Source organism: Streptomyces sp. NPDC048111 (assembly GCF_043202815.1).
Taxonomy (GTDB): Bacteria; Actinomycetota; Actinomycetes; order Streptomycetales; family Streptomycetaceae; genus Streptomyces.
The window spans coordinates 1-56,774 of the sequence record NZ_JBIDBD010000005.1 but is presented as its reverse complement, the minus strand read 5'-3'; the positions used below and the strand labels follow the sequence as shown (position 1 = coordinate 56,774).

Annotated in this window: 50 protein-coding genes, 6 tRNA genes and 1 other RNA gene (1 of these 57 running past the window's edge); 27 read left to right on the top strand and 30 right to left on the bottom strand. The window is 71.6% G+C overall.

Annotated elements, in window-relative coordinates; translation table 11 throughout:
- The 4 genes from ACGF3I_RS11870 to ACGF3I_RS11855 form a co-directional block, all read right to left on the bottom strand.
- Positions 1 to 565 carry the 5' portion of an RNA polymerase sigma factor SigF gene (locus tag ACGF3I_RS11870; RefSeq protein WP_100575756.1) on the bottom strand. 287 nt of this gene lie to the left of the window's left edge, so only the first 565 of its 852 coding nucleotides appear in the window; it begins with the start codon at positions 563 to 565; its stop codon lies off the left edge, out of view.
- A 257-nt stretch (positions 566 to 822) separates the two neighbouring features.
- Positions 823 to 1,638, bottom strand: a complete 816-nt coding sequence (locus tag ACGF3I_RS11865) for an RNA polymerase sigma factor SigF (RefSeq protein ID WP_393131233.1) — start codon at positions 1,636 to 1,638, stop codon at positions 823 to 825.
- A 297-nt stretch (positions 1,639 to 1,935) separates the two neighbouring features.
- Positions 1,936 to 2,229 carry a Dabb family protein gene (locus ACGF3I_RS11860; protein WP_393130721.1) on the bottom strand — a complete coding sequence of 98 codons (294 nt, stop codon included), beginning with the start codon at positions 2,227 to 2,229 and terminating at the stop codon, positions 1,936 to 1,938.
- A 116-nt stretch (positions 2,230 to 2,345) separates the two neighbouring features.
- Positions 2,346 to 2,507 carry a hypothetical protein gene (locus ACGF3I_RS11855; protein WP_350231602.1) on the bottom strand — a complete coding sequence of 54 codons (162 nt, stop codon included), beginning with the start codon at positions 2,505 to 2,507 and terminating at the stop codon, positions 2,346 to 2,348.
- A gap of 972 nt (positions 2,508 to 3,479) precedes the next feature.
- On the opposite strand from ACGF3I_RS11855, the gene ACGF3I_RS11850 reads away from it, so the two are divergent.
- A complete protein-coding gene (locus tag ACGF3I_RS11850) occupies positions 3,480 to 3,728 on the top strand; it encodes a hypothetical protein (RefSeq protein ID WP_393130718.1) in 249 nt (82 codons plus the stop codon).
- 236 nt (positions 3,729 to 3,964) lie between these two features.
- On the opposite strand, the gene ACGF3I_RS11845 is transcribed toward ACGF3I_RS11850, so the two are convergent.
- From ACGF3I_RS11845 to ACGF3I_RS11830, 4 genes are all read right to left on the bottom strand, one after another.
- Positions 3,965 to 4,052: transfer RNA gene (locus ACGF3I_RS11845), tRNA-Ser, on the bottom strand.
- Between the two features lie 58 nt (positions 4,053 to 4,110).
- Entirely contained in the window at positions 4,111 to 4,539 is a 429-nt protein-coding gene (tadA, locus tag ACGF3I_RS11840; RefSeq protein WP_393131231.1) for a tRNA adenosine(34) deaminase TadA, read from the bottom strand.
- A gap of 44 nt (positions 4,540 to 4,583) precedes the next feature.
- Positions 4,584 to 5,132: a hypothetical protein gene (locus ACGF3I_RS11835; RefSeq protein ID WP_393131229.1), complete on the bottom strand. Its 549-nt coding sequence runs from the start codon at positions 5,130 to 5,132 to the stop codon at positions 4,584 to 4,586.
- Positions 5,133 to 5,428: 296 nt separating this feature from the next.
- Positions 5,429 to 5,608, bottom strand: coding sequence for a hypothetical protein (locus ACGF3I_RS11830; protein WP_393130716.1), 180 nt, complete (start codon positions 5,606 to 5,608; stop codon positions 5,429 to 5,431).
- Positions 5,609 to 5,756: 148 nt separating this feature from the next.
- Here ACGF3I_RS11830 and upp point away from each other — a divergent pair, with 148 nt between their 5' ends.
- On the top strand, positions 5,757 to 6,392 hold the full coding sequence (gene upp / locus ACGF3I_RS11825) for a uracil phosphoribosyltransferase (RefSeq protein ID WP_053725981.1): 636 nt from the start codon (positions 5,757 to 5,759) through the stop codon (positions 6,390 to 6,392).
- Positions 6,393 to 6,659: 267 nt separating this feature from the next.
- Here the strand turns inward: upp and ACGF3I_RS11820 are convergent, their stop codons facing one another.
- Entirely contained in the window at positions 6,660 to 7,292 is a 633-nt protein-coding gene (locus ACGF3I_RS11820) for a LytR C-terminal domain-containing protein (protein ID WP_393130713.1), read from the bottom strand.
- A gap of 113 nt (positions 7,293 to 7,405) precedes the next feature.
- Positions 7,406 to 7,702 carry a type II toxin-antitoxin system VapB family antitoxin gene (locus ACGF3I_RS11815; RefSeq protein WP_053725882.1) on the bottom strand — a complete coding sequence of 99 codons (297 nt, stop codon included), beginning with the start codon at positions 7,700 to 7,702 and terminating at the stop codon, positions 7,406 to 7,408.
- A 441-nt stretch (positions 7,703 to 8,143) separates the two neighbouring features.
- On the opposite strand from ACGF3I_RS11815, the gene ACGF3I_RS11810 reads away from it, so the two are divergent.
- Positions 8,144 to 9,631, top strand: a complete 1,488-nt coding sequence (locus tag ACGF3I_RS11810) for a helicase HerA-like domain-containing protein (RefSeq protein WP_393130710.1) — start codon at positions 8,144 to 8,146, stop codon at positions 9,629 to 9,631.
- Between the two features lie 750 nt (positions 9,632 to 10,381).
- Here ACGF3I_RS11810 and ACGF3I_RS11805 read toward each other — a convergent pair.
- Positions 10,382 to 10,963 (bottom strand): HhH-GPD-type base excision DNA repair protein, encoded by a 582-nt coding sequence (locus ACGF3I_RS11805; protein WP_393130708.1) that lies wholly within the window; start codon positions 10,961 to 10,963, stop codon positions 10,382 to 10,384.
- Positions 10,964 to 11,313: 350 nt separating this feature from the next.
- Here ACGF3I_RS11805 and ACGF3I_RS11800 point away from each other — a divergent pair, with 350 nt between their 5' ends.
- From ACGF3I_RS11800 to ACGF3I_RS11785, 4 genes are all read left to right on the top strand, one after another.
- Positions 11,314 to 13,866, top strand: coding sequence for a germacradienol/geosmin synthase (locus ACGF3I_RS11800; protein ID WP_393130706.1), 2,553 nt, complete (start codon positions 11,314 to 11,316; stop codon positions 13,864 to 13,866).
- Between the two features lie 45 nt (positions 13,867 to 13,911).
- Entirely contained in the window at positions 13,912 to 14,835 is a 924-nt protein-coding gene (locus ACGF3I_RS11795) for a cation diffusion facilitator family transporter (protein WP_393130702.1), read from the top strand.
- Between the two features lie 72 nt (positions 14,836 to 14,907).
- A complete protein-coding gene (locus tag ACGF3I_RS11790; protein WP_393130700.1) occupies positions 14,908 to 15,927 on the top strand; it encodes an SDR family oxidoreductase in 1,020 nt (339 codons plus the stop codon).
- Positions 15,928 to 16,329: 402 nt separating this feature from the next.
- Positions 16,330 to 16,932 (top strand): GNAT family N-acetyltransferase, encoded by a 603-nt coding sequence (locus tag ACGF3I_RS11785; protein WP_393130697.1) that lies wholly within the window; start codon positions 16,330 to 16,332, stop codon positions 16,930 to 16,932.
- Positions 16,933 to 17,083: 151 nt separating this feature from the next.
- Here ACGF3I_RS11785 and ACGF3I_RS11780 read toward each other — a convergent pair whose 3' ends face one another.
- Entirely contained in the window at positions 17,084 to 18,244 is a 1,161-nt protein-coding gene (locus tag ACGF3I_RS11780; RefSeq protein WP_393130695.1) for a hypothetical protein, read from the bottom strand.
- Positions 18,245 to 18,769: 525 nt separating this feature from the next.
- On the opposite strand from ACGF3I_RS11780, the gene ACGF3I_RS11775 reads away from it, so the two are divergent.
- Entirely contained in the window at positions 18,770 to 19,291 is a 522-nt protein-coding gene (locus ACGF3I_RS11775) for a two-component system response regulator (RefSeq protein WP_393130693.1), read from the top strand.
- A 40-nt stretch (positions 19,292 to 19,331) separates the two neighbouring features.
- On the opposite strand, the gene ACGF3I_RS11770 is transcribed toward ACGF3I_RS11775, so the two are convergent.
- From ACGF3I_RS11770 to ACGF3I_RS11760, 3 genes are all read right to left on the bottom strand, one after another.
- On the bottom strand, positions 19,332 to 19,478 hold the full coding sequence (locus ACGF3I_RS11770) for a hypothetical protein (RefSeq protein WP_393130690.1): 147 nt from the start codon (positions 19,476 to 19,478) through the stop codon (positions 19,332 to 19,334).
- Positions 19,479 to 19,653: 175 nt separating this feature from the next.
- Positions 19,654 to 22,374: a SpoIIE family protein phosphatase gene (locus tag ACGF3I_RS11765; protein WP_393131227.1), complete on the bottom strand. Its 2,721-nt coding sequence runs from the start codon at positions 22,372 to 22,374 to the stop codon at positions 19,654 to 19,656.
- Between the two features lie 358 nt (positions 22,375 to 22,732).
- Positions 22,733 to 22,820: transfer RNA gene (locus ACGF3I_RS11760), tRNA-Ser, on the bottom strand.
- A 71-nt stretch (positions 22,821 to 22,891) separates the two neighbouring features.
- Between ACGF3I_RS11760 and ffs the strand changes: the two genes are divergently transcribed.
- From ffs to ACGF3I_RS11730, 6 genes are all read left to right on the top strand, one after another.
- Positions 22,892 to 22,990: signal recognition particle sRNA small type (gene ffs / locus ACGF3I_RS11755), an RNA gene on the top strand.
- A gap of 99 nt (positions 22,991 to 23,089) precedes the next feature.
- Positions 23,090 to 25,402 carry a DNA polymerase III subunit gamma and tau gene (locus ACGF3I_RS11750; protein ID WP_393130688.1) on the top strand — a complete coding sequence of 771 codons (2,313 nt, stop codon included), beginning with the start codon at positions 23,090 to 23,092 and terminating at the stop codon, positions 25,400 to 25,402.
- Between the two features lie 58 nt (positions 25,403 to 25,460).
- Positions 25,461 to 26,717, top strand: a complete 1,257-nt coding sequence (purD, locus tag ACGF3I_RS11745; RefSeq protein WP_393130686.1) for a phosphoribosylamine--glycine ligase — start codon at positions 25,461 to 25,463, stop codon at positions 26,715 to 26,717.
- Between the two features lie 332 nt (positions 26,718 to 27,049).
- Positions 27,050 to 28,702 (top strand): hypothetical protein, encoded by a 1,653-nt coding sequence (locus ACGF3I_RS11740; protein ID WP_393130684.1) that lies wholly within the window; start codon positions 27,050 to 27,052, stop codon positions 28,700 to 28,702.
- Positions 28,703 to 29,043: 341 nt separating this feature from the next.
- Positions 29,044 to 30,534: a N,N-dimethylformamidase beta subunit family domain-containing protein gene (locus tag ACGF3I_RS11735; protein WP_393130682.1), complete on the top strand. Its 1,491-nt coding sequence runs from the start codon at positions 29,044 to 29,046 to the stop codon at positions 30,532 to 30,534.
- A 105-nt stretch (positions 30,535 to 30,639) separates the two neighbouring features.
- Positions 30,640 to 31,539, top strand: a complete 900-nt coding sequence (locus ACGF3I_RS11730) for a phosphoribosylaminoimidazolesuccinocarboxamide synthase (RefSeq protein WP_393130680.1) — start codon at positions 30,640 to 30,642, stop codon at positions 31,537 to 31,539.
- Positions 31,540 to 31,590: 51 nt separating this feature from the next.
- Here the strand turns inward: ACGF3I_RS11730 and ACGF3I_RS11725 are convergent.
- From ACGF3I_RS11725 to ACGF3I_RS11690, 8 genes are all read right to left on the bottom strand, one after another.
- Positions 31,591 to 31,666: transfer RNA gene (locus ACGF3I_RS11725), tRNA-Gly, on the bottom strand.
- 22 nt (positions 31,667 to 31,688) lie between these two features.
- Positions 31,689 to 32,330 (bottom strand): response regulator transcription factor, encoded by a 642-nt coding sequence (locus ACGF3I_RS11720; protein WP_393130678.1) that lies wholly within the window; start codon positions 32,328 to 32,330, stop codon positions 31,689 to 31,691.
- Complete coding sequence (locus ACGF3I_RS11715; RefSeq protein ID WP_393130676.1) at positions 32,327 to 33,544, bottom strand: sensor histidine kinase; 1,218 nt, start codon at positions 33,542 to 33,544, stop codon at positions 32,327 to 32,329. The genes ACGF3I_RS11720 and ACGF3I_RS11715 overlap by 4 nt, the downstream gene beginning before the upstream one ends.
- A 16-nt stretch (positions 33,545 to 33,560) precedes the next feature.
- A complete protein-coding gene (locus tag ACGF3I_RS11710) occupies positions 33,561 to 34,379 on the bottom strand; it encodes an ABC transporter permease (protein ID WP_393130674.1) in 819 nt (272 codons plus the stop codon).
- Positions 34,376 to 35,335 carry an ABC transporter ATP-binding protein gene (locus tag ACGF3I_RS11705; protein ID WP_393130672.1) on the bottom strand — a complete coding sequence of 320 codons (960 nt, stop codon included), beginning with the start codon at positions 35,333 to 35,335 and terminating at the stop codon, positions 34,376 to 34,378. The genes ACGF3I_RS11710 and ACGF3I_RS11705 overlap by 4 nt, the downstream gene beginning before the upstream one ends.
- A gap of 155 nt (positions 35,336 to 35,490) precedes the next feature.
- Positions 35,491 to 35,563: transfer RNA gene (locus tag ACGF3I_RS11700), tRNA-Gly, on the bottom strand.
- A gap of 78 nt (positions 35,564 to 35,641) precedes the next feature.
- Positions 35,642 to 35,713: transfer RNA gene (locus ACGF3I_RS11695), tRNA-Gly, on the bottom strand.
- Between the two features lie 122 nt (positions 35,714 to 35,835).
- On the bottom strand, positions 35,836 to 36,153 hold the full coding sequence (locus tag ACGF3I_RS11690; RefSeq protein ID WP_393130670.1) for an Lsr2 family protein: 318 nt from the start codon (positions 36,151 to 36,153) through the stop codon (positions 35,836 to 35,838).
- 321 nt (positions 36,154 to 36,474) lie between these two features.
- Here ACGF3I_RS11690 and purS point away from each other — a divergent pair, with 321 nt between their 5' ends.
- The 3 genes from purS to purL are packed head-to-tail and all read left to right on the top strand — an operon-like array spanning position 36,475 to position 39,655.
- Positions 36,475 to 36,729: a phosphoribosylformylglycinamidine synthase subunit PurS gene (purS, locus tag ACGF3I_RS11685; protein WP_120722307.1), complete on the top strand. Its 255-nt coding sequence runs from the start codon at positions 36,475 to 36,477 to the stop codon at positions 36,727 to 36,729.
- The gene (gene purQ / locus ACGF3I_RS11680) at positions 36,726 to 37,406 is read left to right on the top strand and encodes a phosphoribosylformylglycinamidine synthase subunit PurQ (RefSeq protein ID WP_393130668.1); all 681 of its coding nucleotides are present in this window, start codon (positions 36,726 to 36,728) and stop codon (positions 37,404 to 37,406) included. The genes purS and purQ overlap by 4 nt, the downstream gene beginning before the upstream one ends.
- On the top strand, positions 37,406 to 39,655 hold the full coding sequence (gene purL / locus ACGF3I_RS11675) for a phosphoribosylformylglycinamidine synthase subunit PurL (RefSeq protein ID WP_393130666.1): 2,250 nt from the start codon (positions 37,406 to 37,408) through the stop codon (positions 39,653 to 39,655). Before purQ ends, purL begins: the two co-directional genes overlap by 1 nt.
- Before the next feature lie 106 nt (positions 39,656 to 39,761).
- On the opposite strand, the gene ACGF3I_RS11670 is transcribed toward purL, so the two are convergent.
- Positions 39,762 to 39,977 carry a hypothetical protein gene (locus tag ACGF3I_RS11670; RefSeq protein ID WP_393130664.1) on the bottom strand — a complete coding sequence of 72 codons (216 nt, stop codon included), beginning with the start codon at positions 39,975 to 39,977 and terminating at the stop codon, positions 39,762 to 39,764.
- On the opposite strand from ACGF3I_RS11670, the gene ACGF3I_RS11665 reads away from it, so the two are divergent.
- From ACGF3I_RS11665 to purM, 5 genes are all read left to right on the top strand, one after another.
- A complete protein-coding gene (locus tag ACGF3I_RS11665; protein ID WP_393130662.1) occupies positions 39,946 to 40,125 on the top strand; it encodes a hypothetical protein in 180 nt (59 codons plus the stop codon). The two genes, ACGF3I_RS11670 and ACGF3I_RS11665, sit on opposite strands and share 32 nt — an antisense overlap.
- Before the next feature lie 10 nt (positions 40,126 to 40,135).
- Positions 40,136 to 40,933 carry a sterol carrier family protein gene (locus ACGF3I_RS11660; protein WP_393130660.1) on the top strand — a complete coding sequence of 266 codons (798 nt, stop codon included), beginning with the start codon at positions 40,136 to 40,138 and terminating at the stop codon, positions 40,931 to 40,933.
- A gap of 91 nt (positions 40,934 to 41,024) precedes the next feature.
- Positions 41,025 to 41,486 carry an META domain-containing protein gene (locus ACGF3I_RS11655; RefSeq protein ID WP_393130658.1) on the top strand — a complete coding sequence of 154 codons (462 nt, stop codon included), beginning with the start codon at positions 41,025 to 41,027 and terminating at the stop codon, positions 41,484 to 41,486.
- A 272-nt stretch (positions 41,487 to 41,758) separates the two neighbouring features.
- Entirely contained in the window at positions 41,759 to 43,285 is a 1,527-nt protein-coding gene (gene purF, locus ACGF3I_RS11650) for an amidophosphoribosyltransferase (protein WP_393130656.1), read from the top strand.
- A gap of 33 nt (positions 43,286 to 43,318) precedes the next feature.
- Positions 43,319 to 44,413 (top strand): phosphoribosylformylglycinamidine cyclo-ligase, encoded by a 1,095-nt coding sequence (gene purM / locus ACGF3I_RS11645; RefSeq protein ID WP_393130654.1) that lies wholly within the window; start codon positions 43,319 to 43,321, stop codon positions 44,411 to 44,413.
- 104 nt (positions 44,414 to 44,517) lie between these two features.
- Here the strand turns inward: purM and ACGF3I_RS11640 are convergent, their stop codons facing one another.
- Positions 44,518 to 44,778, bottom strand: a complete 261-nt coding sequence (locus ACGF3I_RS11640) for a DUF3073 domain-containing protein (RefSeq protein ID WP_393130652.1) — start codon at positions 44,776 to 44,778, stop codon at positions 44,518 to 44,520.
- 280 nt (positions 44,779 to 45,058) lie between these two features.
- Positions 45,059 to 46,147: a Leu/Phe/Val dehydrogenase gene (locus ACGF3I_RS11635; protein ID WP_393130650.1), complete on the bottom strand. Its 1,089-nt coding sequence runs from the start codon at positions 46,145 to 46,147 to the stop codon at positions 45,059 to 45,061.
- A 165-nt stretch (positions 46,148 to 46,312) separates the two neighbouring features.
- On the opposite strand from ACGF3I_RS11635, the gene ACGF3I_RS11630 reads away from it, so the two are divergent.
- Positions 46,313 to 47,155, top strand: coding sequence for a hypothetical protein (locus ACGF3I_RS11630; RefSeq protein ID WP_393130648.1), 843 nt, complete (start codon positions 46,313 to 46,315; stop codon positions 47,153 to 47,155).
- A gap of 496 nt (positions 47,156 to 47,651) precedes the next feature.
- Entirely contained in the window at positions 47,652 to 47,858 is a 207-nt protein-coding gene (gene bldC, locus ACGF3I_RS11625) for a developmental transcriptional regulator BldC (RefSeq protein ID WP_003949541.1), read from the top strand.
- A gap of 388 nt (positions 47,859 to 48,246) precedes the next feature.
- Here bldC and ACGF3I_RS11620 read toward each other — a convergent pair whose 3' ends face one another.
- From ACGF3I_RS11620 to hrpA, 3 genes are all read right to left on the bottom strand, one after another.
- Positions 48,247 to 48,420 (bottom strand): DUF6274 family protein, encoded by a 174-nt coding sequence (locus ACGF3I_RS11620; protein WP_393130646.1) that lies wholly within the window; start codon positions 48,418 to 48,420, stop codon positions 48,247 to 48,249.
- A 162-nt stretch (positions 48,421 to 48,582) separates the two neighbouring features.
- Positions 48,583 to 48,657: transfer RNA gene (locus ACGF3I_RS11615), tRNA-Asp, on the bottom strand.
- Between the two features lie 90 nt (positions 48,658 to 48,747).
- Positions 48,748 to 52,668 carry an ATP-dependent RNA helicase HrpA gene (gene hrpA, locus ACGF3I_RS11610; protein WP_393130644.1) on the bottom strand — a complete coding sequence of 1,307 codons (3,921 nt, stop codon included), beginning with the start codon at positions 52,666 to 52,668 and terminating at the stop codon, positions 48,748 to 48,750.
- An 84-nt stretch (positions 52,669 to 52,752) separates the two neighbouring features.
- Between hrpA and ACGF3I_RS11605 the strand changes: the two genes are divergently transcribed.
- The 3 genes from ACGF3I_RS11605 (at position 52,753) to ACGF3I_RS11595 (ending at position 55,098) form a co-directional block, all read left to right on the top strand.
- Positions 52,753 to 53,292, top strand: coding sequence for a hypothetical protein (locus ACGF3I_RS11605; RefSeq protein WP_393130642.1), 540 nt, complete (start codon positions 52,753 to 52,755; stop codon positions 53,290 to 53,292).
- An 88-nt stretch (positions 53,293 to 53,380) separates the two neighbouring features.
- The gene (locus ACGF3I_RS11600; RefSeq protein WP_393130640.1) at positions 53,381 to 54,277 is read left to right on the top strand and encodes a DsbA family protein; all 897 of its coding nucleotides are present in this window, start codon (positions 53,381 to 53,383) and stop codon (positions 54,275 to 54,277) included.
- A complete protein-coding gene (locus tag ACGF3I_RS11595) occupies positions 54,274 to 55,098 on the top strand; it encodes a cytochrome c biogenesis CcdA family protein (protein WP_393130638.1) in 825 nt (274 codons plus the stop codon). Before ACGF3I_RS11600 ends, ACGF3I_RS11595 begins: the two co-directional genes overlap by 4 nt.
- Positions 55,099 to 55,560: 462 nt before the next feature.
- On the opposite strand, the gene ACGF3I_RS11590 is transcribed toward ACGF3I_RS11595, so the two are convergent.
- A complete protein-coding gene (locus tag ACGF3I_RS11590; RefSeq protein ID WP_393130636.1) occupies positions 55,561 to 56,292 on the bottom strand; it encodes a hypothetical protein in 732 nt (243 codons plus the stop codon).
- Positions 56,293 to 56,774 lie beyond the last annotated feature (482 nt).

Here is a 56,774-nt window from a genome sequence, read left to right as displayed (position 1 = left end):
CGGTGTAGGCGTTGCCGACCGCGAGGCCGTCGACCACGTCCTCCTCGGACACCCCGAGAACGGCCGCGAGTTCGGGGACCGTGGGCGAGCGGTCGAGCTTCTGCGCGAGCTCGTCGCTGGCCTTGGTGAGCGCGAGCCGCAGCTCCTGGAGGCGGCGCGGAACCCGCACCGACCACGAGGTGTCGCGGAAGAAGCGCTTGATCTCGCCGACGACCGTGGGCATCGCGAACGTGGGGAATTCCACGCCCCGTTCGCAGTCGAAACGGTCGATCGCCTTGATCAGACCGATCGTTCCGACCTGGACGATGTCCTCCATCGGCTCGTTGCGGCTGCGGAACCGGGCGGCGGCGTACCGCACCAGGGGCAGGTTGAGCTCGATGAGGGTGTCGCGTACGTACGTACGCTCCGGGCTGTCGGTGTCCAGCGTGGCGAGGCGCAGGAACAGGGAGCGGGACAGCGTGCGGGTGTCGATGGCTGCGGTGTTTGCGGCGTGTCGGTGCACGGTCGGTGCGGGTGCGCTCTTGGTGAGCGTGAGCACCTTCGAGCTGCCCTGTTCTGCGGACATGCCAACCCCCTTGAAGTAGCGGCGGTCGCGGACGGTCGCGTCGGGCCACGACCATTCGGAGGAAGCAGCCTCCACCTGAATACCGGAGGCGGGGCTGCGGCAAACGCGGTTTCAGCAGAATGTCACATGTCGGCAACACGCTGTAGTGACATGTCGACAAGGGGAACCCGAGTACCCGCAGGAAGCGGGGGGTGTGGGGTTTTTCGCCCGGAAATTTTTTACCCGGCAAAGAAACGGGCTCGGCTCACTCGAACCGGTTATGCCTCGATTCGATTTGCGGACCGCAGCCGCGCGAAGCTCCTGGCCAGGAGCCTTGACACGTGCATCTGCGACACTCCCAATTCCTGGCTGATCTGGGACTGCGTCAGATTGCTGTAATAGCGGAGCATCAAGATCCGCTGCTCGCGTTCGGGCAGTTGTACGAGCAGGTGCCGGACCAGGTCGCGGTGTTCCACGCCGGCGAGGGCCGGGTCCTCGTAACCGAGCCGGTCGAGCAGGCCGGGCAGTCCGTCGCCCTCCTGGGCGGCCTCCAGGGACGTCGCGTGGTACGAGCGCCCCGCCTCGATGCAGGCGAGCACCTCGTCCTCGCCGATCCGCAGCCGCTCGGCGATCTCGCCGGTGGTGGGGGAGCGCCCGTGCAGCGTCGTCAGGTCCTCGGTGGCGCCGTTCACCTGCACCCAGAGCTCGTGGAGCCGGCGCGGGACGTGCACGGTGCGGACGTTGTCCCGGAAGTAGCGCTTGATCTCGCCGACGACGGTGGGCATCGCGAAGGTGGGGAACTGGACGCCGCGGTCCGGGTCGAAGCGGTCGATCGCGTTGATCAGTCCGATGGTGCCGACCTGGACGACGTCCTCCATCGGCTCGTTGCGGCTGCGGAACCGGGCGGCCGCGTACCGCACGAGCGGCAGGTTCGCCTCGATCAGGGCGGCGCGCACCCGGCCGTGCTCGGGGGTCCCGGGTTCGAGCCCTTTCAACCGGCCGAACAGGACCTGGGTCAGGGCGCGGGTGTCGGCGCCCCTGGTGGAGGTTCTGACGGGGCCCCTGGGGCCCTCCGGGGAGTCCTGGGCGGGCACGTCCGGGGTGTCCTGGGAGGGGGGTTCGTTCTGGGGCGGCACTTGAGGCGTAGTACTGGCCGGCACGGTCACGCCACCCCTTAGTCCTCGGTCGTGGTCCTCGGTCAACTCATCCGTCAAAAGCGGTCATAGCATCACAAGACAGGCCCACTGTGTGCAAGCACCGTATAACCACGTGTTGAGGGCAAGTTGGGGCATATGGCCCCGGTCGGAGGGCTGTTGGCGCACCAAAAAGCCCCGCACCTCTCGGGCGCGGGGCGGGGGCCGGACGTGTGCCGGACGTGTGCCGGCCGGGGCTCAGAACGGATAGTCGGCGATCACCCAGGTGGCGAACTCGCGCCACTGCCCGGCGGCGGCCTGGTGGGCGGGGTGCTCGACGTACCGCTTGAGGGCGTCCTCGTCGGCGACGGCGGAGTTGATGGCGAAGTCGTACGCGATCGGCCGGTCGGTGATGTTCCAGGCGCACTCCCAGAACTCGATCTCGGGAACGATCCCGTCGAGCTCCTGGAAGGCCTTCACTCCGGCGACCACGCGCTCGTCGTCGCGCTGCACGCCCTCGTTCAGCTTGAACAGGACCAGGTGGCGGATCATGGACTCTCTCCTACGGGTACGACCCTGCGGTGCGGTTCGGCGGTTCTGCGGTCGCGGTGGAGGTCACGGAGGGACGGCGGCCGGCCGGCCGCGACCGCGCGACCCCGGCACGGGACTCAGCGGACCAGGTTGGTCATGAACGCGCCGACGCCCTTGGCCGCACTCGATATGCCCTCGAACCCGGTCTGGACCATCCCGGCGGCCTGCACCGGCGACGTGATGATCGTGTACAGCACGAACACCACGGCGATGTAGAGCAGGACCTTCTTGATGTCCACTGTGCCAGCCCTCCCCGGCGCCACCCCTGTGCGGTCGGGTGAGTCTAACCGCCACCCGTCCCGTACTCACCAGGCCTTTAAGGACCAAGGACCCGGTGAACGGGGCCCTTTGCCCGACGGTACGGACGTGGCGGGAGAGCAGGATGGTTCCTGAGCCCACCGCATCTGGCAGGAATGCGGCGGGCCAGGAACAGGACCTCACTGCGGGGTCCGCGCCGCGAGCTTCCCCCTGACTGCGGCGCGGACTTGCAGGTTCTGTTCTCATCGGGGGGAGCGGCTTGTCCCCCCGATGCCGCTCCCCCCGCCCCAACGCCCAAGCCCCGGTCGCCCTGCGGCCGGGGCTTTTCCGTCCCGGCGGATCAGCCGAGCTGTTGGAATCCCGACCAGCCGGTTCTCGTCGAGGTACGGGCTGTCGGACCCGAAGCACCACCAGAGCTGGTCACCCTCCTTGACCAGCAGGTCGGCATGGCCGGGTACGTCGATCGTTCCGTCGGCGTCGCCGACGGCGAGGATCTGCGAGGCATCCGACCAGTGATTCGCCCAGCCGACTCCGTTGCTTCGGGTAGACGGCGGGGGTCTTGCGGCCGTCGGCCGGCCCCAGTCCTACGAGGTCCTCGAAGCCATCGTTCGTCCAGTCGCCGCGATGGGTGACGGAGCCTCCGTTGAAATTGGTGTTGCCGCCGCGGACTCCGGGTCCCATGTACCCGTTGCCCTTGCCCGTGTCGCTTGGCGTAGAAGCGACAGGTGGTTCCGCCGGACCTGTTGCCCGCCTTGTCGACGCTGCGCACCCCGAGCGCGTGAGCTCCGTCCCGGCCAGGCGCACCTCTACCAGCAGGCCTCTGCGCTGGTGTGGGGCACGCTGGGATGATGATCTGCTGAACCGTGTGCTGCTGCTCGAAAACCGCGCAGCAGCACACGGAAGGCACGAAACCCTGGAGTAGTTCAATGCCCGGATGTCCTCTAGCAGCCGAGGTGCAGATCCTTCACATCCCTCTGGTTGCCATGTGTGGAATCGTCGGGTTGATGGGGTTTTTGGTGTGGGACGCATTGAGGCTTCCCGCAGGACTCTGGTTCCGCTGGTTGATGCCGTTCGGCTTCATACCCCTGCTGGCAGGGATCGAGCTGAACTGGATCTGGTTGATCCTGGTCGGTGCCGCGATCATGGCAGCGGGGCTCGGCCTGGGGAAGAACTGGCGTCAGAAGGACCGGCGTGACGCGTGATATCGGCTGAACGTCGGCTCTGACAACCGAAGTTCATGTCGGCCGGCCCTCGTTCGCCCGCGCCCCCGGGAGGACGAGGGCCGGCTTCCGTGTCGTGTGACGGTCCGCTCAGGCGCGTCTGTGGGCCGACGGGGAGCAGATTGCCCGCCAGACCGGAGCGGTCCTCATGAGGCGGCACGCACGGGTCCAGGCAACACGAAGGGCCCGGTTCACATGAACCGGGCCCTTCGTCCTGCTGGCGGTAGCGGAGGGATTTGAACCCTCGGTGAGTTTCCCCACACTCGCTTTCGAGGCGAGCTCCTTCGGCCGCTCGGACACGCTACCGAGAGAGAGCTTAGCCCAAGGTGGGCCGTGGTTTGAAATCGGTTCGGCGAGAGGTGGGTCACCGCTGCCGGAAGAAGGCCGTGAGCTGCGCCGAGCACTCCTCGTCGAGGACGCCGGCGATCACTTCGGGGCGGTGGTTGAGCCGCTGATCGCGCACCAGGTCCCACAGCGATCCGGCGGCTCCCGCCTTCTCGTCGCGGGCGCCGTAGACGACCCGGTCGATCCGGGACTGGACGATCGCGCCCGCGCACATCACGCAGGGCTCAAGGGTGACGACGAGCGTGCAGCCCACCAGGCGCCACTCGCCCGTGCGGGCGGCCGCGCGGCGGATGGCGAGGATCTCGGCGTGCGCGGTCGGATCGCCGGTCGCCTCGCGTTCGTTGTGCCCGGACGCGAGGAGCGAGCCGTCCGGGCCGAGCACGACCGCGCCGACCGGCACATCGCCGGCCGACTCGGCCTGTGCTGCCCCGGCCAGGGCGGAGCGCATCGGCTCCGCCCACCGGTCGCGTACGGGGTCGTGCGGGTGGAGCACTAGCGGACGGCCTCCAGGACCTCGGCCGCGCCCAGCGCGTCCGCGATCGTCACCAGGGCGTCCGAGTCCAGGGCCAGCAGCCGGCCCTCGCTCACCCCGAGGTCGGCGAGGATCGCGCTCTCGCCGAGCGGGCCGGCGGGAGTGGCGCCGTCGGAGGGGTCGCCTCCGTCGGGCTCGTCCACGGAGGCGGTGCCCTCGTCGTCGTAGCCGTCCTCCGTGCCGTCGAGGTCAAGGGTGTCCAGCTCGTCCTCCTCGTCGTCCTTGTCGTGGCCGAGCAGTTCGTCGGTGAGCATGGCCCCGTACGAGGAGCGGGCGGCGACGGCGGCGTTGGAGACGAAGACGCGGGGGTCCTCCTCGCCGTCGACGCGGACGACGCCGAACCAGGCGTCCTCCTGCTCGATGAAGACGAGCACCGTGTCGTCGGCCCCGTCGGCTGCTGCTTCCCGGGCCAGGTCGGCCAGATCCGACAGCGTCTCCACATCGTCGAGCTCTGTGTCGCTCGCTTCCCACCCGTCTTCGGTGCGCGCGAGCAGTGCGGCGAAGTACACCGTGACTCTCCCACTGGTCATAGGCGTGCCGGTTGGGGGTCCCCCCGGCTGTGGCTTCCTTCGGAATCGTGGCAGAAAACACCGCGGTTGCGAGAGTTCTTCCACGGTTGCGTTTTTCCGGTCGCCACGATCCCGCGCTCCGACGCCTCGTGACCAAGGGTTCCGCGACCCCGTCGGCGCGCGCCGCGACGCGCCGCGAACGGCGGTCCGTACCGCCGTGGTCGCGGGTGCGCGCTCAGCCTGAACACGCGCTCCAGGGCGCGGGGTTCACCGGTCGGCGGGGGCCGGGGCACACCTCACCAGCGGAACGTCCGCATGCGCATGGCCTGGCGCATCCGGGCCGCGCGGGCGCGCCGCGGCTGGACCCGGTCGCGCAGGGCCTTGGCCTCGTGCAGTTCGCGCAGGAACTGGGCGCGCCGCCTGCGGCGCTCCGTGTCGCTCTCCGGTTGTCGCGCTCGGTCGTGCTCGTCCGGCATTGGCTCACACCGCCCCGGGTCGGTTCGTGTTACCCACCTTCCCCCCGTTCGGGTGCTTGACGCCAACACGACCCGGCGGCGTACGGCAGGTCACGGAGCACGGGCAGGTGGGACGCGGGGCCGCTACTCCCCGGTTACTGTGGACGTCATGCGGATCCATGTCGTCGACCACCCTCTCGTGGCGCACAAGCTCACCACGCTGCGCGACAAGCGCACCGACTCCCCGACCTTCCGGCGGCTCGCCGACGAGCTGGTCACCCTGCTCGCCTACGAGGCCACCCGGGACGTGCGCACCGAGCAGGTGGACATCGAGACCCCGGTGACGCCGACGACGGGCGTGAAGCTCTCGTACCCGCGTCCCCTGGTCGTCCCGATCCTGCGCGCAGGTCTCGGCATGCTCGACGGCATGGTGCGCCTGCTGCCGACCGCCGAGGTGGGCTTCCTGGGCATGATCCGCAACGAGGAGACCCTGGAGGCCTCCACGTACGCGACGCGCATGCCCGAGGACCTCTCCGGCCGTCAGGTGTACGTCCTCGACCCGATGCTGGCGACCGGTGGCACGCTCGTCGCCGCGATCCGCGAGCTGATCAAGCGCGGCGCGGACGACGTCACGGCCGTGGTGCTGCTTGCCGCCCCCGAGGGCGTCGAGATCATGGAGCGCGAGCTGGCGGGCACGCCGGTGACCGTGGTGACCGCCTCGGTCGACGAGCGCCTGAACGAGCACGGCTACATCGTGCCGGGCCTGGGCGACGCGGGCGACCGGATGTACGGCACGGCGGACTAGCGGACCGGACGACGGCGGACTGGACGACGGCGGACTGGACGACGGCGGACCGGGCACGGCGGACCGGGCACGGTGGCGTGGCCCAGCCGCCCTGCGGCCTGCGGGTCTGCGGTCCGGCGGGTGTGCGATCCGGCGGGTGTGCGATCCGGCGGGTCTGCGGTCCCGCGGGGCCGCCGCTGCGCTGCGCTGCATGGTTTCGAGGGCGTCCTCACGCGGGGACGCCCTCGGCGTTTCAGCGTTTCAGCACGTCAACAGCATGTCAGCGCTTCAGCACTTCCCGGAGGGCGCGGGTGCGGGCCTGGCCAGGGCGGCCAGGGCCGTGTCGGCGTCCTTCGGCGCGTTCAGGTTCGCGAACGTCGTGCCGATGATCAGGTCGACGTCGGGCGACTCGCGCTTGTCGACCTTCTGCGTCGCGCCCTTGATCTGGGTGCCGAGTACGGAGAAGGGCCCGCGGGTCGCCGAGGCGGCGCCGAGCAGCACTCCGTTGCCGGGCACCTTCTTGTCGTACTCGGCGGGGGCGTTGCCCACCTTGCCGATCGCGAAGCCGCGCTTCTTGAGCTCGTCGGCGACCGATTTGGCCAGACCGCCGCGCGGGGTCGCGTTGTAGACGTTCACGGTGATCTGCGCCGGCTTGGGCAGCGCGGCGGCCACCACGGGCGCGCCGGAGGCCGCGGGGGCGGGGCAGTCCTTCTTGTGCGCGGCTGCCTTGGCCCTGTCGCCGCCGCCCCCGAACACGTCGATGAGCTGGACGGTCCCCCAGCCGATCAGACCGAGGGCCACCACCGCGCCGACCAGCGCGATGACCAGCCGGCCGCGCTTGCGGGGACGACGCATCCGTGGGTAGGCGTCACCCTTGATGCGGTACTTTCCGCCCATGCCGGGGGGAGTGAGCATGCTCATAGGCGCAGGGTAGTGCCGACCCGGAGCGATGCCTACTAAATGATCAACGGTTGGCGCGCGTGTGCGTCCGTATGCGCGGCAAAGGGTCCGAAAGGCCCACCCGGCTGTCGGACTCAGTCCATTTCGAGTACGCGGGCGTGCAGGACCTGGCGCTGCTGGAGCGCCGCCCGTACCGCCCGGTGCAGCCCGTCCTCCAGGTAGAGGTCGCCCTGCCACTTCACGACGTGCGCGAAGAGGTCGCCGTAGAACGTGGAGTCCTCGGCGAGGAGGGTCTCCAGGTCCAGCTGTCCCTTGGTGGTCACGAGCTGATCGAGCCGGACCGGGCGCGGCGCGACATCCGCCCACTGCCGGGTGCTTTCCCGGCCGTGGTCGGGGTAGGGCCGCCCGCTTCCGATGCGCTTGAAGATCACACGGAAAGCCTACCGGGCGAGCGGCTCCGGGCGCAGCCATGGAGGCCGAGTGCAATCCTGGGCAAAATGCCTCGAACCCGACGCAGGGGGCTCGTCATGACCGATAGCGACCGGACGACGCCCGCGCCCGGGCCCGTAGGTGCGGCGGACCCGAACGACCCCGGAGCGCGGAATCCCGCCCCGGCGCCCGACCCCGATTCCGCGCCCCCCGCTGATCCTTCCGCGCCGGGTGGCGGGCCCTCCGCGTCGGGCGCCGGTCCTTCCGTGTCGGACGGCAGGCCATCCGCGCCGGGCGGCGATTCGGCGGTGACGGGGGGCGGCCCGGGCGGCGACCTGGGGGGCGGGCAGCCGAGCGGGCACCCGTCCCCTTCCCCGTCACCGTCGGCGCTCGGGCCCGAGGCTGCGGCGATCGCGGCGGGATACGGCTTCACGGGTCCGGCGATGGAACTGGGCGCGCTGCTGTGGGACGGCCAGTGCCTGCCGGACGCGCCGGTCCGGATCCCCCTGTCGATGCTCAACCGGCACGGCCTGGTGGCCGGCGCGACCGGCACCGGCAAGACCAAGACGCTCCAGCTCATCGCCGAACAGCTCTCAGCCAATGGTGTCCCGGTCTTCCTCGCCGACGTGAAGGGCGACGTGTCCGGCATCTCCGCCCCCGGCACCCCGAACGACAAGGTGGCCGAACGCGCGGCGCAGGTCGGCCAGGACTGGGAGGCGGCCGGCTTCCCCTGCGAGTTCTACGGTCTCGGCGGCATCGGCCCCGGCATCCCCCTGCGGGCCACGGTCACGAGCTTCGGGCCCGTCCTCCTGTCGAAGGTGCTCCAGCTCAACCAGACCCAGGAGCAGTCGCTCGGCCTGATCTTCCACTACGCGGACAGCAAGGGCCTCGAACTGTACGACCTGAAGGACCTGAAGGCGGTCGTCGGCTTCCTGGTCTCCGACGTCGGCAAGGCGGAGTTGAAGGGCATCGGCGGCCTGTCGTCGGCCACCGCGGGGGTGATCCTGCGGTCGATCACGGCGTTCGAGCAGCAGGGTGCGGAACCGTTCTTCGGGGAGCCGGAGTTCGACACGAGCGAGCTGCTGCGCCTGGCGCCGGACGGCCGCGGTCTGGTGTCCGTCCTCGAACTGCCCGCGGTCCAGGACAAGCCGCAGCTCTTCTCCACCTTCCTGATGTGGCTGCTGGCCGACCTGTTCCAGAAGCTGCCCGAGGTCGGCGACGTGGACCGCCCCAAGCTCGTCTTCTTCTTCGACGAGGCGCACCTGTTGTTCAGCGGCGCGTCGAAGGCGTTCCTGGAGTCGATCACGCAGACGGTGCGGCTGATCCGCTCGAAGGGCGTGGGCATCTTCTTCGTGACGCAGACCCCGAAGGACGTCCCCGGCGACGTCCTGGCCCAGCTCGGCAACCGCGTACAGCACGCGCTGCGCGCCTTCACGCCGGACGACGCGAAGGCCCTGAAGGCGACGGTGCGCACCTTCCCGCACTCCCCCTACGACCTGGAGGAACTCCTGACCGGGCTCGGCACGGGCGAGGCGGTGATCACGGTCCTGAGCGAGAAGGGCGCACCGACCCCCGTGGCGGCGACGAGGCTGCGGGCCCCCCAGTCCCTGATGGCCCCGATCGACCCGGCGGCCCTCGACCAGACGGTCAAGTCCTCGGTCCTGTACGGACGTTACGCGGAACCGGTGGACCGGGAATCGGCTTTCGAGAAGCTGACGGCGGAGGAACGGGTGAGGGAGGAGGCGGCGGTGACGACGGCCCTGGACCAGCCGTCCCCGTCCGCGAATGCCCCGTCCCGCGGGAAGAAAGAGGAGGCGTCGCTGGCGGAGCAGGTGGTGGGGAGCGGGATCTTCCGGTCGCTGGCGCGGTCGGTGGGGACGCAGTTGGGTCGGGAGATCTCGCGGTCGATCTTTGGGACTCGGCGGAGGTAGGGGTTGCTGGGGACCTTTCTTTCCCCACCCCGCCCCTTCCCGAGACCCTCCGGGGGTGTGGGGGAGGGGTGGGGGGAGTGGTGTGGGGTGGGTGCTCGGGCAGGTTTGTGCGTCGGGGGCGGCGGGGGTGGCGGGGGCGTTGGTGGTGTGCGGACCGTGCTCGCTTTTCAGGCAGCGCCTCGCCTGCTCCCTCAACAGGCTTGGGCCGCCTGGGAATTGAGCAGTCCGACGCGCCCCTCGGCCCCCGGTCATCTGCGGGCCGTGCTGGCTTGCTCGCGCAGTTCCCCGCGCCCCCAACCCCTCGGTCGTCTGCGGACCGTGCCCGCGTCTCGCGCAGTTCCCCGCGCCCCCGACAGGACCGGCGCCGACCCGCACGTGTGCCCCAGCCTGCCTCGCGCAGTTCCCGCGCCCCTAACTGCACCGGTGCTGGCCAGCATGCGCATCCTCAGCCCGTCCGGCGATTGAGGACGAGCGCCCTTCAGGCGCGATAGGGGTGCAGGGGGCGGAGCCCCCGCGGGGTTCGAGGGGCGGAGCCCCTCTGGGGGTCTGGGGCGCAGCCCAGGGGCCGGGCCTATCCAACCCGTCACGGGCGGGCGGGTGGGCAAACCCCTCGGGGGGTCTGGGGCGGAGCCCCAGGGGCCGGCACCATCCAGCCCGCCGCACGGGCGGGCGGGTGGGCAACCCCCGGGGCTCAGCCCGCACCCAACCCGAGCAGCCAACAGGCCAGAACCCCGAGGCAACCCAGAACAACTACTCGGCGGAACGCGCCGCCGCCTTGGCCGCCTGCTTGTAAGCCCGCACCTTCCCCAACGACTCCACCCCCGTAATGTCCGCGACCGACCGATAACACCCCGCCTCCCCATACGCCCCCGCCGCCTCCCTCCACCCAGAGGGCCGCACCCCGAGCTGCTTGCCCAGGAGCGCGAGGAAGATCTTCGCCTTCTGCTCCCCGAAGCCGGGCAGCGCCTTGAGCCGGCCGAGCAGTTCCGCCCCGGACGAGGCGTCCCGCCAGACCCCGGCCGCGTCCCCCTCGTACTCCTCGACGAGGAACCCGCACAGCTGCTGGATCCGCTTCGCCATGGACCCGGGGTAGCGGTGCACGGCCGGCTTCTCCTTGAGGAGCTCAGCGAAGGCCTCGGGGTCGTACGCCGCGATGGCCCCGGCGTCGAGATCGTCCACGTGCATGCGCTGGGCGATGGTGTACGGGCCGGAGAACGCCCACTCCATGGGCACCTGCTGGTCGAGCAGCATGCCGACGAGCGCGGCCAGCGGGCTGCGGCCGAGCAGCTCATCGGCCTCGGGCTGCTGGGCGAGCCGAAGGGTTGTGTTCATGTCTCGATGATCGGCGCCCACGACGCGTCCCGCACACGCGGACACGACCGGCATCCCCACCCCACCAAACCCCCCACCCCCAGCCCACCCCACCCCAGCCCCCCGAAGCGAAGCAGACCCACACCCCCACTACCCCCACACCCCGTTTCCCCCCACCTCACACTTTCGTATGACAGACGTACGCCCCTCGAATGGCGCAGCTCCCCAGGGGTAGTTCGGCTCGGACCACCACCACACCCCCGCGCCTCCGCCCCCCAGGCACAACCCACACCAACGAACCCAAACCCAGCCGCACCCAAGCCAGACAGCCACACCAAAGCCATACGCACCAAAAGACAGAAGGGCCCCCAGTGACCCAGCCGTTCGTTCTGCCGGATTTCTATCTGCCGTATCCGGCCCGGCTCAACCCGCACCTGGAATCCGCCCGGGAGCACTCCCGCGCCTGGGCCCGGGACATGGGCATGCTGGAGGGCTCCGGGATCTGGGAGCTGAAGGACCTCGACGCGCACGACTACGCCCTGCTCTGCTCCTACACCCACCCCGACTGCGACGCGGAGCAGCTCGCCCTGGTGACCGACTGGTACGTCTGGGTCTTCTTCTTCGACGACCACTTCCTCGAAATGTTCAAGCGCACCCTGGACCGCAAGGGCGGCAAGGAGTACCTGGACCGGCTCCCCGCCTTCATGCCGATGGACCTCGCCGACGGCTTCCCCGAGCCGACCAACCCGGTCGAGGCCGGCCTCGCCGACCTGTGGGCCCGCACCGTCCCGTCCATGACCCACAACTGGCGCGAGCGCTTCGCGATCAGCACGCGCAACCTGCTCAACGAGTCGCTGTGGGAGCTCGCCAACATCAACGCGGGCCGGATCGCCAACCCCGTCGAGTACATCGAGATGCGCCGGAAAGTGGGCGGCGCGCCCTGGTCGGCCGGTCTCATCGAGTACGCCGCGAACGCCGAGGTCCCCGCGCCCGTGGCCGGTTCGAGGCCGCTGCGCGTCCTCACCGACGCCTTCGCCGACGCCGTCCACCTGCGCAACGACCTGTTCTCCTACCAGCGCGAAGTGGAGGACGAAGGCGAACTCAGCAATGGCGTACTGGTACTTGAGACCTTCCTCGGCTGTACGACGCAGGAGGCGGCCGACGCCGTCAACGATCTGCTGACCTCGCGGGTCCAGCAGTTCGAGAACACCGCTCTCGCCGAAGTCCCCGCGCTGTGCCTGGAGAAGGGCCTCACGCCGGACCAGTGCGCGGCCGTCGGCGCGTACGTCAAGGGCCTCCAGGACTGGCAGTCCGGCGGGCACGAGTGGCACATGCGCTCCAGCCGCTACATGAACGAGGAGGCCACCCTCGGCCCCACGCTCCTGGACGGTGTGCCCGGCACCTCGGCGCTCGACGTCACCACACTGTTCGGCCGCCCGGCCGGCGCCAGGCACCGCAGCTTCACCCATGTACCGATGCAGAAGGTGGGGCCCTCGCAGCTGCCCGACTTCGACGTGCCGTATCCGCTGGCGGTCAGCCCACATGTGGATCACGCACGTGTGGCGTCGATCGCCTGGGCCGACCGGATGGGCCTGCTCGACGACATCTGGGACGCGGAGAAGCTCGCCGGCTACGACTTCGCGCTCTGCTCGGCCGGACTCGACCCCGACGCGACACCCGACGAGCTCGAACTCAGCGCCGAGTGGCTGACCTGGGGCACGTACGGCGACGACTACTACCCCCTGGTGTTCGGCCACTCCCGCGACCTGGCCGCGGCCCGCGCGGCCAACGTGCGCCTTGAGGCATGCATGCCGGTCGACGAGCCGGCCGCGGGCCTCCTCCTCGCGCACTCCCCCCTGGAACGCGGCCTCGCCGACCTGTGGGCGCGCACCGCGGGGCCGATGTCCCCCGAGGCCCGCGCCGCTTTCCGCGGGGCGGTCGACAGCATGCTGGAGAGCTGGCTCAGGGAACTCTTCAACCAGACCCAGCACCGCATCCCCGACCCCGTCGACTACATCGAGATGCGCCGCCACACCTTCGGCTCCGACCTCACGATGAGCCTCGCGCGGCTGCGCCACGCGGACCAACTCCCGCCGGGGATCCACGAAAGCGGACCTATCCGCAACCTGGAGAACGCGGCGGCCGACTACTGCTGCCTGCTCAACGACGTCTTCTCGTACCAGAAGGAGATCGAGTACGAGGGCGAGCTGCACAACGGCGTCCTGGTCGTGCAGAACTTCTTCAACTGCGACTACCCGACGGCGCTGCGCATCGTCGACGACCTGATGCGCTCCCGGATGAGCCAGTTCCAGCACGTCATCGCCAACGAACTCCCGGTCCTCTGCGCGGACTTCGAGCTGGACGCGGCCGGTCGTCGGGCGCTCGACGCCTATGTGGCCGAACTCAAGGACTGGATCGCCGGCATCCTCAACTGGCATGCCTCGGCCCGCCGTTACGGTGCGGACGATCTGCCGGACAGTCTGCCGCACGGCCGGTTCCCCCACACTGCGGCCCGGGGCGGTGTTGCCCCCAGCTGGATGCGGCCCACTGGAAGCGGGACGTCCGCTGACCGGGTACGGCTCACGGAGGTACCGACCACTGCCCGCCCCAGCACCGGGCCTGCGCCCGTGCCCGTGCCGTCGCTCTCCGATGGGGTGTCCGCACCCACAAGCGGCCCCGTCCAGCACGGCCCCGTCCAGCATGGCCCCGTCCAGCACGGCTCCGTGCCCATGGCGCCAGCACCTATGGCGTGGGCACCCATGGCGCCAGCACCCAAGGGGCCAGCACCCATGGCTCCGGAACCCACGCCCCCGACCCCCACGTCCCCGACCCCCATGGGCCCCGCCGTACCGTCGCTGCCCCTGTCCGCCGAGTGGTGCCCCACCCTGCCCCTCCCCACAGTGGCGGGAGACCACGCCTCGTGATCCTCTGATGTGCGGGGGCCACACCCCGGGCATGAGGAGGCGCGCATGGGACACGACCACGGCGCGCCCTCGGCCGTGTCGGGCACGCTCAGCGGCACCTACCGCAAGCGGCTCCTGTGGACCATCGGCATCAGCGCGTCGATCACCCTCATCCAGGTGGTCGGCGCGCTGCTCTCCGGAAGCCTCGCGCTGCTCGCCGACGCCGCGCACAGCCTCACCGACGCGGTAGGCGTCTCGCTCGCGCTCGGCGCGATCACGCTCGCCCAGCGCGCCCCGACCCCGCGCCGCACCTTCGGGTTCTACCGCGTGGAAATCTTCTCGGCCGTCCTGAACGCCCTGCTGCTCGCCGCCATCTTCGTATGGGTCCTGTGGTCGGCGATCGGCCGCTTCAGCGAGCCCGTCGAGGTCAAGGGCGGCCTGATGTTCGCGGTCGCGGTGGGCGGTCTCGCCGCGAACCTGGTCGGCCTGTGGCTGCTCAAGGACGCCAAGGACAAGAGCCTCAACCTGCGCGGCGCCTATCTGGAGGTGCTCGGCGACGCCCTCGGTTCGGTCGCCGTGATCGTGGGCGGCCTGATCATCCTGTTCACCGGCTGGCAGGCGGCGGACCCGATCGCCTCCATCGTCATCGGCCTGCTGATCGTGCCGCGCACGTACGGGCTGCTGCGTGACGCCCTGCACGTCCTGATGGAGGCGGCCCCCGACGATGTGGACCTCGCCGAGGTCCGACGCCACCTCCTCGATGAGCCAGGTGTGGTCGCCGTACATGACCTCCACGGTTGGACGGTGACCTCGGGGATGCCCGTGCTCACCGCACATGTGGTGGTGAAGGAGGCCGCACTGCACAACGGGTACGGGGCTCTGCTGACCCGGTTGCAGAACTGTGTGGGGGAGCACTTCGACGTGGCCCACTCCACGATCCAACTGGAACCCGAAGGCCACACCGAGGCGGCGGACTCCCTCCACCACTGAACCCGCGACCCCCGACTACCCCGCCCCCCCCCGGGGCTGTCACAGATCGCGGGCCTGTCCCGTCCTCCGACCATGACTGACGAGAACAACCGCATCAACGAGCACGGCGACCGGCACGACGGCACACACGTCGACCAGCACGCCAGCGAGCGCACCCACGAAGGCAGGGACGAGGGCAGGCACATGGCTGAGGGCAGGGACATGGGCGACGGCAAGGACGACCGCAGGGGCATGGGCGAAGGCGGCGACTTGGGCGAGGGGCGGCAGGACGGCAAGGCCGGTCGCGGCCGGGACGACGGGGCCGGCGCGGGCGATGCGCGCGGCTCCGGCACCCTGGTCATCGCGGTCGTCGGCGGCACCGGGACGGTCGGCCGTCCCGTCGTCGAGGAACTGGCCGGCCGCGGACACACCGTTCGGGTCCTGAGCCGCCGCTCGGCCACCCACCCGGTCGACCTCTCCACCGGCGAGGGCCTGGAGGCCGCGCTCGCGGGCTGTGACGTGGTGGTCGACGCGGCCAACTCCGTCTCCCCGCGCACCATGCGCGCCACCCTCGTGGACGGCACGACGCGTCTGATCGCGGCCGGGCGCGCGGCCGGGGTGAGCCACCACGTGTGCGTGTCGATCGTGGGCTGCGACCGGGTACCGATGCCGTACTACAAGGTCAAAACGGCTCAGGAGGACGCTGTCACGGTCGGCGGGGTGCCGTGGACGATCGTGCGGGCCACACAGTTCCACGAGCTGTTCGTGGGCATGTTCGGCGCGATGGCGCGGGCCGGTGTCGTGCTGGCCCCGAGGGACCTGACGTTCCAGCCCATCGCCGCCGCGGAGGCGGCCCGGGCGGTCGCGGACGCGGCCGAATCGGCCCCGCGCAACGGCCGGATCGAGGTGGCCGGCCCGGAGCGGGCCGACCTGCGCACGCTGGCCAGGGTGTGGCGGGACACCACATCGCGCAGGGTCCTCCTGGTGCCCGCCCCCCTCCCCGGCCCCATAGGCAGGACGATCCGCGCGGGGCACCTCACCTCCGCCCACCCCGACGCCCGGGGGACCACGACGTTCACGCAGTGGCTGACGGAGCGGGCGCGGGGCGCCTAGAGAATGATGGGGCCGACCGCGCAGGCTCGCGGGCCCGGCCCCCATGCCCCGGGGGCCGAGCCCGACTGTTCTGGGAGCCGAGCCCACATGTCCCGGGGCCTGCCTCCTTCGGGATCCCGCCGTTCCCGGGGACCCGCTCCTCCCGGGGGGCTGCTTCTCCCGGGGGCCGCCGCCCTTCCCGGCGATCCCCTCCTCCCCGGGGATCCGCTCCTCCCGGGGCCCGCCCTTCCCGGGGGCCTGCCCTTCCCGAGGCCCGCTCCTCTCGGGGGCCCGCCCTCCCCGGGGGCCCGCCCTTCCCGGGGGCCCGCTCCCCCCGAAGGCGTGCCCCCCGGGTGCCCCACCCCCCAGGACGCTCCCAATCCGGTGGCCCGACTCAGGGCCCGATGGCACGATCGGCGGCATATGGACAACGCACGCATGCCGTCGGAGGACCCACCGTCCCCGTCCCAGCACACCCAGTCCCCGCACACCCAGTCCCCGTACCCCTCCGCCCCCGCCCCGCGCTGGCGCGCCCGACCCGAGGCCCCCGGTGAGACCGAGGCCGTACGCGGGGTGAACCTCGCGGCGTTCCCGACCGCCGCCGAGGCCGACCTCGTGGACGCGCTGCGCGGGGACCCGGCGTGGGTCCCCGGCCTCTCCCTGGTGGCCGAGGCGCCGGACGGCACGGTCGTGGGCCACGCCCTGCTGACCCGGTGCCGGGTGGGCGGTGCCGAGGCGCTGGCCCTCGCCCCCGTCGCGGTGGCACCCGGACATCAGCGCGGGGGCGCCGGAACGGCCGTGGTGCGGGCCGCGCTCGACGCGGCCCGGGCCCTGGGCGAAGACCTGGTCGTGGTGCTCGGGCACCCCGGCTACTACCCCCGCTTCGGTTTCGCTCCGGCCTCCGGGTTCGGCGTGCGGGCCCCCTTCGACGTGCCGGACGGGGCCCTGATGGCGCTGCGCCTGCAACCGGACGGACCGGCGGCCCCCACGGGCGTGATCCAGTACGCCGCACCGTTCGGGGTATGAGGCGCCTGGGCTCAACGAGGCGTATGTACAAGGGAGTTGCGGTCGGGGTGCGCACCGGGATCCGGGAGCCCCGGCAGGCCCCGGCGCCCGGGCCTTGAGCGCCCCATCAGGCCTGGACGCCCGGGACCTGGCTGCCCCGGCAGGCCCGGGCTCACCCCGCGATACCGCCGTCCGACCGCATCGAACCCTCCGCAGAATGCTTGAGCGCCCCCAACACCCAGCCGCAATATCGGTGTTCGGTCACCACATACACCGGGGTCGTCCCATCGCGGCACTCCACGACCTGCCAGCCGGGAGCGGGCCGCGGGCCCGGGTCGGTCCAGTACGGCGGGCGGACCCGGACGGCCGTGAGGGTGTGCGGCACGGTGCGCCGGACGGCCCGGCCGCCCGGGTCCGGGGTGGACGCGAGCAGCCCCGGAGCGACGACCAGATGCCGGAACTCCTCATGGCTGTACGGGACTTCGCCGAGGATTATGCCGGGGAAGCACTCGCTCGCCTGCGGCACCAGCGGGGCGACCTTGACGGTGTCGGTGGTGCGGCGGTGGCGGCGGTGGGTCAGCCAGGCGGCCCCCGCGAGCACCGGCACGGCGCCGACCGCCGTGAGCAGCAGGGCGGTGGGGACGCCCCCGGTGACCCAGGGCACGGCGAACGCGCAGCAGCAGATGAGCAGGCCCGACGCGAGGGGCGGGGCGAGCCGCCACGGCCGGTGCTCGGGCGGCTCAGTGGCACGCCGTGCCGCACGGTGGGCGCCGCTCAGACAGCCACCGCCCAGGGCGAGCAGGACGAGCGCCGCGGCGAGCGGCAGCCGGTAGCCGCCCCGTGGGTCCTGCGCCGTGTACTGGCGGAGCCCCCGGAACTCCACGTACCTGATCTCCCCGCGCCAGTACGTGAGCCGGAGTTCGGCGCCCGGCGCCACCGCGGCGAACACCGGGGTGCGGCCGTCCATCTTGACGCGGCGCGGCGGCGCGGCGGCCGGGCCGCCCGGCACGCCCCTGGGCGGGCTGGCCTTCAGCCGCCCCGGCAGCGCCCCGGGCCAGTCGCGCATCCGGCCGAGCCCGAGCCAGTAGTAGGTGGACCGGTGCTGGTGGTCGGCCGCGGCGGAGGTCACGGTGGCCGAGACGGTATGTCTGCACTCCGAAGTCGCCTCGGCGACCGGGCAGTTGGGCGCCGAGGCGAACGCCCGCTCGGCGTCGAGGGATTGGGGCACGGTGGCCAGGAGCGGCCAGCCGGCAACGAGCACGAGCGCGAAGCCGATCACCGCCGGGGCGAGGGCGGCGGACCGGTCGCGGGCCGTGGCACCAAGAACGTTCACCGCGTACCGCTCAGGAGCGTCGCGAACCGCACGAACGGGGATGACTCGATCATCATCAGGTCATTCTGGCCCCTGACGACAGGCAACTTCCGGCCGAAAGACGGTGGTTCAGACCAGTGGGCAGGGGCCAACCAGGGGTGGCTGAACCGATCTTGCGGCTGTCTCCGCCCCGCCGGGCCCCGGTTCTGATCAGGGCGCCCACCTGCACGGGTTCACCCATAGGTGTGAGCGGCGTACGACATGGGCCAGTGGCACTTGCTCGAAGGCACTGCGTGCCGCATACGGGGCTCGTCGGCCGAGCCCGCAACCGGATGCGTCGGCACCCTGATGTTCCGGCGCGCGCGGTGCGACAATTCGCTCCACACAAGCCAGCCGACAACTATGTGCGGACCGATCAGCTCGGCACATGCACGCCACATGTGCATCCCCCACATGCACACCCCGTGGTGCTCCCCGACTGCGTACGAGCCGCCGCGAGCGGGCACAGGCCCAACCGGCGCTCCCCGAAGTGAAGGTGATGGGGCCATGTCCGCGGACATGAAGGTGCTACTGGTCGACGACCACGAGGACAACCTGTTCGCGATGGAGAGCATCCTCGCGCCGCTCGGCTACCCGATGGAGCTCGCGACCAGCGGCGACGCGGCTCTGAAGGCGGCGCTGCACGGAGGGATAGCGGTCGCGGTCCTCGACGTGGTGATGCCCGGCGTGAGCGGCCTGGACGTGGCCCGCTACCTGAGCCGCCTCACCCAGACCCAGCTGATCCCCGTCATCCTGGTGACCGGCATGGGCCACGACAGCGACCTGGCCGCGCAGGCCCTGCACCTCGGGGTCGCCGACTACCTGATCAAGCCCCTCGACCCCTGGGCCCTGCGCATCAAGGTCCAGTACCTGTACCGCACGAGTGCCCACCTGACCGGCGCGTCCCCCCGCCAGCGGTCCCCCCGCCCCCACCCGACCGACTCCCCCCAACTGGCCCTGCGCCGACGCCCGTTACGTCCCGCAGAGACCGTCAGAATCCCCACCCAACCGGACGACCCACCCCGCTGAGCCGACACTGAGCCGACGCTCTGCCGTGAAGCCCGGGCGGTCAGGAAAAGATCTCCAGCACGATCGCCAGGGGCCACATCAAGTACTGCTTGAGCCGGTGCCAGCCGTTGCAGTAGGCCTTCACGCGCCACCGGCCGCGCCGGGTGACCGGCTTCTGGCACCAACGACACGGTCGACTCTCGCTCATCCCCTCCATGACGCCGACTCTAGCGACCCCCCTTCACGCCGAACGCACCTGCCCCGAGCCGCCGATCCCGCGAGGACCGCCTGCCGCGAACCCTGGCTTGAGACCAGGTCGCCCTATGCGCTCCAGACATCTCACGAGCGTGCGACTGCATGGAGGCCGGCGGCGTGCGGGGACGTCAGAGGGGTTCGTCGTCGGGGAAGAGGTCGAGCAGCGCTTCGCCGTCCAGGTCCGGTGGCGTGGCCCCTTGGTCGGACAGGAGCTGCTCCGCCCAGATGATCTTTCCTTCGGCGGTGTAGCGGGTGCCCCAGCGCTCGGAGGTCCGGGCGACCAGGAACAGCCCGCGGCCTCCTTCGTCCGTCGTGGCCGCGTACCGCAGATGGGGCGATGTGCTGCTGCCGTCGGTCACTTCGCAGGTCAGGCCCTGGTCGTGCAGCAGCCGGACCCTGATCGGCGGGGAGCCGTAGCGGATCGCGTTGGTGAGCAGCTCGCTCAGGATCAGTTCCGTGCCGAACTCCAGGTCCGCGAGACCCCATTCCCGGAGCTTCGCGGCAGCCGCGGCCCGCATCCCGGCGACGGCGCTGGGGACGGGCGGCACGTCCCATTCCGCGACCCGGTCGGGTCCCAGGGTCCGGGTGCGGGCGACCAGCAGCGCCACGTCGTCCTTCGCGCGGCCGGGCAGCAGCGCGCCGAGCACGTCCTGGCAGGTCTGCTCCGGTGTGCGGTCGGTACGGGAGAGCGCCTGGCGCAGCAGTTCCATGCCGACGTCGATGTCCCGGGTGCGGTCCTCGATCAGCCCGTCGGTGTAGAAGACGAGCCGGCTGCCCTCCTCGATGTCCATTTCCATGGTCTCGAACGGCATGGTGCCGAGCCCGAGCGGCGGTCCGGCCGGGATGTCGGGGAACTCGACGCTCCCGTCGGGGCGGACCACGGCGGGCGGCGGATGCCCCGCGCGGGCGAAGCAGCAGCGGCGGGTGACCGGGTTGTAGACCGCGTACAAGCAGGTGGCCCCGGTCATGGCCGAGTCCTCCAGCCCGCCTGCGGCTCCCGCCTCGTCCTGGTCGATACGGCTCACCAGTTCGTCGAGGTGGCTGAGGAGTTCGTCGGGCGGCTGGTCCAGCGTGGAGAAGTTGTGCACCGCGGTGCGCAGGCGCCCCATCGTCGCCGCCGCGTGCAGCCCATGGCCGACGACGTCGCCGACGACCAGGGCCACGCGGCTGCCCGGCAGCGGGATCACGTCGAACCAGTCGCCGCCCACCCCGGACTGCGCGGGCAGGTAGCGGTGTGCCACCTCGACGGCGCTGTGCCGGGGCAGTGCCCGCGGCAGCAGGCTGCGCTGGAGCGTCACGGCCAGGGCGTGCTCGCGGGTGTAGCGGCGGGCGTTGTCCACGGACACCGCAGCGCGGGCGACCAGTTCCTCGGCCAGGGAGAGGTCGTCCTCGTCGAAGGGCCCGGGCTTCTCCGAGCGCCAGAAGTTGGCCACCCCCAGCACGGCTCCGCGGGCCTGGAGGGGGACGGTGATGAGCGAGTGGATGCCGTAGCCGATGATGTCCTGCGTACGCTCCGGGTCCTGCGCCTGCCAGCCCGGCGCCCGCGACAGGTCCGGCACCAGCTCGGCGTGCCCGCTGCCGTAGCCGCGGGCCTGCGGGGTCGACGGAAGGAACCCGATCAGCCGGCCGCACTCGTACAGCGGGTGGTCGTCGCGGATACCGCTGACGGCGGTCCGGCGCATTTCCGAGCTCCTGGGGTTGGGCTCCTCCCCGCCCAGCACCGGGTCGGGCAGGTCGACGGTCACGAAGTCGGCGAAGGCGGGCACCGCGATCTCGGCCAGTTCCTCGGCCGTGCGTCTGACGTCCAGCGTGGTACCGATGCCGACCCCCGCGTCGTACAGCAGCCGCAGCCGCTCGCGCGCCACCTCGGCCCGGCCCGTGAGCGCCTGCAGCTCCGTGGAGTCGCGGATGGTGGCGACAGTCCCCATCGTGCCCCCGGGGCCGTCGGTGGGCCGTTGGTTCACTACCAGCAGCCGGTCCCCGGTCGCATGGACCTCATCGGTGGCCGCCCGGCCGGACGCCAGCAGCTCGGCCGTGGCGGGATCGAGTCCTTCCAGCTCCGCGACCGGGCGGCCCTCGGAGTCGGGGGCCAGTCCCAGCAGCCGCCGGGCCTCGTCGTTGGCGAGCAGCACCGTCCCGTCGCCCGCGACGATGACGACGCCTTCCCGCACGGCGTGCAGGACCGCGTCGTGGTGCTCGTACATGCGGGTCATCTCCGCCGGGCCGAGCCCGTGGGTCTGGCGCCTGAGGCGTCTGGTGGTCAGCGCGGTGCCGCCGGTGGCCAACGCGAGGCCCGCCGCGCCCGTGCCCAGGATGACGCTCAGCTGGTGGTCGGTCTCGGCGGTCACGTTGCGGACCTTGAGACCGGCCGAGACCAGGCCCACCACCCTGCCGCCCGGTGCGGTCACCGGCACCACCGCCTGCACCTCGCGGCCCAGGGGTCCCTGCACGCTCTCGACCAGGACCTGGCCCGCAAGGGACGGTCCGATGGTGCCCACGAAACGCTTCCCGATCCGATCCGGCAGCGGATGCGTGTAGCGGATGCCGTTGGTGTCCATCACCACGATGAAGTCCACGTGCGCCGCCCTGCGGGTCTCCTCGGTGATCGGCTGGAGCACCGTGGAGGGATGGGGTGAGTTCAGGGCTGCGATGAGCCCCGGCGAGTGGGCGAACGCCTCCGCGACGGCGACCGAGCGGTTCCTGGCCTCGTTGTCGATATCGCGCCGGGTCTGCAGCACGAGCGCCAGAATCGCGCCGATGACGAGCAGGACGACGACTGCCACCTGGAGGATGAAGACCTGCCCGGCGACACTTCTGGGACGCTTGGGGAGCAGCGACCGCACCGACACGCCCCGTAGTCGGCCGAAACGCCTGATCACACAATCTTTTCTACACCCCTGCCCGCCCTGTCCGCCGGACGAGCCGTACACGCGATCCCGGCCCCGGTACTGGCAGCAGCCGGCGATCGAGTGGTCGGCGACCGCTCCCCGGAGGCACGAGGCACACCCTGGAAGAGCCCACCCGTCGATCGGCGGAAGGGCGGACAGCAGCCGTTCCAGGTCCACGTCGGCAGCCCGGCCAAGACGTCTGACGGGCGGTCACGATGCGTCGGCGGGCGGAGAACTGCAGCCCCAACCGCAGCCACGCACGTCGAAGGGCCCCGCAGCGAACTGCGGGGCCCTTCGACGTATTGCCCGGTGAGAGCAATGGCGGAGGATACGAGATTCGAACTCGTGAGGGGTTGCCCCCAACACGCTTTCCAAGCGTGCGCCCTAGGCCACTAGGCGAATCCTCCGCGGCAAACAATACAAGACGTTGAGGGGTGCTCGCGAACTCGTTCCCACGTCAGGGATCGGGTACCCTGTGCGGAGCCCCTCACGTGGCGCTATCTGACTGAACTCCCCCAGGGCCGGAAGGCAGCAAGGGTAGGTCGGCTCTGGCGGGTGCGTGAGGGGCGCTTTGTTTGGGGTGGTGGCCGGCGTCCGGCCGGCCAGGCGGGGTCGGGGGTCGTCCCGGGTTGGTGGGGGACGGCGGTTGTCAGTGGGCCCCGATAACCTCGTATGCGTGTCGTCCCTTGCGCTGTACCGCCGCTACCGCCCCGAGTCCTTCGCCGAGGTCATCGGGCAGGAGCATGTCACCGACCCGCTGCAGCAGGCGCTGCGGAACAACCGGGTCAATCACGCGTACCTGTTCAGCGGGCCGCGGGGCTGTGGCAAGACGACCAGCGCGCGGATCCTGGCCCGCTGTCTGAACTGCGAGCAGGGCCCGACGCCCACCCCGTGCGGCGAGTGCCAGTCCTGTCAGGACCTGGCGCGCAACGGCCCGGGTTCCATCGACGTGATCGAGATCGACGCGGCGTCGCACGGAGGCGTGGACGACGCCCGTGAGCTGCGCGAGAAGGCCTTCTTCGGGCCCGCCTCCAGCCGCTACAAGATCTACATCATCGACGAGGCCCACATGGTGACCTCGGCCGGCTTCAACGCCCTGCTGAAGGTCGTCGAGGAGCCGCCGGAGCACCTCAAGTTCATCTTCGCCACCACCGAGCCCGAGAAGGTCATCGGGACCATCCGGTCGCGTACGCACCACTACCCGTTCCGCCTCGTGCCCCCCGGCACCCTGCGCGAGTACCTGGGGGAGGTCTGCGGGCGCGAGGGCATCCCCATCGAGGACGGCGTGCTGCCGCTCGTGGTGCGGGCCGGCGCCGGCTCGGTGCGTGACTCCATGTCCGTCATGGACCAGCTGCTGGCCGGCGCCGCCGACGACGGTGTGACGTACGCCATGGCCACCGCCCTGCTCGGGTACACCGACGGGTCCCTGCTCGACTCCGTCGTCGACGCCTTCGCGGCGGGCGACGGGGCCGCCGCCTTCGAGGTGGTCGACCGCGTCATCGAGGGCGGCAACGATCCGCGCCGCTTCGTCGCAGACCTCCTGGAGCGGCTGCGCGACCTCGTCATCCTGGCCGCCGTTCCCGACGCCGGTGAGAAGGGGCTCATCGACGCGCCCGCCGATGTCGTCGAGCGGATGCAGGCGCAGGCCTCGGTATTCGGCGCGGCCGAGCTGAGCCGCGCCGCCGACCTCGTCAACGCCGGGCTCACCGAGATGCGCGGGGCCACCTCGCCCCGGCTCCAGCTCGAACTGATCTGTGCCCGCGTGCTGTTGCCGGCCGCCTACGACGACGAGCGCTCGCTCCAGGCCCGGCTCGACCGGCTGGAGCGGGGCGTCGGCGCGGCCTTCCAGGCGGCGCCCGCCTCGGGCCCCGCCCTGGGGTACGCCCCCGGGCCCGAGGCGCACGCGCCGATGCAGGGCGGGCCCATGCAGGGTGCGCCCATGCCGGGCGGGCCCGAGGCTGCTCGGGCCGCGGTGCGGGGTGCCGGGGCGGGGAGCACGGCGCCGGTCGCCGGGCCCGCCCAGTCCGGCCCGGCCGCACCCTCGGCCCCGCCTGCCGCCCAGGCGCCCACCCCTCAGCCCCCCGCACAGCCGGAGCCCGCCCGGCCCCAGGGCGTACAGCCCCAGCCGGCCCCACCCGCTCAGCCCCAGGCAAGGCCCCAGCCGGCTCAGCCCGAGCAGCAGCCCGCCGCCGGGGCCTGGCCCTCGGCCGCCGCGCCCGGGCAGGGCGGTGGCCAGCGTCCCGGTGCCTGGCCCGGCGCGGCCGCCCCGGCCTCCGGCTCCGGCCCCTCCGCCGGCGCCTGGCCTTCGGCGTCCCCGGCCGCCCCGGCCCCGGCCCCCACCCCCGAACCCGCCCCGGCCGCCCCGGCCCCCGCCGGCCAGGGCAACGCGCTCCAGGTGCGCACCATGTGGCCGGACATCCTGGAGGCCGTCAAGAACAAGCGGCGCTTCACCTGGATCCTGCTCAGCCAGAACGCGCAGGTGGCCGGATTCGACGGCACCACCGTGCAGCTCGGCTTCATCAACGCGGGCGCCCGGGACAACTTCGCGAGCAGCGGCAGTGAGGACGTGCTGCGCAGCGTGCTCGCCGAGCGGTTCGGTGTGCAGTGGAAGGTCGAGGCGATCATCGATCCCTCGGGCGGCGCCCAGCCGCCACCCGCCGCGGGCAACTTCGGCGGCGCCGCCCCCCGCCCCCCGGCGCCCCCTGCCCCGCAGCAGTACCAGCCCGCCCCCCAGCCTTCGCAGCCCTCGCAGGCCGCCCCCTCCTCGCGGCCCGCGACCCCGGCCGCCCCCGCCCCCGTACGGGAACAGCCGCCGCAGGACGCCGCTCCCGTACGGCACGAGGAGCCGCCTCCGCCGCCGGTCCGCCCGGAGGACGACATTCCGGAGGACGACGATCCGGACCTGGTGGACAACGCCCTGTCCGGTCACGACCTCATCGTGCGCGAGCTCGGGGCCACCGTGGTGGAGGAATATACGAACGAGGGGTGAGGGCCCGCTCGGCAGCCCGCACAAAGATCGCGCCACCGCGGCGGCTAGGCTGGCTGCCGTGAAGGTCCTTGTCATCGGCGGCGGTGCCCGTGAGCACGCCCTGTGCCGTTCCCTGTCCCTCGACCCCGACGTGACGGCGCTGCACTGCGCCCCCGGCAACGCCGGGATCGCGGAGGTCGCCGAGCTCCACCCGGTCGACCAGCTGGACGGGGAAGCGGTCGCCCGCCTCGCCGTCGAGCTGGGCAGCGAGCTGGTCGTGGTCGGGCCCGAGGCCCCGCTGGTCGCCGGCGTCGCCGACGCCGTACGGGCCGCCGGCATCCCCTGCTTCGGCCCCTCGAAGGAGGCCGCGCAGCTGGAGGGCTCCAAGGCCTTCGCCAAGGACGTGATGGCGGCGGCGAGCGTGCCGACCGCGCGCTCCTACGTCTGCACCACCCCCGAGGAGATCGACGAGGCGCTCGACGCCTTCGGCGCCCCCTACGTGGTGAAGGACGACGGCCTCGCGGCCGGCAAGGGCGTCGTCGTGACCGACGACCTCGCCGCCGCCCGCGAGCACGCGCTGGCCTGCGAGCGCGTCGTCATCGAGGAGTTCCTCGACGGGCCCGAGGTCTCGCTGTTCGCGATCACCGACGGCGTCACCGTCGTCCCGCTCCAGCCCGCGCAGGACTTCAAGCGCGCGCTCGACGGCGACGAGGGCCCCAACACCGGTGGCATGGGCGCCTATTCGCCCCTCCCGTGGGCCGACCCGAAGCTGGTCGACGAGGTGATGGAGAGCGTGCTCCAGCCGACCGTCGACGAGCTGCGCCGGCGCGGCACCCCGTTCTCCGGGCTCCTGTACGCGGGCCTCGCGATCACCTCGCGCGGAGTGCGGGTCATCGAGTTCAACGCGCGGTTCGGCGACCCCGAGACGCAGGTCGTGCTCGCCCGGCTCCGGACCCCGCTCGCCGGCGTCCTGTTCCACTCGGCCAACGGCACCCTCGACGTACAGCCGCCGCTGGCCTGGCGTGACGACGCGGCCGTCACCGTGGTCATCGCCTCGCACAACTACCCGGCCACGCCCCGCACCGGCGACCCGATCGAGGGCCTGGCCGATGTCGCGGCCCAGGATGAGCCCACCGCGTACGTCCTGCACGCCGGGACGCGGCGCGAGGGCGACGCGGTGGTCAGCGCGGGCGGCCGGGTCCTGTCGGTCACCGCGACCGGCGCCGACCTAGCCCAGGCCCGGGAGCGGGCCTACACCGCGGTCGGCCGGATCCGCCTCGACGGCTCGCAGCACCGCACCGACATCGCGCGCAAGGCGGCCGGGGCACAGGGCTGAACCTCGGCACGGCCACGCGGGGTCCCGGCACGACGGCCGGGGCCCCGCGTCGTCGTGCCGGCCCGGTGCGGCGCCCGGCGACCGCCACCCCGGGGCCGCCGGACACCGTCCGCGAACCTGCCCCCACGACCGGCCGCGACAACCGCACCTTTGCCCAGAGCCATTCCATCGAGTGACGGGTGGCCCATCCGGATGACTCCTGCCGAAGGCCCAACTAGGGTGCGGCGAAGGCGTTCCGGCACTTGGCCCACCGGCATTGCGATGTCGGTGGCGGGTGCCACAGTGGGGGAGTGAGCATCGCCGTCGCAGGGCAGAGGGGGTGACGTCCGACCGTGTCAGGTTCCGGAGTGGATGGAGAGGCGGGTGCGCGGCACGCGCGTTCGCGGGCTCTCGCCGTGCTGCGCATCCGCAGCAGGGCGCTGGCCGTGGCCCTGCTGCCCGCGGCGGTCGCCGTGGTGCTGGCCGTCGCCGCGGCCCAGGGCCGTATCGAGGGCAGCGGCTGGGACACGGCGCGCTGGGCGGTCACCGCCACCGCGCTGCTCGTGCTGCTGCTCGCGGCCGCCGTCGCGGCCGTGATCGCCCGGGCCAGACCGGCCCTGTCACCCACGGTGGACCTCGCCGAATCGGCCGCCCCCGACCTGTACCGCATGGTGCGGGACCTGGCGGAGCGGCTGGACGTCCCGCCGCCCTCCGCGATAGCCCTCACGCCGGACTGCGACAGCTGGCTGGAGGACCGCACCCACCCTTCGCACACCGACAGGGCGGCGCGGCCCGCCCGCTCCATACGCGGCGGCGCGCGGGCCCGGCAGGTGCAGGCCGCTCCGGTCCTGGTCATCGGCTCGCCCTTCCTGTGGTGGATGCGGGTGGGGGAGCTGCGCGCGATCCTCGCCCCCGTCGTCGCCGGTACGGGCCCCTCCGCGCATCCGGACATAGCCGCCGCCCGCCGCTTCGTACGGGGTCTGGACGCGGCGGTCGGCCTGGCCCAGCGGCCCGGCCCCGGCCTGGTGCGGCGCCTGCCGCTCGGCTTCGCGGGCGCGGTCGCCCGGCTGCTGCTGCGGGCCTGCCGGGTACATGCCGCCGAGATGGAGCGCGGGGTCGCGGTCGCCGCCTCCGAGCGCGCCCAGGCGGTGGACTACGGGGTCCGTATCGTCGCCCAGGAGCAGGTCGGCCTCGCCTACGCGGGGTGGGACCGGCTGCTGACCCGGGTCGCGCTGCCCGCCTGGCGGATGGGCCGCTGGCCCTCCCGGCTGGACGCGGGCGTGGTCTCCGCGCTCACCGAACTGTCCCGGCGCGACCGCCTGGCCGAGGGCTTCGCCTCCCGGCTCGGCGAGCGTCCGGCCTGTGACCTGCTGGAGGAGCCCGGCGCCGCCGACGAGGCCACCTCGCTGCTGGCCGCCCGGCTCTTCCACGGCGGTCCCGCCGAGCCCGGCCCCGACTGGGCGCCGGTGGACTGGGCGGCGTATCCCGAGGAGGTCGTCGACCGCAAGTGGCGCACCGAGGCGGCCCGGCTGCACCGGGTCCTCGACGGGCTCGACGCGCGGCGCGACGCGCAGTCCGCGGCGCCCACGCTGGCCCGCGTCATCGCCCATCTGTCCGGCACGGACGGCGAGGCCGCCGAGCGCCTCGCGGCCCGGATCGCCGCGGCGGTGGCCGGCGAGGAGGCGGCGACCGCACCGCCCGCACCGGGCCCCGAAGCCTGGGGCGCCGACGCGGTGCCGCTCTTCCCGCTCCAACCGCCGCGCACCGGGCGGGAGTTGCTGGCCGACCACGTGACGGCGATGGTGTGCTGCGCCGCGATCGACACGGCGGGCGCGCAGCCGGGCCTCGACTGGCTGGACGGCCCCTCCCTGCTGATCGACGACGTACGCCGCTCGGACCTGGCCTCCCCGGTCCTCGCCCTGGTCGAGGACGGCGACCCGGACGAGCTGCGCGACTGGCTCGCCACGATCGGCATCCGCGCGGAGAAGCCGGTACGCCTGGTCTGAGCGGCCCGGGCCGGGAGCCGCCCCCGGCGCTGCGCCCGGCACCGCACCCCGGAGCCGCTCGCGCGCCCGGAGCCGCCCGCGGTACGCGCGCCCGATACCGCGGTACGCGCGCCCGGAGCCGCCCCCGGCACCGCCCCCCGGAGCCGCCCCGCCCTCAACAGGGCCCCCAATGGCACGAGTTCGCCCGAGGTATCCGGAATGCCGTGCTCCCCTTGACGTCAATTCGCGACGAACGGTGACGGACTGCGCGCGTTATGTGATGTGCTGGGGACCGGAAGCGGACAGCGGGTGGACACGACCCGCACCAGAGGGGTTCCGGGGGGCCGAGGGAGGGGAGCGACATGGGGGCGGACCGGTCGGACCACATCCGGCGCTGGGAGTCGGGCGCCCTCGCGCACGCGGTCTCCGACCCCTTCGGGCAGGGCCCGGTGCCCTGGCTGCGCGGCAGCGAGACCTACTTCGACGACACCGGGCACGTGGTGCCCTGGTACGTCGACCACGTCCCGGGACAGCAGGGCCCGGTCCGGAGCCCCGCCCGGAACACCGGCCCGCGCACCGCCGACGACGTGCACCGGCAGATCAAGGGGTTCGCCTCCAGCGGGGCCGTCGCCCCCGGCGAGGCGATCGATTTCCACATCACCGTGGACCCCCCGCAGCAGTTCACCGTGGACGTCTACCGGATCGGCCACTACGGCGGCGACGGCGCCGCGAAGATCGCCACCAGCCCCCGGCTCTCCGGCATCGTCCAGCCGCCCCCGCTCACCGCGGACCGCACGGTCTCCTGCCACCACTGGTGGCAGTCCTGGCGCTACCAGGTCCCCTCGCACGCCGCAGTCGGTGCCCATGTCGCCGTCCTGACCACCGCCGACGGCTACCGCTCGCACATCCCCTTCACCATCCGCGACGACCACCGCGCCGATCTGCTCCTGCTGCTCCCCGACATCACCTGGCAGGCCTACAACCTCTACCCCGAGGACGGCCGCACCGGCGCGAGCCTCTACCACGCCTGGGACGAGGAGGGCCGGCTGCTCGGCGAGGAGGACGCGGCCATCACCGTCTCCTTCGACCGCCCCTACGCGGGCGCGGGCCTGCCCCTGCACGTGGGCCACGCCTACGACTTCATCCGCTGGGCCGAGCGCTACGGCTACGACCTCGCCTACGCCGACGCCCGCGACCTGCACGCGGGCCGCGTCGACCCCGGCCGCTACCGGGGCCTGGTCTTCCCCGGCCACGACGAGTACTGGTCGGCCCCCATGCGCCGCACCGTGGAGCTGGCCCGCGACGGCGGCACCTCACTGGTCTTCCTCTCCGCCAACTCCCTCTACTGGCAAGTGGAGTTGGGGCCCTCCCCGTCCGGCGTGCCCGATCGCCTGCTGACCTGCCGCAAACGGCGCGGCCCCGGCCGGCCCGCCCTGTGGCGCGAGGTCGGGCGGCCCGAGCAGCAGCTCCTCGGCATCCAGTACGCGGGCCGCGTCCCCGAGCCCGCCCCCCTGGTCGTGCGCAACGCCGACCACTGGCTGTGGGAGGCGACCGGCGCCGGGGACGGCGACGAGATCGACGGCCTGGTGGCCGGCGAGGCCGACCGCTACTACCCGCGCACCGCGCTCCCCGAGCACCAGGACCGCATCCTGCTCGCCCACTCCCCGTACCGCGACGGCGAACAGCACGTACGGCACCAGGAGACCTCGCTGTACCGGGCGCCGTCCGGCGCGCTCGTCTTCGCCTCGGGCACCTTCGCCTGGTCCCCCGCGCTCGACCGGCCCGGCCATGTCGATCCCCGCGTCCAGCGGGCCACGGCCAACCTCCTCGACCGCATCTGCAAGCGCGACTGAGCCCCCGGCCGCCCCCGGCCGCCGTCGGGCCGACCCGCGACGGCCGGACCCGGGCGCATGGGAGAGAATCGGTATCGCTCCTGGATCAACCTACGCGGAGGAACCGTGTCCGGATTCGTAGAAAAGCCCGAGCCGCAGCAGGTGCCGGGCCTGACCCACCTCCACACGGGCAAGGTGCGTGACCTCTATCGGAACGAGGCCGGCGACCTCGTCATGGTCGCCAGCGACCGCATGTCCGCGTACGACTGGGTGCTGCCCACCGAGATCCCCGACAAGGGCCGGGTGCTCACCCAGCTCTCGCTGTGGTGGTTCGAGCTGCTGGCCGACCTGGTGCCCCACCACGTCATCTCCAGCGAGGTCCCGGCCGGCGCCCCCGCCGACTGGGCGGGCCGGACGCTGGTGTGCAGGTCGCTGGAGATGGTCCCGGTGGAGTGCGTCGCACGCGGCTACCTCACGGGCTCCGGCCTCGTCGAGTACGACCACTCCCGTACGGTGTGCGGTCTCGCGCTGCCCGAGGGCCTGGTCAACGGCTCCGAGCTGCCCGCGCCGATCTTCACCCCGGCCACCAAGGCGGCCGTCGGCGACCACGACGAGAACGTGACCTACGAGGAGGTGGCCCGCCAGATCGGCGCGGAGACCGCCGCCCAGCTGCGCCAGACCACCCTCGCCGTCTACGGCCGGGCCCGCGACATCGCGCGCGAGCGGGGCATCATCCTCGCGGACACCAAGTTCGAGTTCGGCTTCGCGGGCGAGGAGCTGGTGATCGCCGACGAGGTGCTCACCCCGGACTCCTCGCGCTTCTGGCCCGCCGCCACCTGGGAGCCGGGCCGCGCCCAGCCCTCCTACGACAAGCAGTACGTCCGCGACTGGCTGACCTCGCCCGAGTCCGGCTGGGACCGCACGAGCGAGCGGCCCCCGCCCGCGCTGCCGCAGCAGGTCGTGGACGCGACGCGCGCCAAGTACATCGAGGCCTTCGAGCAGCTCACCGGCACGAGCTGGGCGTAGCGGAGGCACACGAAGAAGCCCCCCGGTCGAGGACCGGGGGGCTTCTTCGTATGGAGCGAACGACGAGGTTCGAACTCGCGACATCCACCTTGGCAAGGTGGTGCTCTACCAGCTGAGCTACGTTCGCATGCGCCGTGGCGCGGAGACCACTATACCCAACCGCGCTCGCGGGCGAGACGCACCGCCGTGTGCCGGTTCTCGGCACCCAGTTTGGCGGCGGCCGAGGAGAGGTAGTTGCGCACCGTTCCCTGGGACAGCGCGGCCCGCTCCGCGATCTCCGCGACGGGCGCGCCGTCGGCCGCGAACCCGAGCACCTCGGCCTCGCGCGCCGTCAGCGGAGAGTCCCCCGCGGAGATCGCGTCCGCCGCCAACTCCGGGTCCACATAACGGTTTCCGGCGTGCACGGACCGGATGATCTCGGCCAGCCGCCGGGCGCTGACGGTCTTCGGCACGAACCCGCGCACCCCCGCCGACAGGGCCCGCTTGAGGTGGCCCGGCCGCCCGTGACCGGTCACGATCATGGTCCGGCAGGACGGCAGTTCGGCCCGCAGCTTTGTGGCCACCGTCACACCGTCCGCCCCCGGCATCTCCAGATCGAGCACCGCCACATCGGGCCGGTGGGCGCGGGCCATCGCGAGGGCCTCGGGCCCGGACGCGGCCTCGGCGACCACCTCCAGGTCGTCCTCAAGGCCGAGCAGCGCGGCCAGCGCGCCCCGGATCAGATGCTCGTCGTCGGCGAGCAGTACCCGCACCCGGGTCGCCGAAATCCGCTCGTCACCGGCCGTGCTCATCGCGGCACCTCCGCCGTCAGACGGAAGCGGCCCCGGCCCGCCGGGCCCGCCTCCAGGGTTCCGCCGAGCGCCGAGAGCCGTTCGCGCAGGCCCGCGAGGCCCGAGCCGGGCGTGCCGGCCGGCCGCTCGGGCACGCCGTCGTTCTCGACGACCAGGGTCGCGGTGTGCTCGGCGACCGCGAGCCGTATCGCCACGCTGCGGGCGTCCCCGTGCCGCAGCACGTTGGTGGTGGCCTCGCGCACCACCCAGCCGAGCGCCGACTGCGCCTCGGCGGTCAGGCCGTCAACCGGCCCGCTGTACTCACAGCCGATCCCGGCGGCCTCAAGGACGCCGCGGGCGCCCTCGATCTCGGTCCCCAGATCCGCCTCGCGATAGCCGCGCACCACTTCCCGTACCTCTTTCTGCGATTCCTGGGCGATGCGCTGCACCTCCACCATCTGGGCCACCGCCTCGGGCCTGCCGCGCTCGGCGAGCTGCACGGCCAGCTCGGCCTTGAGCGCGATGACGGCGAGGTTGCGGCCGAGCACGTCGTGCATGTCCCGCCCGAAGCGCAGCCGCTCCTCGGCGACCGCGAGCCGGGCCTCGGTCTCGCGGGCCCGGTCCGACTCCCACATCACCGACAGCGTCCAGGCCCCGCAGCGCGCCATGAGCAGGATCCAGGTGCCGGACAGCGCGACCACGAGGGCCAGCGCCAGCAGCCGTCCGCTCCCCACCCCGGCCACCGCGAACACCGCCGCGGTCGGCAGCGCGAGCAGCGAGAACCGGCCGAGGAACCTGCGGGGCGCGGTGAGCATGCTGTACGTCATCCCGAACGGCAGCACGAGGTACAGCACGACCAGCACCAGGTCGGTCTCCCGGAGCCCGTGCGCCGCGTACAGCGCGGCGGTCAGCGTGAGGGAGGCGAGGCACAGCGCGAGGGACACCAGGAGTGGGCGGCGCGGCGCGGTGCCGCGTCCGAGGTACTGGTCGAGCGCGCCGCGGTGCGCCCGGATGCCCTGGTGGGCCTGGGCCGCGCCGGTCAGGAGCGCCGCCACGGCCAGGGCGAGCGGTAGGGGTTCGTGCCGCAGGTCCTGCAGCACGAACGGCAGCTGCCAGCTGAGGAAGAAGAACCAGGTGGTGCACCGCCAGATCAGCCGGCTCTGGAACTCGACCTTCTCGACCCTGCTGCGGTCCCGCCAGTGGCGTTGGTGCCATCCCCTGATCCGGCCGAACACCCTCGTCCCCCTCGCCTCAGCGCCGCGGTTCCCAGCGGAAGCGCTTGCGCACGACCAGTACCGCGATGAGCGTCCAGACAACCATGACGAGCAGCTCCCGCAGGACCTCACCGGCCCCGGCGCCGCCGGTCCAGGCGCCCCGGACCAGCTGGATCAGCGGAGTCAGCGGCAGTGCCTCGCACACCACCGCCAGCTTGTCGGGCAGCAGGTCGAGCGGTACGACCATGCCCGAGCCCGCGGTCGAGAGCAGCATCAGCGGCATGACCGCGATCTGGGCGCCCTCGGCGGTCCTGGTGAAGGCGGAGGTCGCCGCGGCGAGCGCGCCGATCATGCCGACGCCGAGCAGGAGCGCCGCCGCGGCGAGCCACCCCGAGCGGGGCAGCGACACGTGCAGCCACAGCGAACAGCCCACCACGAGCAGGACGGACTGGGCGAGCGCGATGAGCACCGAGGGCAGCGCCGCGCCCGCCAGGATCTCCCGGTCGCGCAGCTCACCGGTGCGCAGCCGCTTCAGTACGAGCTCCTCACGGCGTACGACGTAGACGCCGACCAGCGGCGAGTACAGGGCGAAGAGCAGGGCGAAGCCGAGCGAGCCGGGCAGCAGCACGGTCCCCGCGTCGAGGCCGCTCTGCTTCAGGTTCATGCTGCCGACCGTCCCGTACATGGAGACGGTGAGCAGTCCCGGCAGGACGAGCACGGTGAACAGGGTGGACTTGTTGCGGGCGAGCAGGGTCAGTTCGGCCCGGGCGAGCGCCCGCATGCGGTCCGCCGCGGTCCTCGGGGGCCGCGCGGGCGCCAGGACCGGGCTCTGCACGGCGTGCAGGGTGGTGCTCATCGGACGGTCTCCTTCGTGCCGGGCGCGCGCTCCTCGCGCTGCTCCTGGGCGATGTGCAAGAACGCCTCCTCGAGCGAGGCCGAGCGCACGTCGAGCCCCCGCAGCTCGACCCCGCTCTCCCTGGCCCACAACAGCAGCCCGGTGGCGGCGTGTTGGAGCCGCGTGGTCTTCAGGCGCACGGTCCGTCCGGCCGTCTCGTGGCTGTGGACACCGAGCCGGTCGAGCGGCGGCAGGTCGCCGACGTGGTAGCCGTCGGGCAGCTCGAAGGAGATGTGGGAGGGCTGGGCGGCGACGACCTCGTCGACCCGGCCGCTCGCGGCGATCCGTCCCTCGTGCAGGATCGCGAGCCGCTCGGCGAGCGCCTCGGCCTCCTCCAGGTAGTGGGTGGTCAGCAGCACGGTGGTGCCGCCGTCACGCAGCGCGCGCACCAACTCCCAGGTGTCACGCCGCCCTTCGGCGTCCAGGCCGGTGGTCGGTTCGTCGAGGAAGAGCACCTCGGGCCGGGCGAGCAGGGCGAGCGCCAGGTCGAGCCGGCGCTTCTCGCCGCCGGAGAGCTGCTTGACCCGCACCCGGGAGCGCCGGGCCAGGTCGACGAGTTCGAGCGCCTCGGCCACCGGCCGGGCCCCGCTGGTGCAGCCGGCCCACATCCGTACGGTCTCGGCGACGGTCAGCTCGGCGGGGAAGCCGCCCTCCTGGAGCATCACCCCGGTTCGGGGGCGCACGGCGGCCCGCTCGGTGTACGGGTCGTGCCCGAGCACCCGGACGCGGCCGGCGCTCGGCGGAGCGAGTCCTTCGAGCAGCTCGACGGTGGAGGTCTTGCCCGCGCCGTTGGTGCCGAGCAGCGCGAAGAGTTCGCCGCGCGCCACGGAGAAGGAGATTCCGCAAACGGCCTCGAAGCCCCCGGCGTAGGTCCGCCGCAGCTCCTCGACCTCGATCACATCTGCTGTGCCTGCCATGACTTCAGCGTTCCGCGCGGAAGGCGGCGCGGGCAGTGCGCGGTGTCATCACGGCCCATGACAAATGTCAGGAGTGGGCGGCACGCGGGACGCGGCCGGCACGGGGCATGACGAAAGGCCCCGGTTCGATGAACCGGGGCCTTTCGTACTTCCTGAGCGGACGACGAGATTCGAACTCGCGACCCTCACCTTGGCAAGGTGATGCTCTACCAACTGAGCCACGTCCGCATGCCTCCGACCAGCTCTCACTGGGCGGCGCGAGCACTACTCTACCTGATCCACAACTGTGGTCGGTGGGCAATGCAGAGCGGGTGACAGGAATTGCACACTGCGCCTCCCCCCTGGAAGGGGGGTGTTCTACTACTGAACTACACCCGCACGCTCCGGTGGACCGGGCCCTTCGGCCTTGCCCCTCGGCGTGCTCCAGACTCTAGCTGATCAGCAGGGGGGGTGTGCAACTCCGGTGTCCGGGGCGGTCGCAGGCCGCCCCGGACGGAGGGTCAGCTCGCCTCGGCGAACGCCTCGTAGACCTTCTTCGGGATCCGGCCGCGGGCGGGCACGTCCATCTTGTTGGAGCGGGCCCAGGCGCGGACGGCCGCCGGGTCGGGGGCGACGGAGGTGTGCCGGTAGGTGCGCCCGGACTTCGACTGCTTGCGGCCCGCCGTCACGTAAGGCGCGAGCGCCTTGCGCAGTTTCTTTGCATTGGCGGGATTGAGGTCGATCTCGTAGACCTTTCCGTCCAGGCCGAACGTGACCGTTTCCGCCGCTTCTCCGCCGTCGATGTCATCGGAGAGAGTGACCACTACGCGCTGAGCCACGGATATCGGTTCCTTCCTGTGGTGTCGCCACTCTCACATGTCTGACGTGCGGCGATACCGGCCTTGCGGCGGTCAAGGAGCAATGTTGTTTTCGCTGGGATTCCTTTGTACAGCGACAGGCATTGCAATGTGAAGCCCAGCCAATTGCATCAGCGTGTCTCCACGCAATGACTTCGGCGACTTTTTCTTGGGATTTTTCCCGCGTGTTGTCGCCGCCGAAACCGGAACGTGATCAGACGTTAGCGATATCTACCCGCGTAGATTTTTCGGGCGGGTACTCTGAGGGAACCGCCTTCGCACCACACCACACCGGGAGTGCCAGTGGCACGCGTCGTAGTCGACGTCATGCTCAAGCCGGAAATCCTCGACCCGCAGGGACAGGCGGTGCAGCGCGCACTGCCCCGTCTCGGCTTCGAGGGGATCGGCGACGTACGTCAGGGAAAGCGTTTCGAGCTGGAAGTGGACGGGCCGGTCGATGAGGCCGCCCTCGCCCGTATCCACGAGATGGCCGAGACCTTCCTCGCCAACACCGTCATCGAAGACTTCACCGTCAAGGTCGAGGAGCAGTCCAAGTGACTGCGCGTATCGGCGTTGTGACCTTTCCCGGCACGCTCGACGACCGGGACAGCCTGCGGGCCGTCCGCGTCGCCGGCGCCGAGCCGGTCCCGCTCTGGCACCGTGACAAGGACCTCAAGCAGGTCGACGCGGTCGTCCTCGCCGGTGGGTTCTCCTACGGCGACTACCTGCGGGCCGGGGCCATTTCCCGGTTCTCGCCGGTGATGGAGACGATCATCGAGCAGGCGAAGGCCGGTCTGCCGGTCCTCGGCATCTGCAACGGCTTCCAGATCCTCACCGAGTCGCACCTGCTGCCGGGCGCCATGCTCCGCAACAACCACCTGCACTTCATCTGCCGCGAGCAGAAGCTGCGGGTGGAGAACGCGGAGACCGCCTGGACCGCCGACTACGAGGCGGGCCAGGAGATCCGGGTCCCGCTCAAGAACATGGACGGCCGGTACGTGGCGGACGAGCGCACGCTGGACGAGCTGGAGGCCGAGGGCCGGGTCGCGTTCCGCTACCTGGACCTGAACCCCAACGGCTCGCTGCGCGACATCGCCGGCATCACCAACGCCGCCGGCAACGTCGTCGGCCTGATGCCGCACCCCGAGCACGCCGTGGAGCCACTGATCGGTACGGGCCGTACCGACGGCCTCGGATTCTTCACCTCGATCCTGAAGAAGCTGGTCAACGCCTGATGACTCTCGACACTGTTCAGCACGCCGCCGAGACCCCGGACGTCGAGCAGCCCTGGAAGGAGCTCGGCCTCAAGGAGGACGAGTACGCGCGCATCCGGGAGATCCTCGGCCGCCGCCCGACCGGTGCCGAGCTCGCCATGTACTCCGTCATGTGGTCCGAGCACTGCTCGTACAAGAGCAGCAAGGTCCATCTGAAGCAGTTCGGCGACAAGGTCCCCGAGAACGACGCGATGCTGGTGGGCATCGGCGAGAACGCCGGCGTCGTGGACGTCGGCCAGGGGTACGCGGTCACCTTCAAGGTCGAGTCGCACAACCACCCCAGCTACATCGAGCCCTACCAGGGCGCGGCCACCGGCGTCGGCGGCATCGTCCGCGACATCCTCGCCATGGGCGCCCGCCCGGTCGCGGTCGTCGACCCGCTGCGCTTCGGCGCGGCCGACCATCCCGACACCCGGCGCGTACTGCCCGGCGTCGTCGCGGGCATCGGCGGCTACGGCAACTGCCTGGGCCTGCCCAACATCGGCGGCGAGGTCGTCTTCGACGCCTGCTACCAGGGCAACCCGCTGGTCAACGCCGGCTGCATCGGTGTGATGAAGCACGAGGACATCCACCTCGCCAAGGCCTCGGGCCCCGGCAACAAGGTCATCCTGTACGGCGCCCGCACGGGCGGCGACGGCATCGGCGGCGTCTCGGTCCTCGCGAGCGAGACCTTCGAGTCGACGGGCCCGGCCAAGCGCCCGGCCGTCCAGGTCGGCGACCCGTTCCAGGAGAAGCTGCTCATCGAGTGCACGCTGGAGATCTTCGGCGAAAAGCTCGTCGCGGGCATCCAGGACCTGGGCGGCGCGGGCCTGTCCTGCGCGACCTCGGAGCTGGCCAGCGCCGGTTCGGGCGGGATGCGCGTCGAGCTCGACACCGTGCCGCTGCGCGACTCCTCGCTCTCGCCCGAGGAGATCCTCATGAGCGAGTCGCAGGAGCGCATGTGCGCGGTCGTCGAGCCGCAGCACGTCGAGCGCTTCATGGAGATCTGCGAGAAGTGGGACGTCATCGCCACCGTCATCGGTGAGGTGACCGAGGGCTCCCAGCTGGAGATCTTCTGGCACGGCGAGCAGATCGTGGACGTGCCGCCGCGCACCGTCGCCCACGAGGGCCCGGTCTACCAGCGCCCCTTCGCCCGCCCCTCCTGGCAGGACGCGCTCCAGGCCGACGACGCGGGCAAGCTGGCCCGCCCGCAGTCCGGTGCCGAGCTGAAGGACCAGGTCCTGAAGCTGGTCGCGTCCCCGAACCAGGCCTCCAAGGCGTGGATCACCAACCAGTACGACCGTTTCGTGCAGGGCAACACGGTGCTCGCGATGCCCGAGGACGCCGGCATGGTCCGGATCGACGAGGAGTCGAACCTGGGCGTGGCCATGGCGACCGACGGCAACGGCCGGTACGCCAAGCTCGACCCGTACACCGGCGCCCAGCTCGCGCTCGCCGAGGCCTACCGCAACGTGGCGGCCACCGGCGCGAAGCCGCTCGCCATCTCGGACTGCCTCAACTTCGGCTCCCCCGAGGACCCGGACGTGATGTGGCAGTTCGCGGAGGCCACCCGCGGTCTCGCGGACGGCTGCCTCCAGCTCGGCACCCCGGTGACCGGCGGCAACGTCTCGCTCTACAACCAGACCGGGGAGACCGCCATCCACCCGACCCCCGTGGTCGCGGTGCTCGGCGTGATCGACGACGTGAACCGGCGCACCCCGATGGCGTTCGCCCAGGAGGGGCAGCTGCTCTACCTCCTCGGTGACACCCGCGAGGAGTTCGGCGGCTCGGCCTGGTCCCAGGTCGTCCACGACCACCTGGGCGGCCTGCCGCCGCGGGTCGACCTGGACCGCGAGAAGCTGCTCGGCGAGATCCTGATCTCGGGTTCGCGCGACGGCATGATCGACGCCGCGCACGACCTGTCCGACGGCGGTCTGATCCAGGCCGTGGCCGAGTCCTGCCTCAAGGGCGGCAACGGCGCCCGCCTGGTCGTGCCGGACGGGCTCGACGCCTTCACGTTCCTGTTCAGCGAGTCGGCCGGGCGCGCCGTGGTGTCCGTGCCGCGCTCGGAGGAGCTGCGCTTCACCGACATGTGCGGGGCGCGCGGCCTTCCGGCGACCCGGATCGGTGTCGTGGACGGCGCGTCCATCGAGGTCCAGGGCGAGTTCAGCCTGGACCTCGCGGAGCTGCGCACGGCCCACGAGGCGACGATCCCGGCGCTGCTGGCCTGATACGCGTCAACTCCTCGGCCCCGTACCCCTGTTGAGGGGGTGCGGGGCCGAAGTGCTGTGTCCGCGCGGGCCGCCCGGACGGGAGCGCCGTGTCCGGAGGGGCCGTTCAGGCGGCGACGAGTTCCTTCTCCTCCGTGGCCGCCCTGAACATCGAGAGCGGGAGGACCGGTTCGGCGGCGGTCGTCCGGCGGCGCAGGAACAGGACGAGGGACAGGACGCAGGCGGCGAGCAGCCCCAGGATCTGGGGCGAGGACCAGGCGTAGTCCTTGCCGCCCCACGTGCTCGCCGCGGTGGCCGCCGCCCAGCTGACCGGCGCCCGCAACGCCCTGATCGCCGAGCACCGCCGCCGCATCCTCGGCGGGGAGTCGGTCCAGTGGGTCGTACGGGATGCCGCCGAGCGCGCCGAGCACGCCGAGCGGGCGTTCGCGCAGGTGGAGAACGGTCTGGGGAGCTACCCCGGCCCGGCGTAGGCTCGGCGTCATGCCCCCGGCCAAGAAGCGCACCCGCAGATACGACCCGGTCAAGATCCGGGCCGCCGTGCTCGCCCAGTTCGCCGCCGTACGCGAGGCGGTCGCCACCCTGACGCCCGAGCAGCTCGCCCGCCCCACCCGGCTCGGTGACTGGACGGTCCGCGAGCTGGTGGTGCACCACACCATGGCGCTTGGCATGCTGGAGCGCTTCCTGGCCGCGCCCGAGCCGCTCAAGCAGGAGCTCGCGCTGCTCGACTGGCCGTTCGCCACCGACCCGGTGTCCGCTCAAGTCGACCACGAGACAAGGGAGTTGGCGGCCTCCGTCGACGACCTCGACGCGCTCTTCGAGCAGCGCGCCACCCGCACCGCCGAGCTTCTGGCGGTCACCGAGGACGGCCGGCTCATGCCGACCCGCTTCGGCGCGATGAGCTTCGCCGACGTCCTGGTGACCCGGACCGTCGAACTCACCGTCCACACCGACGACTTGAACGCCGCCCTGCCCGAACTCGCCGTCCCCCACGACCGCCAGGCGCTGGCGGCCTGCACCCGGTTGCTCGCCGACGCCCTCGCCCTGAAGGCGCCCGGCGGCTCGGTCGAGGTGCGGATCCCGCCGTACGCGGTGGTGCAGTGCGTGGCCGGGCCCCGGCACACCCGGGGCACCCCGCCGAACGTCGTCGAGACCGACCCGCTCACCTGGATCCGCCTCGCCACCGGCCGCACCGGCTGGGCCGAGGCGCTGGCGGCGGCCGAGGTCGCGGCGAGCGGCGAGCGGGCGGACCTGTCGGCGGTCCTGCCGGTGATGGCGTAGCCGTACGCCCCCGCGGGGGCCGAGGCGGACGCCCCGCCCGGCCGCCCGGCACCGCGGGGAACCCGCGGGCCCCCCGTCCCGTCCCATCCGTATGAAGAGGCTCGGCACCTTCACCTCCGCCGCGGCGGCTCTGCTCGTGCTCGCCGCCTGCGGGCCCGGCATCCACCACGGCCCCGTGTCCCCTCCCGACGCACCGCAGGTGCCCCTGACCGGCCGCGAGTGGACAGGGACCACCCTGTACGACGGCGACCTCCGCTCCCCGCTGCCGGACGCGCCGCCGGGCCGGGTGCGGCTGACGTTCACCGCGGACGGTCAGGTCGAGGGCACCACCGGCTGCAACACCGTGCACGGGCCGGCCACCGTTTCCCTGCCCGGCCGCAGCATCACCTTCGGGCCGCTCGCCTCGACCCGGGTGCTGTGCGACGAGCCCCGGATGCGGATCGAGCGCCGCGTCCTGGCCGCGCTCCACGGCAAGGTCGGGTACGACATCGCGCGGCGCACCCTGACGCTCTCCCGTGCGAACCGCCCCCTGCTCGACGCCACCACGCCCTAGCCTCCCGGCGCTCGGCCCCGCACCGAGGAGGTTTCCGCGCGCGAAGCGAACTCCGTCACATTCGGAGCCTGCGCATCCGCGCGGTCATGAGCAGGCGCGAACACCGCGAACGATCTTCGCGCGACCGGGCCGACCTGCGGGGACGCTCATCTCGGGTCGGCTGCGGTGCGCCACCGGAGCCGGAGGCGCGAAAGCTACAAAAGCGGGCGGGGGCGCCGGCTGTCGGTATCCCCAATTCGGACCAGTGGTCGATCTCGCCTACACTCGGTGGCGTGCCACGTGGTGACGGACGACTCAACCACGACCTGCTCCCCGGAGAGAAGGGCCCCCAGGACGCTTGCGGCGTCTTCGGTGTCTGGGCTCCGGGTGAAGAGGTCGCGAAGCTCTCTTACTTCGGGCTTTACGCCCTCCAACATCGGGGCCAGGAATCCGCGGGCATCGCGGTCAGCAATGGCTCCCAGATCCTCGTCTTCAAGGACATGGGGCTTGTCTCCCAGGTCTTCGACGAGACCTCTCTCGGTTCACTCCAAGGTCATATCGCGGTCGGTCACGCCCGCTACTCGACCACGGGTGCCTCCGTGTGGGAGAACGCTCAGCCGACCTTCCGGGCAACCGCCCACGGCTCGATCGCGCTCGGCCACAACGGCAACCTGGTGAACACGGCGCAGCTCGCCGAGATGGTCGCCGAGCTGCCCAAGGAGAACGGGCGGGCCACCCAGCTCGCCGCCACCAACGACACCGATCTGGTCACCGCGCTGCTCGCGGGCCAGACGGACGACGACGGCAAGCCGCTGACCGTCGAGGAAGCGGCCGCCAAGGTCCTTCCGCAGGTGCAGGGCGCCTTCTCGCTCGTCTTCATGGACGAGCAGACGCTGTACTGCGCCCGCGACCCGCAGGGCATCCGCCCGCTGGTGCTCGGCCGCCTGGAGCGCGGCTGGGTCGTCGCGTCCGAGAGCGCCGCCCTCGACATCTGCGGCGCCGCCTTCGTCCGCGAGATCGAGCCGGGCGAGCTCGTCGCCATCGACGAGAACGGCCTGCGCACCTCTCGATTCGCAGAAGCGAAGCCCAAGGGCTGTGTCTTCGAGTACGTCTACCTGGCGCGCCCCGACACCGACATCGCGGGCCGGAACGTCTACCTCTCCCGGGTGGAGATGGGACGGAAACTCGCCAAGGAAGCGCCGGTCGACGCCGACCTGGTGATAGCGACGCCCGAGTCCGGCACCCCCGCCGCGATCGGATACGCCGAAGCCAGCGGCATCCCGTACGGCTCCGGACTGGTCAAGAACGCCTACGTGGGCCGTACGTTCATCCAGCCCTCGCAGACGATCCGCCAGCTCGGCATCCGGCTCAAACTGAACCCGCTCAAGGAAGTCATCCGGGGCAAGCGCCTGGTGGTCGTGGACGACTCGATCGTCCGCGGCAACACCCAGCGCGCCCTGGTCAAGATGCTCCGCGAGGCGGGCGCCGCCGAGGTCCACATCCGGATCTCGTCGCCGCCGGTGAAGTGGCCCTGCTTCTTCGGCATCGACTTCGCGACCCGCGCGGAGCTGATCGCCAACGGCATGACCATCGAGGAGATCGGCACGTCCATGGGCGCCGACTCGCTCTCGTACATCTCGACCGACGCGATGATCGAAGCGACGACGATCCCCAAGGACAACCTCTGCCGCGCCTGCTTCGACGGCGTGTACCCGATGGAGCTCCCCGACCCCGAGCTGCTCGGCAAGCAGCTCCTGGAGTCCGAGCTGGCCTCGGGGCCCGCCGCGACCGCGGCCGCCGACGCCCTGCGCCGCCCGTAAAAAACGCAGTACGACACGAAGGTTCTCCGTCACATGCCTGCCGAATTTGATCAGCGTGCTCCGCACCCGGGCACCGGCGCCAGCTACGCAGCCGCGGGTGTCGACATCGAGGCGGGCGACCGCGCCGTCGAGCTGATGAAGGAGTGGGTGAAGAAGACGAAGCGCCCCGAGGTCCTGGGCGGCCTCGGCGGATTCGCCGGACTCTTCGACGCCTCGGCCCTCAAGCGCTACGAGCGTCCGCTGCTCGCCTCCGCCACCGACGGCGTGGGCACGAAGGTCGACCTCGCCCGCCGGATGGGCGTGTACGACACCATCGGGCACGACCTCGTCGGCATGGTCGTCGACGACCTGGTCGTGTGCGGTGCCGAGCCGCTGTTCATGACGGACTACATCTGCGTCGGCAAGGTCCACCCCGAGCGCGTCGCGGCCATCGTGAAGGGCATCGCCGAAGGCTGTGTGCTCGCGGGCTGCGCGCTGGTCGGCGGCGAGACCGCCGAGCACCCGGGGCTGCTCGGCCCCGACGACTTCGACGTGGCGGGCGCCGGCACCGGTGTCGTCGAGTACGACCAGCTCCTGGGCGCGGACCGGATCCGCGAGGGCGACGCGGTCATCGCGATGGCCTCGTCCGGTCTTCACTCGAACGGGTACTCACTCGTCCGTCATGTGCTCTTCGACCGGGCCGGGATGAGCCTCGACCAGGAGGTCGAGGAGTTCGGCCGCACCCTCGGCGAGGAGCTCCTGGAGCCCACCAAGATCTACTCCCTGGACTGCCTGGCCCTGACCCGCACCACCGAGGTGCACGGTTTCAGCCACATCACCGGCGGCGGTCTTGCCAACAACCTGGCCCGGGTGATCCCGGACCACCTGCACGCCACGGTCGACCGTTCGACCTGGACGCCGGGCGCGGTCTTCGACCTGGTCGGCAGGGCGGGCGACGTGGAGCGGCTCGAACTGGAGAAGACGCTCAACATGGGCGTCGGCATGATGGCGATCGTCCCCGAAGCCTCGGTGGACGTCGCGCTGCACACCCTCGCGGACCGGGGCGTGGACGCCTGGGTCGCCGGCGAGATCCTGGCGCGCGGGGAGCACCGCGACGGCGCCGAGCTGACCGGCTCGTACGCGAAGTAGTCGGCCGCAGGCAGCACGAAACCCGGTCGGGGCGGGGCCCCGACCGGGTCGGTGTGCTCAGAGCAGCGAAGTCGTGCGTTGCTGCGAAAGCGGGATCAGCGAAGTCAAGCGCCGCGGCGCTGCGACGACGGACCGGACTCTTCGTCCTCGTCCTCGTCGTCATTCCCGTACATGTCCGCATAGCGGGCGTACGGGTCGTCCTCCTCGTCCTCCAGTGGCTCCGCGTTCGGCGGTTGGCTCACTGTCGGGTTCGGAGTAGATGCGCCCAGCTCGTTGGCCAGACGCGACAGGTCAGTCCCGCCGCTGCTGTACTTCAGCTGGCGGGCGACCTTCGTCTGCTTGGCCTTTGCCCGGCCGCGCCCCATGGCTCGACCCCCTCGGTGACGGGGCTCGACGGCCCCAGAGTCTTGACACGCGTTCATGATCCGGAACGGACTCTCCATGGAGAGACCGCGTCCGTAGGGCTTCAACGGTACCTGCTTCCGCGGCCATACGGTACGCCGCCCGCATGACGCGCCACTTGGCAGAACCAACAAAGCGCCCTGTACTCGCTGGTCAACCGCGATTTTAACCTCTTCTGGGCGCCCGACCCGCCGACCGGCGTGAGTCATGTCTCTCAGTACGGTCGGCGGGCCCTTCCGGGGCTCAGTGCTGACGTGCCTCCGCCATGCGCTGCTCGGCGATCCGGTCGGCCGCCGCGGCCGGCGGAATGCCGTCTTCCTTCGCACGAGCGAATATGGCCAGCGTGGTGTCGAAGATCTTCGACGCCTTCTCCTTGCAGCGGTCGAAGTCGAACCCGTTCAGCTCGTCGGCCACCTGGATCACGCCACCGGCGTTCACGACGTAGTCGGGTGCGTAGAGGATCGCGCGGTCCGCGAGGTCCTTCTCGACGCCCGGGTGCGCGAGCTGGTTGTTGGCCGCGCCGCACACCACCTTCGCGGTGAGCGCCGGCACGCTCTCGTCGTTCAGCGCGCCGCCGAGCGCGCACGGAGCGTAGATGTCGAGGCCCTCGGTGCGGATCAGCGCCTCGGTGTCGGCCGCGACGGCGACCTGGGGGTGCAGCGCGGTGATCGCGCGCACCGACTCCTCGCGAACGTCCGTGATCACGACCTCGGCGCCGTCCTCCAGGAGGTGCGCGACGAGGTGGCGGCCGACCTTGCCGACGCCCGCCACGCCGACCTTGCGGCCGCGCAGCGTCGGGTCGCCCCACAGGTGCTGGGCCGAGGCCCGCATGCCCTGGAAGACGCCGAACGCGGTCAGCACCGAGGAGTCGCCGGCGCCGCCGTTCTCGGGGGAGCGGCCGGTGGTCCACTGGCAGGACCGTGCGACGACGTCCATGTCGGCGACATAGGTGCCGACGTCGCAGGCCGTCACGTAGCGCCCGCCGAGCGAGGCCACGAACCGGCCGTAGGCGAGCAGGAGGTCGTCGGTCTTGATCGTCTCGGGGTCACCGATGATCACGGCCTTGCCGCCACCGTGGTCGAGCCCGGCCATGGCGTTCTTGTACGACATGCCGCGCGACAGGTTGAGGGCATCGGCGACGGCCTCCGCCTCGGTCGCGTACGGGTAGAAGCGCGTACCGCCCAGGGCCGGGCCCAGGGCGGTGGAGTGGATGGCGATGACGGCCTTGAGCCCGGTGGCTCGGTCCTGGCACAGCACGACCTGCTCGTGTCCGCCCTGTTCGGAGCGGAAGAGGGTGTGCAGTACGTCATCGGCTCCGGTCACATCGGTCACGGTGGTGACTCCCAAGTACGAAGCAGCGGTTGACGGCCCGCCTGAGGGTGGGGCGGGCGTGGTTCGGGAGCAGATTAAGTCCTACGCGCCCGTAGATCAGGCCCAGTGCTCAGGATCACCCCCGCGGGACCCGCGCGGGGGCGTGCCCGTGGGACGATGCGGGGCATGGCGGTGGTCTCCTCTGTGCTCGTTCCGTACGCGTCCTACCTGCGGGTGTACGAGCCCCTTGCCGCCTTTCCCGAACCCGAGCGCGACCACTGGCGGCGCTATGCCGAGCGCGGGCGCACTCCAGGTGCCCAGGACGAACTCCGGCGCGCGCTGGCCGACTTGGTGCCCGTGCCGCCCGTCGCGGTGCCGGTGCACGAGAGCGCCGACGCGTTCGTGGCGGAGGTCGACGGGGTCGTGTGCGTGTGCCCGTGGCGGACCCGGCTGCGCGGCTGGCAGGCCCTCGAAGGCCTCGCCGGCCAGTTCCCCGAGCCGGTCCTGGACGCGCTGCTGCCTCCGGTGGTGCGGCGGCAGGCCGAGGCGGACTACGAGCGCTGGCGGGAGCGGAACCCGGACGCCCGCCCCTGGATCCTGACCAGCGTCTGGCACGTCCCTGTGAGCTGGTTCACAGTCTTTTCGGCCGAAGAGCGCGAGTATGCACCGGGCGGGGACGGCGAGGCACCCGTGCTGCGCTACCGGACTCCGATGGTCCAGGCCCGGCGCCGCCTCGCACGGGCGCTGCGCACGGTGCGGCAGGCCATCGACGAGGGGCCGCTGACCGAGGGGCTGGTGGACGTCGGCCGCTGGCTGGAGGAGTTCCACCCGCGCTCGCTGGTGGAGCTGGACTACGGAGGCCTGGTGCACGCGCTGTCCCGGGACCGGCTGGAGGCGGACCGCTCGGCGGCCGATGTGGCCGAGGGGATCGCCGCGCTGCGGGCCGGCGACGACGCGGGCGCGGAGGAGGCGTACGGACGCTTCACGGAGCGCTGGCGGGCCGTCAAGGAGCGCCGGATGGCCAACTGAGGCCGCTCGGAGGGTTCTGAGGGGTTTTCGGCTGCCCTCGCACGCGCGTGCCAGGACGTAGGTCCTGATCCGGGCCTATGCCTCAAGGGTGACGGACCGCACTTATCTCACCCTTGCGCCCAGACCCCACCCTCGTGCCAAAATAGGACAAGGGGTCCGGGGAGGATCCCTTCCGCCCAACTAAGGGCGGATTGCTCGGTATTGCTTGCTATGGGGGGTCTGACGACTCCTGATCGCTCTGTGACTGATCGTCACTGTGGCGTGACTGTCCGCTATGGCATGGTCCATCGGCTTCCGTCGCTGATGAACACCTGGGAGGGCAATTCCATCGGTTTGGCCGACGTGGCTGGACGGATGGTGTAGTTGTAGTGCCGAGGACAAGCCGTTCGTCCTATAACCGACTCGGCTCGCGTCCGCCATTTCGGGCAACGCGGGTCAAGGTGCAGAATTTAGAGGAAAGAACCGAGAAGGTTCGGTTCTCCCGAGGAGGCCGCTCATGACCGCTCGCACCCCTGATGCCGAGCCGCTGCTGACCCCGGCTGAGGTTGCCACGATGTTCCGCGTGGACCCGAAGACGGTGACCCGCTGGGCCAAGGCCGGCAAGCTCACGTCCATCCGCACGCTGGGTGGGCATCGCCGGTACCGCGAGGCAGAGGTCCGCGCACTGCTTGCGGGTATTCCGCAGCAGCGCAGCGAGGCCTGAACAACACCCCAATAATCCGGGCGTTCCGGGGCCCCCACCCCGGCCGAGCCCGCCTATAGCTCCACATGACGTGTTGCCCGCCCCAACGGGCCGTGTCATCGATCGCGCTGGACTCCGCCGGGTCCAGCGCGATTTTTTTATGTCCGGCCTTGTCCGGCACTTCCGGCAGCTCCCCCGGCCGCCGTGTGGCCGCTTCGGAGGGGTGCCTTCCGGGGGCCCGCCCGTGTGACGGGGGAGGGTGGTGCAATTGCACATATTAAATCGGGGCGTTGTAGGAGAGGTGTAAGTGCACCCCTTCCGGAAACTCGTTCCGTGACTCCCGTCACACCCTCAAGTCGCCCTCTCCCAGAGCCTCTCACCGCCCGCCGGGCCGCCGGGCCGCCATAGGTCACCGTTCGGCGGGACTTTCGTCCTCGGGGCGGGCGGGCTCGGCGACCTCCATGGCGAGCCGCAGGAGGCGGTGGCAGACGGCGCAGTGCCGGGTGAGGTGGCGGTAGCCCAGAGCGGCCGACAGATGGGCGCGCAGCAGCGCGCGGGTCTCGTGCCTCGACGGAGCCCGCATGCGACCACCTCCCGGAGAGCCCCCGCCCCCTCTTGCAGGGGTACCGGCGGCAGGTGCCCCCGTCAAGACGCCGGGGGCCCGGATCCCGGCCGGGGTGCGCGGTGGCCGGACATGCGACAGGGCCCGCATCCGTAACGAATGCGGGCCCTGACTCAACAACTGCGGTCCTGACGGGATTTGAACCCGCGGCCTCCACCTTGACAGGGTGGCGAGCACTCCAAACTGCTCCACAGGACCTTGTTTCGCAGCCCGTTGTTGCTTGGCTGCGAGTGAGACTGTACAGCAGGTCAGACGGTCAGGTCGAACTCACTCACAGCGATGCCCGCGCTACGGGGCCGCCGCGTCGATCGCCTTCACGATGCGCTTGTCGGAGACCGGGAACGCCGTGCCCAGGGCGTGCGCGAAGTAGCTCACCCGCAGCTCCTCGATCATCCAGCGGATGTCCAGGACCTGCTGCGAAACGGGCCGCCCCTGAGGGAGCTGTTCGAGCAGCCACGCGTACTCGTCCTGCATCTCGTGGACCTTCTCCATGCGCGTGGTGTCGCGCTGGACGGCCGTCGGCATCTGCTGGAGCCTGCGGTCCACCGCGACCAGGTAGCGCATCAGGTCGGGCAGCCGCTTCAGCCCGGTCAGGGTGACGAAGCCCGGCGGCACGAGCGCCGCCAGCTGGGTGCGCACGTCCGCCACGTTGGCGACCAGGGTCAGGCTGTTCGTGGCCTTCAGACGGCGCTCACAGGCCTGCCAGGCCGCCAGGATCTGCTGGACCTGGCCGACCGTGCGCACCGTGGTGTCCACCAGGTCCGCGCGCACCTTGTCGTACAGCCCGCGGAACGATTCCTCGTCCCAGGCCGGGCCGCCGTGGTCCGCGATCAGCTTGTCCGCCGCCGCCATCGCGCAGTCGTCGAAAAGGGCCTGGATCGAACCGTGCGGATTGCGGGACAGGGCGAGCTTCTGCTGGTTGGTGAGCTTGTCCGAGGCGAACTTGGCCGGGTTCACCGGGATGTTGAGCAGGATCAGCTTCCGGGTGCCGCGCCACATCGCCCGGAGCTGCTCGGCCTCGGTGTCGAAGAGGCGTACGGAGACGCTCTCGCCCGCGTCCACGAGCGCCGGGAACGCCTTGACCGGCTGGCCGGCCCGCCGCGTCTCGAAGACCTTCGTCAGGGTGCCGATCGTCCAGTCGGTGAGGCCCGAGCGCTCGATGGACTCGCCCGAAGGACCCGCGGTCGCCGCGGCGGCCTGGGAGAGGGCCTGACGGGCCTTCGGGCGCAGCCGCAGCCTGAGCGCCTCCAGGTCCTTGTCCTCGGCGAGCTTGCGCCGCCGCTCGTCGACGATCCGGAACGTGATCTTGAGGTGGTCCGGTACGCGCGTCAGGTCGAAGTCGTCGGCCGTGACCGGGACGCCCACCATCCGCTGGAGTTCGCGGGCCAGCGTCACCGGCAGGGGCTCCTGGAGCGGCACCGCGCGGTCCAGGAACTTCGAGGCGTAGTTGGGCGCCGGGACGTAGTGCCGGCGGATCGGCTTCGGCAGGGAGCGGATCAGCTCGGTGACGACCTCCTCGCGCAGCCCCGGGATCTGCCAGTCGAAGCCCTCGTCGGTGACCTGGTTGAGGACCTGGAGCGGTACGTGCACGGTCACGCCGTCCGCGTCCGCGCCCGGCTCGAACTGGTAGGTCACCCGGAACTTCAGCGGGCCCTGGCGCCAGGAGTCCGGGTAGTCGTCCTTGGTGACGGCGCCGGCCTTCTCGTTGATGAGCATCTCGCGCTCGAAGTCGAGGAGTTCGGGCTCCTCGCGCTTCTTGTGCTTCCACCACGAGTCGAAGTGCGCGCCCGACACGACGTGGTCGGGCACCCGCCGGTCGTAGAAGTCGAAGAGCGTCTCGTCGTCGACGAGGATGTCGCGGCGCCGCGCCCGGTGCTCCAGCTCCTCGACCTCGGTCAGGAGCTTGCGGTTGTCGGCGAAGAACTTGTGGTGCGTGCGCCAGTCGCCCTCGACCAGCGCGTTGCGGATGAACAGGTCGCGCGAGGCCTCCGCGTCGATGCGGCCGTAGTTGACCTTGCGGTTGGCCACGATCGGCACGCCGTACAGCGTGACCCGCTCGTACGCCATCACCGCGGCCTGGTCCTTCTCCCAGTGCGGCTCGCTGTAGGTGCGCTTGACCAGGTGCTGGGCGAGCGGCTCGATCCACTCGGGCTCGATCTTCGCGTTGACCCGGGCCCACAGCCGCGAGGTCTCCACGAGTTCCGCGGACATCACGAGCTTGGGCTGCTTCTTGAACAGCGCCGAGCCCGGGAAGATCGCGAACTTGGCGCTGCGGGCGCCCAGATACTCGTTCTTGTCGGTGTCCTTCATGCCGATGTGCGAGAGCAGGCCCGCGAGCAGGGACGTGTGGACGGACTGCTCCGGGGCGTCCTCCTCGTTGAGGTGGATGCCCATGGTCTTGGCCACGGTCCGCAGCTGCGAGTAGATGTCCTGCCACTCGCGGATGCGCAGGAAGTTCAGGTACTCCTGCTTGCACATCCGGCGGAAGCTGGAGGAGCCGCGCTCCTTCTGCTGCTCGCGCACATAGCGCCAGAGGTTGAGGTAGGCGAGGAAGTCGCTGGTCTCGTCCTTGAAGCGGGCGTGCTGCTGGTCGGCCTGGGTCTGCTTCTCGCTGGGGCGCTCGCGCGGATCCTGGATGGAGAGCGCCGCCGCGATCACCATGACCTCGCGCACGCAGCCGTTCTTGTCGGCCTCCAGGACCATGCGGGCCAGGCGCGGGTCGACGGGCAGCTGGCTGAGCTTGCGGCCCTGCTGGGTGAGGCGCTTCTTCGGATCCTTCTCCGCAGGATCCAACGCGCCCAGTTCCTGGAGGAGTTGGACGCCGTCGCGGATGTTGCGGTGGTCCGGCGGGTCGATGAAGGGGAACTTCTCGATGTCGCCGAGGCCGGCCGCGGTCATCTGGAGGATGACGGACGCGAGGTTGGTCCGCAGGATCTCGGCGTCCGTGAACTCGGGCCGGGTGACGAAGTCGTCCTCGCTGTACAGACGGATGCAGATGCCGTCGCTCGTACGGCCGCAGCGGCCCTTGCGCTGGTTGGCGCTGGCCTGCGAGACCGGCTCGATCGGCAGCCGCTGCACCTTGGTGCGGTGGCTGTAGCGCGAGATGCGGGCCGTGCCGGGGTCGATGACGTACTTGATGCCGGGCACCGTCAGGGACGTCTCGGCCACGTTGGTGGCGAGCACGATCCGGCGCCCGCTGTGCTGCTGGAAGACGCGGTGCTGCTCGGCGTGCGACAGACGCGCGTACAGGGGCAGCACCTCGGTCGAGCGGAGGTTCTTCTTGATCAGCGCGTCCGCGGTGTCGCGGATCTCGCGCTCGCCGGAGAGGAAGACCAGGACGTCGCCGGGGCCCTCGGCCTGGAGCTCGTCCACCGCGTCGCAGATCGCGGTGATCTGGTCGCGGTCGGCGTCCTCGCTGTCCTCTTCGAGGAGCGGCCGGTAGCGCACCTCGACCGGGTACGTACGGCCGCTCACCTCGACGATCGGGGCGTTGCCGAAGTGGCGCGAGAACCGCTCGGGGTCGATGGTCGCCGAGGTGATGACGACCTTCAGATCGGGGCGCTTCGGCAGCAGCTGGGCGAGATAGCCGAGCAGGAAGTCGATGTTGAGGGACCGCTCGTGGGCCTCGTCGATGATGATCGTGTCGTAGGCGCGCAGCTCGCGGTCCGTCTGGATCTCGGCGAGCAGGATGCCGTCGGTCATCAGCTTCACGAAGGTCGCGTTCGGGTCGACCTGGTCGGTGAAGCGGACCTTCCAGCCGACCGCCTCGCCCAGCGGGGTGTTCAACTCCTCCGCGATGCGGTCCGCGACCGTGCGGGCCGCGATCCTGCGGGGCTGGGTGTGCCCGATCATGCCGCGCACCCCGCGGCCGAGCTCCATGCAGATCTTGGGGATCTGGGTGGTCTTGCCGGAGCCGGTCTCACCCGCGACGATCACGACCTGGTGGTCGCGTATCGCCTCCAGGATCTCGTCCTTCTTCTGGCTGACCGGAAGCTGCTCGGGATAGGTGATCCCGGGCATGCGGGCGGCCCGCCGGACGATGCGGTCGGCGGACTTCTGGGCCTCGGCGGCGATCTCGTCGAGCACGGCCTGCCGGGCCTCGGGCTTACGGATGCGGCGGGCGCCTTCGAGACGGCGGCCCAGGCGGTGGGCGTCGCGCAGCGAGGCACCGTCGAGCAGCGTCTGGAGATCGGCGAAGGAAGTAGACATACCTGATTCAGGATCTCACCCGCCGAGGACGAGTGGCGAACGCATTTCGGCACCCTGAGGGACCCACCCCGTACCATTTCGGGCATGCCCCGCTCCCGTGCCCCGCGCCGCCGCCTCCCCGCGGTGCTGCTCCTGGTGCTCGGGGTGCTCGCGGTGGCGCTGTGCGGGCCGGCCGCTTCGGGGGGCTCGGTGGCGCGCGGGGGTGTGCCCGTGGGGGTGCCCGCGGGTGCTGCGGGCGATGCTCTGGGTGGGGCGGCTGGGGCGGCTGGGCTGGAGGGCGGGAGGGCTTTGAAGGCCCCGACTGCCGCGGTGGACCTGACGGCCCTGGTGGCCCCGACTGCCCCGGCGGCCCCGACGGCCCCGATGGTGTTGAAGGCCCCGGCGCTTGGCGCCTTTGCCGGGGACGCCTCCGCGCCCGGCTGCCGTCCGGGCGTACCGCACCAGGACTCGGACCCGGCCGCGCCGGTCCGTGCCCGCGCCGCGCACGACCAGGCTCCGGTCCTGGAGGACCGGCTCGCCCCGGTCGCCCTGTGCGGCCTGGACGCGGCGCACCGCAAGCCGCCGGTACGCGGGCCCGCGTCGGCGGCGCCCGGCCCCGTCGAACTCTCGGTGCTCAGGGTCTAGACGGCCGGCCCCGCCCCCGGTGCCCGTCCGTCCCCTTTCTTGTACGCGCCCGCCCTGCACGGGCCCGCGTACGCACAGGAGTTCCCGCATGTCCCAGCCCCAGCCCAAGCCCAAGCCCAAGTCCAAGCCTGCCTCGCCGTCCGCGCCCGCGTCCCGGAACGCCCGCGGGTCCGCCCGGTCCGGGAAGCGGCCGTATCTGATCGGCGTGGCCGTGCTGGTCGCCGCCGGCGTCCTCGGCATGGCCTCCTACCAGGCGAGCGCCCCCGACCCGAAGCCCCGCGTGAACGACTCCGCCGCGGCCTCCGACCCGGCCGCGGACGCCCACCCGGAGCTCACGAAGCTGGCCCGCCGCGATGCCGGGGACCCGCTCGCCCAGGGGCGCCCCGACGCGCCCGTCGTGATGATCGAGTACGCCGACTTCAAGTGCTCGTACTGCGGGAAGTTCGCCCGGGACACCGAGCCCGGGCTCGTGAAGAAGTACGTCGACGACGGCACCCTGCGCATCGAGTGGCGCAACTTCCCGATCTTCGGCGCCGAGTCCGAGGCGGCGGCGCGCGGGGCGTGGGCGGCGGGACGGCAGGGGCGGTTCTGGCAGTTCCACGCGGCGGCGTACGGGCCGGGCGCCAAGGAGAAGGGGTTCGGCGCGGACCGCCTGAAGGAGCTGGCGAAGGAGGCGGGCGTGCCGGACGCGGCGCGCTTCGCGGCGGACCTCGACGGGGACGCGGCGAAGGCGGCGGTGAAGAAGGACCAGGACGAGGCGTACGCGCTGGGCGCGAGCTCCACCCCCTCCTTCCTCATCAACGGGACCCCGATCGCGGGGGCCCAGCCGATGGACTCCTTCGCGCGGATCATCGAGGGGGCGGCGGCCAGGGCCAAGGCCGGGACGGGGGCTGCGGCCGGGTCCGGGGCCGGGTCTGAAGCCGGGGCCGATGCCGGGGCCGATGCCGGGGCCGGGGCCGGGGCCGGGGCCGGGGTGAAGAAGTGACCCCGGACATCGGTTATCTCGCGGCGTTCCTCGGTGGGCTGCTGGCCCTGCTCAGCCCGTGCAGCGCACTGCTGCTGCCCGCGTTCTTCGCGTACTCGATCTCCAGCCGCACCAAGCTGCTCGCCCGCACCGGCATCTTCTACGCGGGCCTGGCCACCACGCTCGTCCCGCTGGGCGCGGCGGGCTCGTACGCGGGCCGCCTCTTCTACGGCCACCGCGACCAACTGGTGCTCGTCGGGGGCTGGTTGATCATCGTGCTCGGCGCCGCCCAGATCGTCGGCATGGGCTTCGCGAGCCGCCGCATGACCGAACTGTCCGGCCGGATCCGCCCCACGACCGCGCTCTCGGTGTACGCGCTGGGCGCGGTGTACGGCCTCGCCGGGTTCTGCGCGGGGCCGATCCTGGGGAGCGTCCTGACGGTGGCGGCGGTGAGCGGCAGCCCGGTCTACGGCGGCCTGCTGCTCGCGGTGTACGCCCTGGGCATGGCGGTGCCGCTGCTGCTCCTCGCGCTGCTCTGGGAGCGGTTCGACCTGGGCGGCCGGCGCTGGCTGCGCGGCCGGGTGCTCACGCTGGGCCGCTTCGAACTCCACACCACCTCGCTCCTGTCGGGCCTGTTTTTCATCGCGCTCGGGGTGCTGTTCCTCGTGTACGACGGGGCGACGGGACTGCCCGGGGTGCTCGGGGTGGACGAGTCGTACGCGGCGGAGGAGTGGGCGAAGGGGGTGGGGGACGCGGTGCCGGACTGGGCGCTGCTCCTCGCCCTCGCGGGGGTGGGCGCGGCCCTGGCGGCCAGGGCCTGGCGCACTCGGGACACCCGCTAGCCGGGGGGTGGCCCGGCCGGCCCCGGCCCGGTGAACGTTCCTGATCACCGCACGGGCCGGGGCGGGAACGTGACGGAGCCCGGGAGCATGTCCAGCTCCCGGGCTCCAGCTTGCCACCCATTTGCGCACACCGGCGGCGTTTAAGAACCGCAGGTCATATTGAGATCGACGTGTTCTGCCTTTGAACTACAGCGCCACGAGAGAGGCGCCGAGGGGACTTGAACCCCCATCCGTCGATGTTCGCCCACGTTCGGTCGATCCGGTGTTCGGCGGCGAATACTGAGACTGGAGCGAGAATCTGAGTTTCATGGGGCCGCCTCTGCCGGGCTTGGGCCATCCCCGCACGTGGTGCGGGGAGAGGGATTCGAACCCCCAACTGACACCCCTTGATCAGCTTCAACATCAGTTTCAGCTTGCGCTCATCGCGCACCCTCCGCTCGCGACGGAGGGCGTAAGTGAGGGCTACCGGAAGAGGTAGCCGAATACCGCGTCGCCGACCCGCTGGTCGGTGACCTCGGTGTTGTTCGCCTCCTCGCGGGCGAACTTGACGGCCTGCTGGAGCTTCTCGACGCGCTCCAGCAGCTCGTTGACCCGCCGGGCGGGCAGCGCGCCGGAGAACTTCACCGTCGTCCAGTACCCGACCGGGACGTCCTCGTAGTACACCTCGACCTGCGCCGGGTGCTTCTCCGTGGCCTCGGCCTTCACGTGGTTGCGCGGCACCTTCTTCGTGCGGATGGTCCGCACCGGGTCCGTCTTCCAGGAGTCCGTGGAGGGGTCCAGGTTCCACGACTCGGAGGCGTCGAGCACCGGCAGCTTGCGCACGAAGGTGTGCAGGTCGGTGAGCTGCTTCTCCAGGAACAGCAGGTACGGGACGGGTACCTGCGGCAGCAGCACCGCGCCGTCGACCACCACGTCCGCGACCGCGGACCGGTTCGCCCAGTCCTTCGTCGCGGTCACGTCGAACAGCCGCGTCAGCGTTCCGGCGGTGGTGCGCAGGGCGTCCTCGGCCTTGATCTGCACCCGGGTGGACTCGGGGGGCAGCTGCTCGCCCTCTTCGTCCTTGGGCTGGTAGGTCCGGGAGATGCCGGCCAGCAGGGCGGGCTTCTGCACGTCCTGGTGGGCCTGGGTGAGCTCCTGGAGGGCCTTGGACTTGACGCCCTTTTCCACTGCGATGATCTGATTCAGCTTCGGCACACGGCGAACCTAACAACTCCGTACCGGACGCACATCCGAATTAGCCCCGCCCCGGGGCGGGGCCGGGCCCGGTTAGGGGTGCGGGGCATTTGTTGGGGCTGGGCTCCGGGGGTGCTTGCCGGTGCGGGGGGTTGGGGGTTCGGCTCTTTGGGGCTTGGCTCCCTGGGGCTGCGCCCCAGACCCCCGGGGGGTTTGCCCACCCGCCCGCCCGTGACGGGGGTTGGAGGGTGCCTGGCCCTGGGGCTGCGCCCCAGACCCCCAGGGGTTTGCCCGCCCACCCGCCCGTGCGGGGGGTTGGAGGGTGCCTGGCCCTGGGGCTGCGCCCCAGACCCCCTGAGGGGCTCCGCCCCTCGTACCCCGGCGGGGGCTCCGCCCCCTGCACCCCCTTTTCGCGCCTGAACGGCGCTCGTCCTCAAACGCCGGACGGGCTGAGGATGCGCATGCTGGCCGGCACCGGTGCGGTTAGGGGCGCGGGGAACTGC

Coding starts and splice junctions, on each gene's coding strand:
- ACGF3I_RS11860 (WP_393130721.1), bottom strand. CDS start 2,229: ATGATCCGCCACCTGGTCCTGTTCAAGCTGAACGAGGGCGTGCAGCGC.
- tadA (WP_393131231.1), bottom strand. CDS start 4,539: ATGCGCTCCGCCCTGGCCGGGGCAGCACAGGCCGAGTCGGCCGGCGAT.
- ACGF3I_RS11830 (WP_393130716.1), bottom strand. CDS start 5,608: ATGCCGGACGAGCACGACCGAGCGCGACAACCGGAGAGCGACACGGAG.
- upp (WP_053725981.1), top strand. CDS start 5,757: ATGCGGATCCATGTCGTCGACCACCCTCTCGTGGCGCACAAGCTCACC.
- ACGF3I_RS11820 (WP_393130713.1), bottom strand. CDS start 7,292: ATGAGCATGCTCACTCCCCCCGGCATGGGCGGAAAGTACCGCATCAAG.
- ACGF3I_RS11810 (WP_393130710.1), top strand. CDS start 8,144: ATGGAACTGGGCGCGCTGCTGTGGGACGGCCAGTGCCTGCCGGACGCG.
- ACGF3I_RS11805 (WP_393130708.1), bottom strand. CDS start 10,963: ATGAACACAACCCTTCGGCTCGCCCAGCAGCCCGAGGCCGATGAGCTG.
- ACGF3I_RS11795 (WP_393130702.1), top strand. CDS start 13,912: ATGGGACACGACCACGGCGCGCCCTCGGCCGTGTCGGGCACGCTCAGC.
- ACGF3I_RS11790 (WP_393130700.1), top strand. CDS start 14,908: ATGACTGACGAGAACAACCGCATCAACGAGCACGGCGACCGGCACGAC.
- ACGF3I_RS11785 (WP_393130697.1), top strand. CDS start 16,330: ATGGACAACGCACGCATGCCGTCGGAGGACCCACCGTCCCCGTCCCAG.
- ACGF3I_RS11775 (WP_393130693.1), top strand. CDS start 18,770: ATGTCCGCGGACATGAAGGTGCTACTGGTCGACGACCACGAGGACAAC.
- ACGF3I_RS11770 (WP_393130690.1), bottom strand. CDS start 19,478: ATGAGCGAGAGTCGACCGTGTCGTTGGTGCCAGAAGCCGGTCACCCGG.
- ACGF3I_RS11735 (WP_393130682.1), top strand. CDS start 29,044: ATGGGGGCGGACCGGTCGGACCACATCCGGCGCTGGGAGTCGGGCGCC.
- ACGF3I_RS11720 (WP_393130678.1), bottom strand. CDS start 32,330: ATGAGCACGGCCGGTGACGAGCGGATTTCGGCGACCCGGGTGCGGGTA.
- ACGF3I_RS11710 (WP_393130674.1), bottom strand. CDS start 34,379: ATGAGCACCACCCTGCACGCCGTGCAGAGCCCGGTCCTGGCGCCCGCG.
- ACGF3I_RS11705 (WP_393130672.1), bottom strand. CDS start 35,335: ATGGCAGGCACAGCAGATGTGATCGAGGTCGAGGAGCTGCGGCGGACC.
- purL (WP_393130666.1), top strand. CDS start 37,406: ATGACTCTCGACACTGTTCAGCACGCCGCCGAGACCCCGGACGTCGAG.
- ACGF3I_RS11660 (WP_393130660.1), top strand. CDS start 40,136: ATGCCCCCGGCCAAGAAGCGCACCCGCAGATACGACCCGGTCAAGATC.
- ACGF3I_RS11655 (WP_393130658.1), top strand. CDS start 41,025: ATGAAGAGGCTCGGCACCTTCACCTCCGCCGCGGCGGCTCTGCTCGTG.
- purM (WP_393130654.1), top strand. CDS start 43,319: ATGCCTGCCGAATTTGATCAGCGTGCTCCGCACCCGGGCACCGGCGCC.
- ACGF3I_RS11640 (WP_393130652.1), bottom strand. CDS start 44,778: ATGGGGCGCGGCCGGGCAAAGGCCAAGCAGACGAAGGTCGCCCGCCAG.
- ACGF3I_RS11630 (WP_393130648.1), top strand. CDS start 46,313: ATGGCGGTGGTCTCCTCTGTGCTCGTTCCGTACGCGTCCTACCTGCGG.
- bldC (WP_003949541.1), top strand. CDS start 47,652: ATGACCGCTCGCACCCCTGATGCCGAGCCGCTGCTGACCCCGGCTGAG.
- ACGF3I_RS11620 (WP_393130646.1), bottom strand. CDS start 48,420: ATGCGGGCTCCGTCGAGGCACGAGACCCGCGCGCTGCTGCGCGCCCAT.
- hrpA (WP_393130644.1), bottom strand. CDS start 52,668: ATGTCTACTTCCTTCGCCGATCTCCAGACGCTGCTCGACGGTGCCTCG.
- ACGF3I_RS11605 (WP_393130642.1), top strand. CDS start 52,753: ATGCCCCGCTCCCGTGCCCCGCGCCGCCGCCTCCCCGCGGTGCTGCTC.
- ACGF3I_RS11600 (WP_393130640.1), top strand. CDS start 53,381: ATGTCCCAGCCCCAGCCCAAGCCCAAGCCCAAGTCCAAGCCTGCCTCG.